The following is a 56,001-nucleotide window of genomic DNA, read 5'->3' on the forward strand; positions in this document are numbered from 1 at the left end:
CAGACAGGCCGGACATCTGGATGCAAGCGATCCGATCAAACCTCACAATGCTCTTGTGCCACGGGGGCCGTCCACATATGGGTCCCCGCGTTCGCGGGGACGACAGATGAGGGTGTGGCGCACATTATCCCCTCAACCACGGCACCGCGCATTTATGAAATGCCTATATCTCCTGCCCCTTCCTCATCTCGCTTTCAAATACCCTCCCAGCCATCTTGGAGAGGCCGGCCGACTGACCGACGCCACTTCCAGGAGGCCAGACATGACCGCCACCCCTCGACGTCTTGATCCACCTTCCCTCAGCCAGCGGCTTCGTGCGGCTCCGGCGATGACGCGGCCGCTGATGCTCGACATCATTGACAACGCCTGCCGGCGCTTCCCCTCGCTCCGACAGAACGAAAAGACAGAACGCCTGACGTGTCTGATCGTTGCAGAGGCCTGGATCGATGCAGCGCTGGCGCTGATAGAGCTCGAGTTGCCGATGTGGCAGGTCCGCCGCATCGCCTATGACGGGGGCGAATGGCATTGCGCGCTCTCGCGCGAGCGCGAGCTTCCGGACTGGCTCGACGCGGCGGTCGAATCCCGCCACGCCGATCTTGCGCTCGCGTTGCTGTCTGCCTTCATCGAGATCCAGGCATTGGCCATGGAGGCGTCGCGACCCAGCGTTCCTAATGTCCGCCCCGCCCCAGATCCGTTCTACGAGCCTATTGGCTGCGAGAATTTCGGCTAAGCCAGTCGAATAGGTTCACGCCTTGCCGCAATCTTCGGACATATCGCAGGCATTGAGCCCGGCACGGGTGATCGCGCGCTTTGCCGTTCGCGTCGCGCTTCTCGCCGGCTTTGCAGTGTTCGGGAGCATCGGATTCGGACGAAGCCTCGCCGCCCTGCTCTGGATGTCGATCATCCTGTGCGCCACTGTCGCCCTCCTCAGGCGCGAGCCTCTGTTCGGTGGCGCTCTCAATCATTGGGACGAATGCGCCGCGTTCGGCGCGCTGTTCGCGCTGGTTCATGTCGTCAACGAGCTGGCCTGACCACCGGGCTTTATGAGCTTCCTATGAGATCGCCGCACAGCCACGCTCGAAATCATATTCGCGACACAGGATATTGAACGCGCAGGCAGGGACATGCGTCCCGGGCCGGCGTCGTTCAGAAGGAATAGAAAAGTGAAACTCGTCGAACCTCCCTCGTGCAGCTCGCCTTCCACCATCGTCTTCATCGGCAGGAACCACAGGGGACAATGGGTCGCCCAGGAACAGAACGGCCTCTATGGCGGCCTGTTCGTCAGCCGGGCGCAGGCGATCAAGTATGCGCTGTTCGAAAACGGCCAGCATCGAGAGACCATCGTCGAACTGCCGCGCGAGATCGAGCTCGACATGGGCAAGAGGCTAGATGCCGCAATTCCCGAGCGCGCCGCCTGATCCATCCACTTCGCAACGACCATGTTCACCCCTCCCTCGGCCTGGTTCACAGGTTTCATTCCCGATCTGCCGACGCCGTTCGATGCGGCTGACGCGATTGATCTCAAGGCGTTCGCCGCACTCTGCGAGCGCCAGATCGGCGCCGGCGTTCCCGCCATCGTGGTGTGCGAGACCGCCGGCGAAGCGCCGACGCTCTCGCCGGCCGAGCAGGAGCTGATCATTCGGACCGCGGTCGATGTCGCGCACGGCCGGGTCCGGATCATCGCCGGCGCCATGTCGAACGCAACCGGCAACGCCATCGCGCTGGCGCGGCGCGCCGAGGCTGCCGGCGCTGATGCGGTGATGGCAGTGGTCCCCGCTTACAACAAGCCGATGCAGGAAGGGATGCTCGCGCACTTCAGGGCCATCGCCGGTTCGACCGGATTGCCCGTGATCCTGCACGATGTTCCGTCCCGTACGTTGCGCCCGCTGGCCGACGAGACGCTTCTGCGCCTCGTCGAATCCCGCCAGTTCGTGGGCTTGCGCGATGGGAGCCGTGACATCACTCGCCCGATGCGCTTGAGCCGGCTGTTACCGGCCGGCTTTCGCTTTCTGTCCGGCGACGACAGCACCGCCTTCGGCTTCATCGCCAGCGGCGGCGACGGCGCGATCTCGGAAGTCGCCAACATCGCCCCGGACCTCTGCCGCACGATCTTCTCACACGTCAGACAAGGCGGCCTGCAATCCGCCCGCTATCTCGACAGGCGCCTCATCCCGCTCATCGCCTGCCTTGACAAGGAAAGCCCTGCGGCGCTGAAATACGCGCTGAGCCTGCTTGGCCTGATGTCGCCGGCCACGCGGCTGCCGATCGTGCCGCTCGATGACGCCGCGCAGTCGGAAGTTGCAAAGGCATTCGCCGCGATCGCCGACGAGGAGCTGATCGACAGCGTCGGCGCCTGACGTTCAAGGCTCGGGCAGATTCCGCATGAGATCACTCCCATCAGGCGATGGACATCACAGGCTGCTCCGTGCCTGGCAATTGGCGTTACTGCGCTTTGCCGTGACGCGGGACGATTGCGACAGACTGAACGTTGCGGCTCTCGCCGGGGAACTCGATCGTCTCGGCCGGAGCAACGCCGATGACTCGCTCCACTTCTTCCGGCGGACCAGCTCCCGGCTCTGCGCGGCAATCAGTGGACAGGGAGAGGACGCGCAAGCCGTCCTCGGCCGCTTCTGCGAACAGATTGACGAGCCGCGGTTGCGTCTCGCCTTTGCGTCAGCCGTCGGAATCGCCCGCTCGGACGCTGCCCGATCCGAGACCCGCCCGAAACGCAATGGCGACCTGTTCAGGGGACTGCCGGCGCGACGGATAGCTTCTTTATGAATTTCCTATGCCGCGGCCACGGCGCTCATCTCGCAATCCTACCCGCTCATGGTCATCATTCTAGGCCGATGACGGCGGCGGCAGCCGCCGCCAGGCTGGTGAGGGAATACAGAGATGTCGTTGCTGACACATGGCATTGAACGCCCTGTTGACTGGGCGGAACGCCCCGCGCGAATATCGCGGGAGCGCAAGGCCCAACTCAAGCGCCTCGTCCTGGGTGCGCTGACCGTGCTCTCGATGGGCTCTGTGCTCACCGCGCTGATCGCGCTGAAGACCGCGATCTATGTCTGGCACCTCCACGCCTGAGCGGGATGCGAGACCATCATGACCTTGCACATGTGTGAGGAGGCCGCCATGGCCGCGATCGCCCTTCAAGCTGCCCATCGCCAGCCTGAGGCCAGGCAGGCGGCGGCGCTCAGGCCGCTCGACCCGGATGTTGTCAGTGCCGCCATCCCCGCCTTCTTCATCGGACGCAACAGCGCCGGCCTTTGGGTTGCGCGCGAAGCGAACGGACGCGTCGGCGGGCTCTTCCTGTTCAAGAGCTCCGCGATTGATTTCGCCAACCGGCAGAGCGCGCCGGCACGATGCGCGCTGGTGTTTCCCGCGGAGACTTTCGAACTCGACGTCGAGAACCGCGGCAATCCGCTGATCGTGCTGGCGGAGGGAGCCAGGCGTCTCCTTGCGCGCGTGGTAATAAGGCTGCGGACATGATCGAGCTCAAGATTGCCATCCTGGTCACACTGATGGGCGCGCTGCTGCTCAGCATGCGCATCGGCGCTGCGCCGGCTTTGGACAAGCACCATGCAGTTCATGAAGGGTAACCTGGAACACGCGGTCACCACGACGATCCTGACCATGACGGTGAGCCTGATCTGGGGCGCCATCCTGACGTTCGTGATCACGCTGCTCGCGCGCGGGCTCGGCGTCTAGCCCCTCTCCGAGGCGAGCAACCGGGCGCGGACGGCGGTCGCGATGCCCGCTTGAGGCCGCGTATTCCGCGGAAAAGACCTGGCCGATCTGGCGCAGTTTCACGGAACCGTGTAGAGCGGTTGCATGAGCACCAGCAACGTCAACGTCGTCCTCCATCCCCTGGTCCAGCACAAGCTCTCCCTGATGCGGGAGAAGGACCGCTCGACCAAGAGCTTTCGCGAGATCCTGAACGAGATCGGAATGCTGCTCGGCTACGAGGTGACGCGGGATTTGCCGCTGGAGCTGGTCGAGATCGAGACGCCGATCGCATCGATGCAGGCGCCGAAGATCGCCGGCAAGAAGCTCACGCTGGCGCCGATCCTGCGCGCCGGCGTCGGCTTCCTCGACGGCATGCTGGCGCTGATGCCCTCCGCGCGCATCGCCCATATCGGGCTCTACCGCGACCCCGACACATTGCAGGCCGTGGAATATTACTTCAAGGCGCCGCAGGACCTGTCCGACCGCACCGTGATCCTGATGGATCCGATGCTGGCGACCGGCAACTCGGCGTGCGCCGGTGCCTCCCTACTCAAGGCCCGCGGCGCACGCGACATCCGCTTCGTGTGCCTTCTGGCTGCGCCCGAAGGCATCGCCCAGTTCCAGAGCGTGCATCCCGACGTTCCGGTCTGGACTGCCGCGATCGACGAGCGGCTCAATGACCACGGCTACATCGTGCCGGGCCTGGGCGACGCTGGCGACCGGATGTTCGGCACCAAGTAGACAGTCACCAAGTAGACAGTCTTGCGCGATCGGGTTACTCCGGTTGGCATGAGCGCCAACGCATTTTCGCTGCAATCGCTGATCGGCACCGAGGCTGCCGCCGATCCTGCCTTCGTGTTCGATGGCACGCCGGTCTCGCGCGCGGAATTCTCGGCAAAGATCGACCAGACGGCGGCCTGGCTTGCCGCGCAAGGCATCGACAAGGGCGACGTGATCGCGGTCTGGCTCGTCAACCGGGTCGAATGGCTTGCGCTGCTGTTCGCCGCCGCCCGGTGTGGTGCGGTGGTCGCCGCCGTCAATACGCGCTATCGCAGCGCTGAGGTCGCGCACCTGCTCAAGGTGTCCGGCGCGAAGCTCATGGTGGTCGAGGCCGCGTTCCGCTCGATCGATTTTGCTGCCATCCTCGCCGGCGTCGACAGGTCGGACGTGCCCGCGCTGCAACAGCTAGCAGTCGTCGGCGCGGATGCGATCCCGGCGCATTGGCCCTGCGTGCGCTTCGATGCCTTCGACAAGTCCTATCCGACGGCGCCGCCGGCTCAGGACGGCGTCGACCTGCCGGTCCTGCTCTACACGACATCAGGCACAACCAAAGGGCCGAAGCTGGTCGCGCATTCGCAGCGTACGCTTGCCACGCATGCTGTCTCCGTCGCCAAGGCGCTCCAGCTCTCGCCGCAGCGTCATTCGCTGCTGGCCATGCTGCCGTTCTGCGGCACTTTCGGCATGACCAGCCTGCTCGGCTTCATCGCATCGGGTGCGACTATCCATGTGCTCGACGCCTTCGAGGCGGCACCGGCTCTGAGGATCCTCAGCGAACACAGGATCACGCACACCTTCGGCTCCGACGAGATGTTCCGCCGCATCCTCGCGCTCACCGATGCGCCGCGGCCGTTCCCGCATCTCGAGGTCTGCGGCTTTGCCGCGTTCCAACCCGGCTGGCGCGAGCTGGCCGCTGAGGCCAAGGCGCGCGGCATGCCGCTGTTCGGCCTCTACGGCTCCAGCGAGGTGCAGGCGCTGTTCTCGATCGGCCGCGCCGACGACGCCTTCGCCGACCGCATCGAGGGCGGCGGCTGGCCGATGTCACCCGAAGCGAAAGTCCGCGTGCGCGACACCGAGACCGGCGAGCTTGCCGCCCAAGGCGTCTCTGGCGAGATCGAGATCAGCGCGCCCTCGCGCTTCCTCGGTTACTTCAACAACCCCGAAGCGACGCGCGAGGCGATCACCACCGACGGCTTCTTCCGCACCGGCGACATCGGCCGCCTGCGCGGCGACCGCGCCTTCGTCTATGAGACCCGCGCGGGCGATGCGATGCGGCTCGGCGGCTTCCTGGTTGCCCCCGGCGAGATCGAGGACGAGCTGAAATCCTGCGCTGGCGTGGCCGACGCCCAGGTGGTCGCGGTCGATCTGAAGGGCCAGGCGCGCTGCGTCGCCTTCGTGATCCCATCCAGCGAGCCGCCACAGCAGGAGGTGTTGACCGCGCGCCTGCGCGAACGGCTTGCCGGCTACAAGGTACCGGCTCGCATCTATGTCGTGGACGCCTTCCCCGTCACCGACAGCGCCAACGGCGTGAAGATCCAGCGTGTCCGGCTTCGCGCCATGGCGATGGAGCGGATCGCGGCCGAATAGGCTGTCCTGTTTCAGATCCGTTCAGGCCCAGCGGCGAAGCTGTTAGCGCTTAGAGGTACGCAGCTGCGCCGACAGCGCGTCGCGGTGCTCCGGCGCCGCAATCGCGATCATGCGGCGCGCACGCTCGGCAAGGCCGCAGCCGCGCAGCTCCGCTACACCCCATTCGGTAACGATGGCGTCGACATCGGCGCGAGGCGTCGTCACCGTCTCGACATCTACGGCGATCCGGCTGGCGCCGTCCGACGCCGTCGCCGGCAGTGCGATGATCGCCCTCCCGCCGGCAGACGCGTTGGCACCGCGCACGAAATCGAGCTGCCCGCCGATCGCCCCGATCGCGACGCCATTGAGCCTCTCGGAATTCACGCTGCCGTCGAGCCCGACCTGGAGCGCCGAGTTGATCGCGACCAGCCGGTTGATCCGCGCCAGCACGTTCTGGCCATGCGTGTATGACGTCGGCCGCACCGAAACCGCCTTGTTCTCGTGCACGAAGCGATAGAGCCGCTTCGTGCCGATCACCTGGTTGGTGACCGTGATCCCGGGGTCGATACCCTTCTCCGCATTCGTCACCGCCCCGCGCTCGATCAGGTCGACAACGGCGTCGTTGATCAGGCCGGAATGAATGCCGAGATTACGCGCATGAAACAGCGAGGAGAGGATCGCGTCCGGTATCCGTCCCACGCCGAACTGCAGCGTGCTGCCATCGGCAATCAGGCCCGCCGCATGCGCCGCAATGCGCCGCGAGATGTCATCGAGCGGCGGTGAGGACAATTCAACCGGCGGACGGCGGGCCGTCACGCGCATATGGATCGGCACGTCCTGCGGCCATTCCGCACCGAACGTAAAGGGCGCATCCGGATTGATCTCGGCGATGACGCAGCGCGCGCCGCGCGCGGCATCGATGACATAATCGTTGGAAAGACTGGCGCTGAGGCGCCCTTCGGACTCCGCGAGCTGCACCAGCACGACATCGGCCTTATGGCGACGCGAGGCGAAGTCGGCGCAGAAGGCGCTGTAATTGCTCGGGATCACATCGAGCCGCCCGGCTTTCGCGAGCCGCCGCGCATTGCCGATCACGCCATAGCTCAGGAACGAAACGCCCGGAGCACACGATGCGGAAAATGTTTCCGAGAACACCGGCCCGACCATCATGCGGAACGGCGGCAGACACCCAGCCTGCGCCATCAGCGCTTCGGTCAAAGTGACGGGCTCCGCCGTTGCCTGCCCGCACACGACGAGGTCGCCATCCCGGATCAGGCCGGAAAAGTCGACCGGCGGCGTGGGCTCGGGCATTGCAGCTCAATCCATCGGCGCGAGGCGCGCGGAGGACTCGCCGAGCAGCGTGCGCAGCTCCGTCTTCACGATCTTGCCATAGCTGTTCTTCGGCAGCTCGCCGGTGAGGTAATAATGCTTTGGCCGCTTGAAGCGCGCGATCCAGGCATTGCACATCTGGTCGAGCTCATCGCGTGTAACCGCCCTGCCCGCGACGGGAACGACGACCGCCACCACCTCCTCGCCCCATGCCGGATGCGGCCGGCCGATCACCGAGACCTCGGCAACGGCCTCGTGCCGCAGCAGGACTTCTTCGACCTCGCGCGGATAGATGTTGGTGCCGCCGGAGATGATGACGTCCTTGGAGCGGTCCTTCAGCGTGAGGAAACCGTCGCCGTCGAAGGCGCCCATGTCGCCGGTATAGAGCCAGCCGTCGCGCAACGTGGTCGCGGTGGCGTCGGGGTTCTGCCAGTAGCCGGACATGACTGTATCGCCGCGCACGATGATCTCGCCGATCTCGCCGGGTGCAACATCCCGCCCCGCCTCGTCGACGGTGCGCACCTGCACAACGGCTTGCGCGATGCCGACCGAGGCTAGGCGCTCCTCGTGGCGCGGATGGCCCGCGTCGACATGCATGGATTTCGGCAGGTACGTGATGGTCATCGGCGTCTCGCCCTGACCATAAATCTGCGCGAGCTTCGGTCCGAACACATTGAGCGCGGCCTTGCAATCGGCGACATACATGGGGCCGCCGCCATAGATGATCGTCTTCAGACCGGGCGCGGTCGCGCCCGCCGCCTCCGCCGCGACCGTCAGGCGCCGCACCATGGTGGGCGCGGCGAAGAAGGAGATGCCGTCGCGCTTTGCCGTCAGCTCCAGAATCTCGTCCGGCTCGAAGCGGCCGCTCTCGGGAATGATCTGCGCGCCCATGCCGAGCACGTGCGGCACCATGTAGAGGCCGGAGCCATGCGACATCGGCGCGGCATGCAGCAGCGCCTCGCGGGGCACGACCGGGTTGATCTCGGCGAGATAGTTCAGCGACATCGCGAGCAGATTGCGGTGGCTCAGCACCGCGCCCTTGGGCCGGCCGGTGGTGCCGCTGGTGTAGAAGATCCAGGCGGGATCGATAATCCCGACATCGGCGATGGCGATGCCGTCGGTCTTCTCCAGGCCGCGATATTCGGCCGAGCCGATCTCAATGATACGCGGCTTGGCCGTGCCGAGGGCCAGAGCTTCCGACGCCACGTTTGCCATGTCTTCGGTCACGAACACGACCGCGGCGGCGGAGTTATCGAGGATGAACGCGACCTCGCGCGGGTGCAGCTTTGCGTTGATGGGAACGGCCACCAGCCCGACGTGCCAGCAGGCATAGAGGCAGGCGACATAGTCGGGCACGTTCTTCATCAAGAGGGCGACGCGATCGCCCTTGGCAAGGCCAAGGCGCCGCTGCAGCGACGCGGCCAGCGAGGCCACCGTCGCGGCGAGCCGGCCGTAATCGGCGACCGGCGTCAGCCCTTTGAGCAGGGCCGGCGCGGACGCGTCGGCCTTCGCGGCGCGCAGGAGATGATGAGCGAGGTTCATGGCAAATCCTGCCTAACTATCCGCGCGCGAGATTAGTACGACTTCGCCAGTCCGAGCACCTTTTCCGCGATGAAGCTGAGCGCGAGTTGCGGGCTGACCGGCGCAATGCGCGGGATCAGGACTTCGCGCAGGTAACGCTCGACGTGGAACTCCTTGGCATAGCCGAAGCCGCCATGGGTCATGACGGCCTGCTCGCAGGCGGAGAAGCCGGCCTCGCCCGCCAGATACTTCGCGGCGTTGGCCGCGGCGCCGCAGGGCATGCCCTTGTCGTATTGCCAGGCCGCCGACATCACCATCAGCCATGCGGCCTCGAGCTCGACCCAGTTCACCGCGAGCGGATGCTGGATGCCCTGGTTCTTGCCGATCGGGCGATTGAACACAGTTCGCGTCTTGGCGTATTCGGTCGCACGCGACAGCGCGAGCTTGCCGAGGCCGACGGCTTCCGCCGCGATCAGGATGCGCTCGGGGTTCATGCCTTCGAGGATGTACTGGAAGCCTTTGCCCTCTTCGCCGATCCGGTCCTCCATCGGGATCTCGAAGTCCTCGAAGAAGAGCTCGTTGGAATCGACGATCTTGCGGCCCATCTTTTCGATCTCGTGGACCTTGATCTTGTTGCGGTCGAAATCGGTGTAGAACAGGCTGAGGCCATGGGTGGGCGAACGCACCTCCTCCAGCGGCGTGGTGCGCGCCAGCAGCAGGATCTTGTGTGCGACCTGTGCGGTCGAGATCCACACCTTCTGGCCGTTGACGATGTAGCGGTCGTTCTTGGCGACCGCACGGGTCTTGAGCTGGGTGGTGTTGAGGCCGGTGTTGGGCTCGGTGACGGCGAAGCAGGCCTTTTCGCGGCCCTCGACCATCGGCGGCAGCATGCGCTTGCGCTGCTCCTCGGTGCCGAACACCACCACGGGGTTGAGGCCGAACACGTTGATGTGAACCGCGGATGCGCCGGACATGCCCGCGCCGGATTCCGCGATGGTGCGCATCATGATCGCCGCTTCGGTGATACCGAGCCCGGAGCCGCCATAGGCTTCCGGCACGCAGATGCCGAGCCAGCCGGCATCGGCGAGTGCCTTGTGGAAGTCGTGCGGGAAGCCGCCGTCGTGGTCCTTCTTCAGCCAGTAGGCATCGGGAAAGCCCTCGCAGATCTTTGCGATGGCGTCGCGAATGGCTTCCTGCTGATCGGTGAGCGCGAAATCCATGTTCTTGATCTCCTTGCTTGGAGCCGCGGCGGCCCGGACGTGCTAGTGCCCCATCTGCGAGGGCAGCCAGAGAATGATCGAGGGAAACGCCACCAGGATCGCGATCGCGATCAGGTGCGCAATGAAGTGCGGGAAGGTGCCGTGGAACACCTCCGCCACCGGCCGCTTGGCATAGCGGGCGACGATGAAGCAGTTCAGCCCGACCGGCGGCGTGATCATGCCGACCTCGGCGGTGACGATCTTGATCACGCCGAACCAGATCGGATCGAAGCCGAGCGTCTTGATCAAGGGCAGCACGATCGGCACGGTCAGCACCAGGATTGCGATCTGGTCCATGAACGAGCCGAGCACGATGTAGCCGCAGAGGATCAGCGTGATGATGATCCAGCGCGAGGTCGGCAAGCTGCCGATCCAGGCAACCAGATCCTGCGTGACGTGGGTGAGCGTGAAGAAGTAGCCGAAGATCGAGGCGCCGACCAGGATCATGATGATCATGCAGGTGCCGTGGCAGGCGCGCAGCAGTGTCTTGTAGAGCGACGACGGCGTGATCTTGCCCTTGACGATCGCAAGCAGGAAGGCACCGAACGCGCCGAAGGCAGAAGCTTCCGTTGGGGTCGCGACGCCGAGGTAGATGGTGCCCGTCACGATCGAGAACAGCACCACCATCGGCGAGACCTGCCACAGCAGCGCGAACTTTTCGCGCCACGGCACCGACTTCGCGGCCGGTGCGCGCGAGGGATCCTGCCAGACCAGGAAATAGATCGTGGCCATGATGGTGATGGTGACGAGGATCGCGGGGATGATGCCGCTGATGAGCAGCTTGCCGATGTTCACTTCAGCAAGCAGGCCGAAGATGACGAGCGCGACGCTGGTCGGCAGCAGCATCGACAGCGTGCCCGATATCGCGACCACGCCCGCGGCCATCTTCGGCTCATAGCCCTGGCGGATCATCGCCGGAAGGCTGGTCGAGGACAGCGTCGCGGCGGAGGCCGTCGATGTGCCGCAGATCGCGCCGAAGCCGGCGCCGGCAAGCGCCGTGGCCATGCCAAGACCACCGGGAATGCGGCCGACCCAGGCCGAAGCCGTCTTGAACAGGTCATCGGCGACGCCCGACAGCAGCACGAGATCCGCCATCAGGAGGAACATCGGGATGGTGATCAGCTCGTACGAGGAGACGGTCGAGAGCGGCGCGGTCTGCAGGATGCCGAACAGTGTGGACCAACCGCCCACCATGACGAGGCCGACCGAACCGGCGAAGGCCATGGCGAAGCCGACGGGCGTGCCGAGCGCAAGCAGGCCGAACAGCAGGGCGAGAACGATGAAAGGTGTCATGGATGCCTGCCGTTACTCGAAGCTTCGTGCTTCGCCGACGCCGGTGACCGGCGGCAGCGGATAGAGGTCGCGCCCGCTGACGAGGCTCAGCACATTGCCGACGAGCTGCAGCGCCAGCCGCAGTACCAGTACGCCGCAGCCGAACGGCACCAGCGCCGCCGAGATCCAGGTCGGCCACGGAATCGCGCCGGAGAGGACGTCCTGCTGCTCGTAATTCTCCAGCGCGCGCTCGAATCCGACCTTGCAGATCAGGATGAACACGAACAGGCCGGCAAGCGCGGTGACGATCTCGGACAGCCGCCGCCCAGCCGGCGAGAAGCGCGACAGGAGGATGTCGACGCCGACATGCGCGTGCTCGCGCAAGCCGTCCGAGAGCGTGAAGAAGAACACACCGGCTAGGAGATAGAGCCCGATCAGGTCATAGGTGAAGGAGAACGGACGGTTCAGCGCGTACCGCATGAACACGTCGGTCACCACCAGCAGCATGATCACGAACAGGAACACCACCGCGATCACCGTCAGCGCGCGTTCCAGCGCGCCGAGCACATCTCCTGCCCGCTTGATCACCTCTGGTGCCTCCTTCTTCTATGCCGGCCGACGATTACTTGGTGCCGCCGGCGGCGAGCAGGCCTTCGAACTCCTTGAGCGCGGCGGACGCCTGCTTGCCGCGGCTGTCGAGACCGCTGGCCCATTCCTGGCCGACGCCCTTGAGCTTGTCCTTCATCTCCGCGCGAGTCGCTTCGGGAAGCGGATCGAAACTGACGCCTTCGTCCTGCATCTGCTTCTTGGTCGCTTCGCCTTCCTTGTCGACATCGGCGCAGGCCTTCGGCGTGATCGCCTCCGAGGCCTCGTCCATCGCCTTCTTCACATCGTCGGGCAGCTTGTTCCAGACCGACTGGTTGATGGAATAGGCAACGATGAAGCTGCCGAAGCTGACGCCTTCGGTGGCGTGCTTGACCAGCTTGTCGAGGCCGTAGGACACGACGCTGTCCAGCGGGAACAGCAGGCCGTCCATCGTGCCGCGCGACAGCGACTCATAGGCATCGGGCGCCGCCATGCGCACCGGCACGGCATTGAGCGCACGCAGCGTCAGATCCTGCGCGCCGCCGGTGGTGCGCAGCTTCAGGCCCTGCATGTCCTTGGTGGTTTCCACCTTCGACTTGACGGTCCACACTTGGTAGGGCGGCAGCACCACGGCCATCAGCAGCTTGATCTTGTTCGGTGCGTATTCCTGCTTGGCCAGAATGCCTTCGCGCGCCGTCTTCCAATAGGCGAGCGTGCCCTGGCAGCTGGTCTGGAATGCGCCCGGCAGTTGCGCGACTTCCGACAGCGGCATCTTGTCGGAGACATAGGACGGTCCGATGTAGCCGATGTCGACCACGCCCGACTGGGTCAGCCGCAGCATGTCCGCCGCCTTGCCGATCTGCTGGTTCGGATAATAGGTGAAGGTCACCGCGCCATTGGTGCGCTTGGTGACGTCGTCCATCCACGGCTTCAGCATCAGGCGGACGAGATAATGACCGGCGGGGAAGGAATCGGCGACCTTCAGCTCCAGCGCCTGCGCCTGCGCCTGCAGCGTCGAGACCGGCAGCGAGAAAGCCAACGCCGCGGCAGCCCAGACCAGATTCTTCTTCATGTCGTTCTCCTTGACGCGTCCCCATGCCGAAGGCGGCAGTCCACTTGCTGCAGCACCGTCCGGCCCTCACTGCATTTCTTGCTTGAGGGAAAATGTACATATACGTGAATTTATATGTCAAGTATATGAACTATGCATGGGGCCATGCGTGTCGCGGCTGACACGCCGAATTGACATCGGCATTTTATGAACTCTAACTCCACGTATATGAATTTATCCGACGGGGACCCATGGGACCGCTCTCCGGCCTCACCATTCTCGACCTGACCTCCGTGCTGATGGGGCCCTACGGCACCCAGGTGCTGGCGGACATGGGCGCAGATGTCATCAAGGTCGAAAGCCCCGAGGGCGACATCGTTCGCCAGATCGGTCCCGGTCGCGCGCCCGGCATGGGCGGGATGTTCAACAACGTCAATCGCGGCAAGCGCAGCATCGTCCTCGATCTCAAGACGCCGGGCGGGCGCGATGCGCTGCTGCGGCTGGCGAAACGCGCCAACGCGCTCGTCTATAATGTGCGCCCGCAGGCGATGGCGCGGCTCGGCCTCGACTACGAGACACTCGCCGCGATCAATCCCGCCCTCGTCTATGTCGGCGCGTTCGGCTACGGCCAGTCCGGCCCCTATGCCGCAAAGCCTGCTTACGACGACCTGATCCAGGGCGCCGCCGCCATTCCAACCCTGCTCGCGGCCGCCGGCGACGGCACGCCGCGCTACGTTCCCGTCACCATCGCTGACCGCATCGTCGGCCTGATGATGGTGAACGCGATCATGGGCGGGCTGATGCACCAGCAGCGCACCGGCATCGGCCAGCGCATCGACGTGCCGATGTTCGAATCGATGACCGAGTTCGTGCTGATCGATCATCTGGGCGGGCTGACCTACGATCCGCCGCTCGACCATGGCGGCTACGCCCGCCTGCTCTCGCGCTACCGCCGCCCCTACAAGACCAGCGACGGCTATCTCTGCGTCCTCATCTACAACGACAAGCACTGGCGCAGCTTCTTCGAGGCGATCGGCCGGCCGGAATTCCTGCAGCAGCCGCGCTTTGCCAACCACGCCGCGCGCACGAAGCACATCAACGAGATTTACGAGGAAATCGGCCACATCTTCCTGACGCGCACGACCGCCGAGTGGCGTGAGCTGCTGGAGCGCGCCGACATTCCGGTGATGCCAATGCACACGCTGGAGACGATCCTTAGGGATCCGCATCTCGAGGCAATCGACTTCTTCAAGACGGTGGATCACCCCGTGGAAGGCCGCATCCGCCAGATGCGTGTGCCCTCCACCTGGAGCGTGACCCAGCCGGAGCCGACCGGTCCCGCGCCGACGCTCGGCCAGCATGGCCGCGACATTTTGCGCGAGGCCGGCCTCTCGACCGACGAGATCGAACGGCTCGCAGAGCAGAAAGCAGTTCACCTGGCGGCGCCGCCTTAAGGGCAGCGCCGGCCAAATCGCAGGACATAGGGAGGAAACCGCGATGGCCGGACTTTATTTCGAAGACTTTTCCGTGGGCCAGGAGTTCAAGCATCCGCTGACCAGGACCGTCACGGAAATGGACAACACCATGTTCAGCCTGCTGACGCTCAATCCGCAGCCGCTACACATTGACGCGCATTTCTCTGAAAAGACCGAGTTCGGCCAGCGCATTTTCAACAGCCTTTACACCCTCGGCATCATGATCGGCATGACGGTCTATGATACGACCCTGGGTACCACCGTCGCCAATCTCGGCATGACCGACGTCACCTTTCCAAAGCCGGTCTTCCATGGCGACACCCTGCGGGCGACGACGAAGGTGCTTTCGTTGAGGGAATCCAAATCGCGCCCCAAGGCGGGCATCGTCGAGTTCGAGCACCACGCCTTGAACCAGAACGACGAGATCGTCGGCAAATGCCGCCGCATGGCGATGATGCACAAGAGGCCAGTCTGATGCGTTCGATGCTGTTCGTGCCGGGCGATTCCCCGCGCAAATTCGAGAAGGCGAGCGAAGGCAAGGCCGACGCGCTGATCATTGACGTCGAGGATTCCGTCGTCACCGAGAAAAAGGCCGAGGCGCGCGCGCTGACGCTTGCCATGCTGAAGGGCCGTCGCGGCCCGCACCAGCTCTATGTCCGCGTCAACGCCCTCGACACCGGCATGACACTCACAGATCTTGCCGCGGTGATGCCGGGCAAGCCCGACGGCATCGTGCTGCCGAAATCGCAAGGCGGTGACGATGTGCGCCAGGTTGCGACCTGGCTCGAAGCCTTCGAGGCAGCGGCCGGCACCGCGGTCGGTGCGACCCGCATCGTATGTGTCGCCACCGAAACCGCCGGGTCGATCTTCGGGCTCGGCAGCTACAAGGGCTGCTCCCCTCGCCTCGCCGGATTGATGTGGGGCGCCGAAGATCTCTCGGCTTCGCTCGGCGCCACCGAAAAGGCATCGGGCGGCGTGTTCCACAGCCCCTATCGTCTCGCGCGCGATCTCTGCCTGATGGCAGCGGCTGCGGCCGAGGTCGCGCCGATCGACACGGTCTATACCGATATCGACAATCTGGCGGGCCTCGAGCAGGAAACCCGCGCGGCGCGACGCGACGGTTTTTCGGCGAAGGCGCTGATCCACCCCAAGCATGTCGATGTCGTCAACGCGGCATTCGATCCGACCGATGCCGAACGTACATGGGCTGAGAAGGTGATCGCGGCGTTTGCGAGCAATCCCAATTCCGGCACGCTGCGTCTCGACGGCATGATGATCGACAAGCCGCATCTTCGCGCCGCGAAGAAGATTCTCGGCCAGCCATAGAGCCCCGTTCCGATGGAATCGGAACGGGGCTCTAGATTCTTGTTTTGGCGCGTTTTCTTAACGCGAACCGGTACCCACTTCGCTCGAAAACGCTCTAGATCAGGACGCATGCCACCATGATCGTTCGCCAAGCCGCAAACGTCCTGGAGATCATGGAATTCTTCGCGCAAACGAGGAAGCCGGCGACGCTTGCCGAGATCGCCGATCATTTCGGCTGGCCGCGCTCGTCGACTTTCAACCTGCTCGCGACACTCTCCGAGAAGGGCTATCTCTATGAGCCGCGGCCGCGCGCCGGATTCTATCCGACGCCGCGGTGGCTGGCGATGGCACGGTTGATCTCCGAGGTCGAGCCGCTGCCGCCCTGGACGCACACGCTGATCGCCGATCTCTCCGCCGAGACCGGCGAGACCGCCTCGATCGTGGCGCCGGCCGGCGTGATGGCGGTGTTCATCGACGTCGTGGAATCCAGGGCCGCGATCCGCTATTTCGCGACCATCGGCCATCGCGTTCCGATCCACGCCACCGCGAGCGGCCGCGCGCTGCTGCTGCAATATTCGCCGGAGGAGCGCGACTCAGTCTACCGCAAGATCGAATTCAAGCAGTACGGCCCGTCGACGCCGATCAGCATCGAGGCGGTCGAGACCGAGCTGCGCAATTCGATGGCGCGCGGCTATTGTCAGAGCTTTGCCGACTACAGCCGCGACCTCGCCGGCGCCGCGATCCCGCTGCCGATCGGCGACCGCCGTCTCTCCGTCGTCGTCGCAGGGCCCGAGTTTCGCATCGGCCCGAAGGTGCCGGAGGTGGCCGCACTGATCGCGCGAACGGTCGACCGGCTGCGGCCGAAGACGGCAGCCTGAGCTGACCTCATTCGAATCCCTGAACGGGCGGCGCCGAAGTCTCTGTCGGCACCGGAGGAGCAGCTTGAACAGGCTCCGCAGCAGGCGCGGCTTGAACCGGCGGAGTGCTGGCAGCTCTCATCTGGCCGCTGGCATCCATCGCCTCGCGTGTACGCGGCGGAGCGCCGGTCGCGGCTACGGGGTACGCCTCGCGGCGCGGCGGCTGCCGATGTCTCGCCGTGCGCGAACCTCTCACGCCCCAGGACCGGGCGATCGAAGGTCCGGCGGTATAACCGACCACCGCTCCCGCGACGGCTCCGATCGGACCCAGCACGACGGCGCCTGACACGGCTCCCAATGCCGCAGCACCGGCGCGCTCCTGCGCGACGGCGCTTGCAGGCACGCCAGCCAATATCACGATGGCAGTAATCAGAGCTTTGTTCATCAGAGCGCCTCCCTCGCGGGAGATCACTCTTACTCAAATATGGCTGCAGGACGTTTGTTCGTTGCCCAACACGGGGCAATCGCCGATGGAACTCCGGCAATACAAAGGCGGTCGTCTCGCCTGCCGCCATCCTTCGAGACGCCCGCCTACGGCGGGCCCTCAGGATGAGGTCGCGTTTTGCGGCGAGATATCAAACCCTCATGGTGAGGAGCCCGCCGAAGCGGGCGTCTCGAACCATGCAGGCCGAGCTGCTGCCACTACACGATCTTGATCGACATGTCCGGCAGGCCGTCGAGCTTGCACAGCAGCACATCGCCCTTCACCACCGGGCCGACATTCTCCGGCGTGCCGGAATAGATGATGTCGCCGGCCTTCAGCTCGAACGCTTCCGACAGCTTTGCGATCTGCTCGGCCACGCTCCAGATCATCTTGCTCAGATCCGAGCTCTGCTTCACCGTCCCGTTGATCGCGAGCGAGATGGCGCCCTTCTCGAAATGGCCGGTCTTGCTGGCCGGATGGATCGGCCCGATCACCGCGGCGTGGTCAAAGCTCTTGCCGATCTCCCAGGGCTTCTTTTCCGCGGCCATCCCGTTCTGGAGGTCGCGCCGGGTCATGTCGAGGCCGAGCGCGTAACCGTAGACATGGTCGAGCGCCTTCTCGGCCGGGATGTTGGTACCGCCGGACTTCAGCGCAGCAACGAGCTCAACCTCGTGGTGATAGTTCTTGGTCAGCGACGGATAGGGATGGTCGGCGACCTCGCCGATCGCGACGTTCTGGATCGCGTCCGTCGGCTTCTGGAAGAAGAAGGGTGGCTCGCGGTTCGGATCCGAGCCACGCCCGATCGCATGCGCGGCGTAGTTGCGGCCGATGCAGTAGATGCGGCGGACCTGGAACACTTGGGTCTCGCCGACGATCGGGATCGTGACCATCGGCACCGGGAAGATCGGCTTCGGGCCGGCCTGCGCTGCGGCTGGCGTTGCCTCGGCGATGCCCGCCGCGGTCATCGCGGCTGCGGCGGCGAGCACGTCACGTCGAGAGGTTCTTGTCATGGTTCTGTTCCGTTTTCTTGGCCGCTGACTTTCAGCCGGCTATTCATAGGGTCAAACGCTCAATGGGCCAATGGATCTGGCCGCATCTGTACCTTGTAGACTTTGGGCGAGGCCTCTTTGCCGCCCTCTCCATGGAAGCTCGCCCGTGTTCCGGTCGTGCTCCACAGGCCGCGCCCTTTCCAGCCGGTGTCCGGATTGTCGATCCGGCCGTCGACATTCTTGGTGAAGAAACCGAGCGGATATGAATTGCGCATATTCACGAACTGGCCGTTGACCAGCGCAAGCAGCGACTCGCTGCCATTGGCGCTTGCGATCGGCACGTTCGCACCGAGGCCGAACGTATTGTAGCGGTCCACCCAGACATAATAGGCGTGGTTTGCGCTGCCGCTGGCGTCGAGTCCCCTAAACTGCGGTCCGGGCATGCGCCAGGTCTTCCAACCTTCCGGACACTGCTTGCCGTCCGCAGTCGTCGGTCCGTTCAGCGGCCCCTTGCAGAGGTTGCGGTCGAAGCTCGCGAGATGCCCGCTCGACAATACCGTCCACACCACGCCGTCCAGCCCCATGTCCAGACCACGCGGACCGAACGTGCCCTCCGGCGGCTGATACACTTCGGACAGCGCTGTGTTGGCGGGGTCGGGCCCGGGCATCACGCGAACGATGTAGCCGGGCTGGTCGATGCGGGAAAAACCGCGATCCATCGCCTGGCCCCAGATCGAATCGTCGACCGGGCTCGGCATGATTCCGTAGAAGGACGCGGCAATACGTTTGTCCTTGGTCGGGTCGACCGGGTCCTTGTGCTCGACATAGGCATCGCGTTTGCCATTGCCGTTGGTGTCGATGATCAGCGGCGTCCAGCCCTGCGATTTCACGTCGTCGAGAGTCTCTCGATATTGCTTCGTGTTGAGCCAGCCAACCACCCCCCCGCCTAGGCCCGGACCGCCGGAGCTGGTCCACAGCGTTTGGTTGGCATCGTCGTCGAAATAAAGGTGATGGGTTGTGAAGCAGGTGTTGATCAGATCCCATTTGCCCGTCGCGGGATCGAAGCGCGACAACTGGCGCAACGATGTCGCCTGCGGCGCCACCTTCGCCGACGGCAAATCCGAGCCCTGCTTGCAATAGTCAGGATTGGCCGGCGGGCGTAGGCGCGCCGTGAACCAGACCTTGCCCTGTTCGTCCATCATCACATTATGGATGCTGGTGTGGCCATCCCAGATCGGCTCGTCACCCCAATAGGCCGACGTTCCTCGCGGAGCATCGGTCGACGACGGCGTGTTCGGATCGAGATACGGATGCTTGATGGTGCCGGCGACGTTCTTCACGGGATCGAGCGTCGGCACGAGATCGGAACTCTCTTCCGACGATCCGTAGATCAGGCCGTTGGCGTTGACACGCGGATTGCGCTTGTCTGTCGAGATCGCATCGTGCTGATAGCGCGTCGGCGCCGCCCAGTCCCACATCGTGAACACGACGTTGCGTTCGATGCCCTTGGGCCGTTCGGGCTTGTCGAAAGGCAATTCACCGGCCGCGATGCGATCGGTCCATTTCGAGAACAGGTCGTAGACCTTCTCCGGGCCCATGCTGGCCAGCACCGTCGCCATGTATTCCTGGGCCTGGCCTGCCTGGGTGCGGACCGCCCATGCGGTGTGGGAGTCGTAGCCCTCGGTGAACACCTTCGGGATCTCGCGGATGCCGCGCGTGCCGAGCGCGTGGCAGGACTGGCACATGTTCTTGACCGTATCGACCCACTGGGCCTGCGACTTCATGGTCTCCGGCATCTTGTTGCCCTTGTCGCCGGTACCGGGAAATTCCTCGGGCTTGGGGATGTCGAGCATCGAGTACCAGTACATGCCCGGATAGTTCTGCGCGTCCTGCTTGGGCGAGGCCGCGACGGCCTTGAAGTCCAGCACCTTGCCCGGACGAGCGTCCTGTTGCTCCGTGTCTTGCAGGCCGTAGCCGCGCACCCAAACCTTGTAGTTGGCAGCAGGAAGCTCCGGGATGACGAACCGGCCTTGATCGTCGGTCACCACCACTTTCGCGTATTTTGTCGGCAGGTCCTTGGTCTCGGCAATCACCCAGACCCCGGCTTCCGCGCCCTTGTCGCTGATCACCTGTCCGCCGATGTCGTTGGCGGATACCTCGACAGTCGCCGCCATCGCTGCAACGGCGTGCAACAGCGCAGTCGCGCCGAGATAGCCGGCAATCATTCGCCTCAAGCTCATCGCTCCCTCCCTTTCGTTCTGCGTTTCGTCCGAACCTCTTGGCGGGCCGGACTCGTCCCTTATGTTTTTACGCGATCGAAGAACTCCCGAACCTTCCGCGCGCCGACATCCGGGTCCGTTGCGGCTACCGCGAAGCCGGAGAACAGAACTGCCGCACAGGCGGCCACAAAGGAGCGTCGGAGAACCCTGCTCATGGGCATTTCCTCGATTGTTGTCTTGTTGTTGGTTGACTTATTACGCTGTCAGAAAAGGCCTCAACTTCCCAACGTCGTCAAGCTGTTCCAAATTGCCAACCTGATCGAGTCGCCGCCCAGCACCGGCGCGATCAGCTTCCGCGTTTTCGCCGCCGCGGCTTCCGTGCTCGGCGGGTTCTCGCAACGCATCATACGGATAACGCGCTAGGATCGTCATTTGACAGGACAGGGCGACCGCCATGCAGGTGACCGGGAGGAGCAGTCGGACCGCACCTGCGCGCGCCATCCGTGCCGCCGGCATGGCGCTGCTCGTCATCGCGATATCGCCGGGAGTCGGCAAAGCCGCGGAGATCGTCGCTCCCAAGGAGATGAGAGGGATCGGCACGATCGATACCCGCTTCCAGTCCTACAATGTCGAAATGGTCGAGGTGACCGGCGGCCGGTTCTGGAAACCCTATGCGCAAGGAGGCGGGCGCCGCGATCGCTACTCTTATCGACCGCCGATCGATCTCGCCAACCCCCGCCTGCGCAAGCTCGCCGGAGCGCTCGGGCCGGCCTATTTGCGCGTGAGCGGCACCTCGGCGAATGCAACCTTCTTCGCCGGCACCGACGGTACGCCGGCCGCACCGCCTGCCGGCTTCAACACCGTGCTCAGCCGCACGCAATGGCACGGCGTCGTTGACTTCGCGCGCGTGGCCGATGCGGAGATCGTGACGTCTTTCGCTGTCAGTCCCGGCAGCCGCGACACTGACGGCGCCTGGACACCGGACCAGGCGCAGCGCCTCGTCGACTTTACGCGCTCGCTGGGCAGCCGCGTCGCCGCCGCCGAATTCATGAACGAGCCGACGCTTGCAGCGAACAATGGCGCGCCGGTGGGATATGACGCGAATGCATACGGCCGCGACCTCAAAATCTTTCGCACGTGGATGAAGCGCGCGTCTCCCGAGACGTTGATCGTCGGGCCGGGCTCCGTCGGCGACTCCGCCTCGCCCTCGGCCACCGGCATCCACACGCGCGATCTGCTCGCCGCATCGGGCCCGGGACTCGATCGCGTCTCCTATCACCACTACAACACGCTCTCGCGCCGCTGCGGCGTGCACGACGATCCGGCCCAGGCGCTATCCGAGGCCTGGTTGTCGCGGACCGACGTCGCGCTTGCCGTCTACCGCGGCTTGCGCGATGAGTTCGAGCCGGGCAAACCGATCTGGCTGACGGAGACTGCGGATGCCGCCTGCGGCGGCAATCCCTGGGATGCGACCTTTCTCGACACCTTTCGCTATCTCGATCAGCTCGGTCGCCTGGCCAAAGCCGGCGTGCAGGTGGTGATGCACAACACGCTCGCAGGGAGCGACTACGGCCTGCTCGACGAAAAGACATTTCGACCACGGCCGAACTATTGGGCCGCGCTGCTCTGGCATCGCCTGATGGGAACGACCGTGCTCGACGCGCGCATGGCCTCGACGCCGGCCATTCACGCCTATGCACATTGTCATCCCACGACGAAAGGCGCGGCGTCCGCGCTCCTCATCAACACGTCGCAACGTGGATCGCGCGCCGTGACGCTGGCGGCGCGCGCCGAGCGCTACACGCTTCGGGCACGCCGCCTCCAGAGCGCGAGCGTGCAATTGAACGGCACGACACTCGCCTTGACCGACAGCGACGATCTGCCCCACCTCGCGCCGCGAGTTGCACCGGCCGGTCAGATCCGCCTTCCGCCCACCAGCATCACTTTTCTGGTGATACAGGACGTGGCCGCCTGCCGTTGAGCGCGCGCACCCCAAGGGAACCCAGCCGGCCCCATTATTCGTCATTGACAAACTCATTCGCCATTATCTAATTCATCGTCAGGACAAGCAGCCGCGCCTGGCGGCCAATCTGAAGAGGGAACGACGATGAGAGGGCTTCTGGCCTGCGCGATGCTCGCGGCCATGACTTCGGCAGCCATGACCACTGCGGCGAGCGCGCAAGTTTCCGACGACGTGGTCCGGATCGGCGTGCTGACGGATCTGTCGAGCTGGGGCCGCGACAACAGCGGACCGGGCTCGGTCGAGGCCGCGAAGATGGCAGTGGAGGAATTCGGGCCGACCGTGCTCGGCAAGCCGATCGAGATCATCAGCGCCGACCACCAGATGAAGACCGATGTCGGCGTCAATATCGTGCGCGGCTGGTTCGACAACGGCAAGGTCGACGCCGTCGTCGACATCCCCAATTCCGGCATCGCGATCGCCGTCCACAACATGGTGCGCGAGCGCAACAAGATCGCGCTGCTCTCCGGCCCCGGCGCAAGCTCACTGACCGACGAGCTGTGCAGCCCGAACACCGTGCACTTCGCCTACGACACCTATGCGCTGTCGAAGGTGACAGCCTCGGCCGTGATCAACGAAGGCGGCAAATCCTGGTACTTCATCACGGCTGACTACGCCTTCGGCCAGCAGCTCGAGAAGGACGCCACGCGCTTCATCAACGAGATGGGCGGCAAGGTGCTCGGCGGCGTGAGGCATCCGACCAACACCGCCGACTTCTCGTCCTTTGCGCTCCAGGCGCAGAGCTCGAAATCCGACGTGGTCGCGTTCGCCAATGCCGGCCAGGATACTGACAATGCCATCAAGCAGTCCGGTGAGTTCGGCCTCGTCCAGGGTGGCCAGAAGCTCGTCGGCCTCCTGATGTTCGAAACCGATGTGCACGCGATCGGCCTGAAGTCCGCGCAGGGCACCTATATGACGACTGCGTCGTACTGGAACATGGATGAGCAGACTCGCGCCTGGTCGAAGAAATTCTTCGCCCGTACCAACGTGATGCCGACCATGATCCAGACCGGCGTCTATGGCTCGGTGCTGCACTATCTCAAGGGCATCAAGGCTGCCGGCACCGACGATCCGGCCAAGGTCATGGCCAAGATGCGCGAGCTGCCGATCGAGGACGCCTTCGTTCATGGCGGCAAGCTTCGTGAAGATGGCCGCGTCATCCGCGACATGTATCTGGCCAAGGTGAAATCGCCCGATAAGTCCAAGGAGCCCTGGGACTATCTGGAGATCGTCAAGACCGTGAAGGGCGAAGACGCCTATCGCCCGATCTCCGAATCCAAGTGTCCGCTCCTGAAGAAGTGAGGCCCGCATGACTGGCAACGAGCACAACGCAATTGAAACTTACGAGTGCGATGTGCTCGTGGCTGGATCGGGTGCCTCCGGCATGTCGGCCGCGATCACCGCGCGTTACCGCGGCCTCAACGTGTTGATCGTCGAGAAGGAGCCGCGCTTCGGCGGCACCACGGCGCGTTCCGGCGGCTGGCTCTGGATTCCCGGCACATCGCTGGCGAAGGCCTATGGCATCGAGGAAACGCCGGAGCAGGCCCGCACCTATCTGCGGCACGAGGCCGGCAACAATTTCGATGCCGCCCGTGTCGATGCATTCCTGAGCGCCGGCCCCGAAGCTGTCGATTTCTTCACGACCAAGACCGCGCTGCGCTTCGACATGCCACTGGTCTTCCCGGACTATCATGCCGAAGCGCCCGGCGGCGCGCAGGGTGGCCGCTCGATGGTGACACGGCCGTTCGATGGCCGCGAACTCGGCGACCAGATCAAGACGCTCGGCATGCCCCTGCCCGAGCTCACCGTCTTCGGCATGATGCTCGGCTCCGGCAAGGAAATCATCCACTTCATGCGCGTGACGAAGTCGCTGACCTCGGCGGTCTACGTCGCAAAGCGCCTGTCGCGTCATCTGATGGATGTGCTGCGCTACGGCCGTGGCATGACGCTGACCAACGGCAACGCGCTTGCGGGCCGGCTCGCGAAGTCCGCGCTCGACCTGAAGATTCCGATGTGGCTGTCCTCGCCGGTGCGCGAGCTGACAGTGGAGAACGGCGCGGTGACCGGCGCCATCGTTTCGCGTGAAGGACGTAACGTACGGATCCGCGCGCGGCAGGGCGTCGTGCTCGCCTGCGGCGGCTTTCCGCATGACGTCGAGCGGCGCAAGAAGATGTTTCCGCACGCGCCGACCGGCAATGAGCATTTTTCGCCGGGGCCGACCGGCAATACCGGCGACGGCCTGCGCCTTGCGGAAAGTGCCGGCGGACGCGTCGAGGATCGCCTGCCGAATGCTGCGGCCTGGGTGCCGGTGTCGCTCACCACGCGCAAGGACGGATCGAAGGGCGTGATGCCGCACTTCATCGACCGTGCCAAGCCCGGCGTGATCGCGGTGATGCGCGACGGCAAGCGCTTTGCCAACGAGGGCAATTCCTACCACGACTTTGTCCAGGCCATGATCAAGGCGGCCAAGCCCGGCGAGGAGATCGCCGCCTTCCTGGTCTGCGATCACCAGACGCTGCGCAAATACGGTCTCGGCTGCGTACCGCCCTTCCCGATGCCGCTGGGTCATCACCTCATTACCGGCTATCTCCTGCGCGGCGACACGCTGGAGGGGCTTGCAGCGAAAGCCGGCATCGATGCCGAGGCCTTCACCGAGACCGTCAGGCAGTTCAATGCGACCGCGCCGCAAGGCCATGATGCCGCCTTCGGCAAGGGCTCGAAGGCCTATAACCGCTACCAGGGCGATGCGCTGCACGGCCCCAACCCTTGCGTCGCGCCGGTCGAGAACGGCCCGTTCTACGCCATCAAGATGGTGATCGGCGATCTCGGCACCTATGCCGGCATTGTCACCGACGAGAACGCACGCGCGCTCGACGCCGAGGGCCGGGTGATTCCCGGGCTCTATGCCGCCGGCAACGACATGGCGAGCATCATGGGCGGGAATTATCCCGGCGCCGGCATCACGCTTGGGCCGGCGCTGACCTTCGGCTACATTGCCGGCCGTCATCTCGCCGAGAGCGCAGCCAAGCGCGACGCAGCATAAGCAAAGCCCGCACGCCCGGAGGCTCATGAAGAGAGAAAGCCGCGGCATCCAGTCGATCGAGGTCGGCGGAGAACTGCTCCGCGCTCTCGCCAAGAGCGGCGAGCCGATGATGCTGCGCGATCTCGCGCGCGAGGCCGGCATGACGCCGGCCAAGGCGCATCCCTATCTCGCCAGCTTCTCCCGCATCGGGCTGATCGAGCAGGACGAGGCCACCGGCCGCTACGAGATCGGCGCGCTGGCACTGGAGCTCGGCCTGATCAGCCTGCGCCGGCTCTCCGGCGTACGAATTGCACAGCCGAAGATTGCGGCACTCGCGAGCCAGATCGGGCACGCGGTTTCGCTCGCGGTCTGGGGCACGCAGGGTCCGACCGTGGTACAGCTCGAAGAGCCCGGCCAGCCTATGCACATCGTGATGCGCGTCGGCTCGGTGATGGCGCTGCTGGAGACCGCAACCGGGCGCGCCTTCGCGGCCTTCCTGCCTGAGAAGACGATCAATGCCGCACTCGGAAGCGGCCTCGACCGTCACGGCGTCGGCTACAATCCGAAGCGTGCGATAAAGGGCGCGAAGGTCACTGAGATGCTCGCTGAGGTCCGCAAGCACGGCCTCGCCCGCGCGCTCGGCGATCCCCTGCCCGGTGTCAATGCATTCTCGGCACCGGTCTTCGATCACGCCGGTCATGTCGCGCTGGTCATCACAGCGATAGGGCCGGAAGGCACTTTTGATGCGCGCTGGGACAGCCCGATCGCCCACGCCTTGCGCGACTGCGCCGGCGGCATTTCGAAGCGGCTCGGCTACGGGTTGACGATCGCGGCGGAGTGAGGCTTCGCGGCCCAACACAACAACCGCTGTCATGCCCCGCCTTGAGCGCACTGGGGGCGGGGCATCCAGTACGCCACGGCCTCTCGATTCAACCGCAGCCGTCACGGATTACTGGATCGCCCGGTCAAGCCGGGCGACGACACCGAGTGTGAGGATCCGTGCCCCCTACTTGTCCTTCACCGGCACCGTGTAGTTCAGGATCAGCCGGCCGCCATCGGGATAGATCGTCTGACCGGTGATATACGAGGCATCGTCACTGGCGAGGAACGCGACGACGGATGCGACCTCGCTCGGTTCGCCGCCGCGGCCGATTGGCGTGCGAGAGAGCACGGTTTTGCGGGCGTCCTCGGAGGTGTAGATGGAAGACGCCACCATGTCGGTCAGGATCGTGCCCGGCCCGACCGCCACGACACGGATGTTGTGCGGCGCCAGCGCCACGGCGGCGACCGAGGTGAGTTGCTTCATGCCGCCCTTGGAGATGGCGTAAGTCGCAAGCGTCGGAATCGCCAGCAGCGCATTCACCGAAGACATGTTGATGATGACCCCGCCGCCTCCTTGGGCGATCATCTGCTTCGCCGCGGCCTGGACGCCGAAGAACGCGCCTTTCAAATTGATCCCGATGACGTCGTCGAAATCCTGCTCGGAGATATCGAGGATATCCTGGTTGCGGGCGACGCCGGCATTGTTGACCATGATGTCGAGCCGGCCGAACTCCCGGACCGCGGTCGCCACCGCGCGATCGACCTCCGCACGCCGTGCGACGTGACAATGCACGGCGTGCAGGTCCTTGGGTTTGCCCAGCTCGTTGACCGTCTTCTCGAGCGCATCCGTATCGACGTCGCAGATGACCACCTTGACGCCGTCGTCGAGGAATCGTTTCGCACAGGCCTTGCCGATGCCGCGCGCCGCGCCGGTGATGACGGCGACCTTGCCGGATAGTTTCATGGGGCTCACTCCAGAATAGCTGCTCGCGGCAAGCCGGCGCCAGGTGAGACACCCGGCTCAGGCCGCCGCAAAGCCGAGATGAGCACGGAACCGGTTCTTGATAAAGACGGCATCGCGCGAGGGCAGCGAGCGCGGCGGATTTTCGGCCACGACCTTGATGACAAAGAGCCGCGGACCATCGGCCGGCTCGGCGATTTGCGCTGCGAGGCGTTCCACCTCCGCGATCGTCCGCACGGTCCCGGTCGCGGCAAAGCCGCAGGCGGTGGCGATCGCCGTCAGATCGACGCCGCGGCCGGTGTGGCTCGCCTGCATCCCGGTCTCGCCAAAATGCTGGTTGTCGATGACGACGATGTCGAGATTCCGCGGCCGCGCGACGCCGATGGTGGCGATGCCGCCGAGGCCCATCAGCTGTTCGCCATCGCCGGTCAAAGCGAGGACGCGCTTTCCCGGCTGCGCCTGAGCCAGGCCAAGGCCGATCAGCGCGGCGCCGCCCATGGCACCCCAGAGATAGAAATTGTCGTCGCGGTCACCGGTTGCATGCAAATCGTAGGTCGGAGAGCCGAGACCGGAGACGACCAGTGTATCCCCGCGATTCCCGAGGAGAGCAGCGACGGCGGCCCGGCGATCGAGTTGGGAGGAATCGGGCATCGGTATCACCACTTCTTCTTGCCGATCAGGCGCTGCCCGATCAGGACCGCGATCTGCTGATCGGATTCGTAGGCCAGCGCCGCAGCCGCTTCGACGGTCTCGATCAGATCCTCCGGCGTTTCGGCGCGCATCACTTTCAGGCTGATCGCCTCCAGCGAGGGTTGCGTCGCCCGGCTCATCGGCACCTGCCAGGGATTGAACTCGGCCCATTCGCCGCGCATCGTCACCAGCATCAGCAGCGGAAAGCGGCCGATCGCCGACAGCGACAGCATGTTGATGCAATTGCCGACCCCGCTCGACTGCATCAGCAGCACGCTGCGCTGGCCGCCGAGCCACGCGCCCGCGGCAATGGCGACGCCCTCCTCTTCCGTCGTCAGCACATTGGTAGTGACGTCGCGGTCGGCCGAGAACAGGCGGATGAGCTGGCTGTGGCCGGCATCCGGCACGTACGACATCTGCCGCACGTCGGCGGCCTTCAGGACGCGATAGAGCGCGGACGGCCAGTCCTTGCCGGCGTGCGCTTCGAGATTCGGTTGAGGGCTGTGCACCGCTTGTCTCCTGACATTCGAATGTCACGCTAGCGATGTCCGGTCGCGAAAGCTCTGACCGTCTGGCAGAAGCAGATATCGAGGGATTGTATAGCTGCGTGGCCGCGAGCGACGATGCTAACGCTCCCTCTCCCCGCTTGCGGGGAGAGGGGTTGGGGTGAGGGGGAGTCTCCGCGGGGACGCTAGCAGTTGGCCTCGTTGAGAGTCCCCCTCACCCGAATTCGAGCTTCGCTCGAATTCGACCTCTCCCCGCAAGCGGGGCGAGGTGAAGGACCCCTCAATTCGTCGCGGACCTCGCCGCCGCCGGCATATAGATCTGCGCGTAGCCTTCCTTGATCGCCGAAGTGATGCGGTCGAGGCGGCGGTCGATGTGCTTTTCCAGGACCGAGACGCAAGCGGCCTCGTCGCGCGCCTTCAGGCCCTCGACGACGGCGCGGTGCTCGGGCTGCGTGTTGGAGCGGTTGATGCGGTCCATGTCGATCCAGCGCACGAAGCGGATACGGGCATTGACGTTGCGCAGAACGCGCAGCATCTCGGCATTGTTCGACATGCCTATCAGGCGCTCATGGAAGGTCTCATCCAGCTCGACGAGCTCCACCGAAGAGCGCTCACCGGGGTCGGGACCCGTCGCTTCGAGAAACTTCAAGAGAGCGTCGATGTCTTCATCTTTCGCACGCTTGATGGCGAGGCGGATGGAGGCGATCTCGATCGACTTGCGGAGCTCGTAGAGATCGAAGATCTCGTGCGCGTCGAGTTCGCGGCAGAAGAAGCCCTTGCCCGGCGTGAAGCGCAGGAAGCCCTCGGTGTTGAGACGGTTGAGCGCCTCGCGCAGCGGCGTGCGGCTGACGCCAAGACGCTTGGCGAGCTCCCCCTCGTTGAGCCGTTCGCCCGGCTTGAACTCATAGCTCACGGCCATTGCCTTGAGCTGTTCATACACGCGATCGACGATACTATCGGAAGCCAGTTCCACGTTGCTCTTCATCTGCAGCATTCATGTCCGAACACAGCCCAATATACCGGGGCTGTGGGAGCTATTGCAATGCAAACGGCTGCTTAGATCTTGTTCAGAGTTTTGCGACAGCCGGGCTAGATCGCCTTGCCGCCACGAGCGATGCGGGAGGACGAGTTGGCTGGATAGGTCGTGGTACGATCTCAGAGGAAGCGAGTGGGCGCGAACGGCGTGAGCGGAATTTCCGGCTGCTTGCCGCTCAGGAGCTGGGCCACGAGACGGCCGGTGCGGGCCGAACCGACCAGGCCGACATGGCCGTGGCCGAAGGCATAGACGATGTCGCGCGACGCCCGCGCATGGCCGATGCAGGGCAAGCCATCGGGCATGCTCGGACGATGGCCGAACCAGGTCTTGATGCGCGAGGCCGGAATGTCCTTCGGCAGTTTCGGAAACATGCTGAAGAGGTTTTTGCGCAGGACCTCGGCACGCTTCCAGTTCGGCGCAGCCTCGAGGCCGGCGATCTCGACGGTGCCGGCGGCGCGCAGGCCCTTGTCGGTCCAGTTCACCGCCATCTTGGCGTCGGACACCATCATCGAGCTGCGCGGCCCCGATTCCGGATTCTCGATCATGACGTGATAGCCGCGCTCGGTCTCGAGCGGCAGCGGATCGCCGACCGATGCAGTGAGCCGTTTCGAATGCGCGCCGGCGGCGATGACCGCGGCATCGCAAGGAATCTCGCCGGTCTCGGTGAGAACGGCCACGAGCTTGCTGCCGCTAAGCTTGAGCCCGGTCGCCTTGGCGTGCAGCAGCTTGGCGCCGCTGGCGATCGCGTGATTGGCGAGCGCGGCAACGTAAGCGCCGGGATCGCGGCAGCGGCCGGCTTCCTCCACCACCACGCCAAAGGTGTAGCGCGGATGCAAATCCGGCTCGCGCTGACGCATCTCGTCGGCGTTGAGCTCCATCCATTCGACGCCGACCTTCTTGCGCAGGCGCCAGCCGAGATCGTTGTCGAAGTTGCCGCGCGACGGGAAGACATGCATCACGCCGTTGCGTTCGACCAACTCAGGAACGCCCGCTTCTTCCGCAAGCTTCCTGTGCAGTAACGGCGCGTCCTTTAACAGGTCGCGCAGCGCAAAGGCCGTTTTCTCGACGCGCGCCTCGGTCCAGCCCGAGAGCAGGTACTTGATCAGCCAGGGCAAGGCTTTCGGCAAATACGACCAGCGGATCGCGAGCGGCCCGAGCGGGTCCATCAGATAGCCCGGCACCTTCTTCCAGATGCCCGGCTCCGCCGGTGGGATCACCGAATGCGACGACAGCCAGCCGGCGTTGCCATAGCTCGCCGCCTGTTCGCCACCGGGCTCGCCCGCGTCGATCAGCGTGACGCGATGGCCCTCGCGCAGCGCCTCGATGGCGCTGATCACGCCGACCGCGCCGGCTCCGATGATGGCAACGTGGCGGCCTTCAGGCATCGGCTAAGCCTTCACTTGCGGCACAAAATCCTTGCCGACCGAGATCGCGCGCGGATCGATGATGCAGTGGAGGATCGACGGCTTGCCAGAAGCGAGCGCGCGCTCGAACGCCGGCGCGAACTCTTCGGTGCGCTCGACACGCTCGCCGTGGCCGCCGAACGCCTTCGCATACATCGCGAAGTCAGGGTTCTTGAGCTGGGTGCCCACAACGCGGCCGGGATAGTCGCGCTCCTGGTGCATGCGGATGGTGCCGTATTGCGAATTGTCGACGACGATGACGATCAGCGGTGCGTCGTATTGCACGGCCGTTGCGAATTCCTGGCCGTTCATCAGGAAGCAGCCATCGCCGGCAAAGGCGACGACGACGCGATCCGGATACTGCCGCTTGGCGAGCACGCCGGCAGGAACACCATAGCCCATCGAGCCCGAGGTCGGCGCGAGCTGGGCCGCAAAGCTGTGGAAGCGGTGGTGGCGATGGATCCAGCCGGCATAGTTGCCGGCGCCGTTGCAGACAATCGCGTCCTTCGGCAGGCGGTCGCGCAGCCAGGTCATGACCTGGCCGTACTGGAACGCGCCCGGCAGCTCGCGCGCCTTGTCGGTCCAGGCCAGGTAATCGGCATGCGCCTTGGCGGCCTCGCCCTTCCAGGCAACCGCGCCGGCCGGCTTCAGCGTCTCGACGGCGGCGGCGAATGCGGCGGGCGTCGCCTGGATCGCCAGCGCCGGCTGATAGACGCGGCCGAGCTCTTCGGAGCCCGGGTGCACGTGGATCAGCTTCTGCTGCGGGGTCGGAATGTCGAGCAGCGTATAGGATGAGGACGGCATCTCCGACATGCGGCCGCCGATCAGCAGAATGACATCGGCGCCCTCGATGCGCGCCTTCAGGCCCGGGCTCGGTCCGATGCCGAGGTCGCCGGCATAGTGCGAATGATCGGCATCGATCAGCGACGCGCGGCGGAACGAGGTTGCGACAGGCAGGTCGAAGCGCTCGGCAAAGCGCGCGATGCTCTTGGTTGCCTCATCGGTCCAGCGCGAACCGCCGAGAATGACCAGCGGCGCCTTGGCGCTTGCGAGCATGGCGCCGACGCGCTCGATGTCGGCAGGTGCGGGCCAGCTCGCCGCCGGCTCGATGCGCATCGCGTCAGCGACGGCAGCGGTCTCGGTCAGCATGTTCTCCGGCAGCGCGATCACCACGGGGCCCGGACGGCCCTGCATCGCGACGCGGAAGGCGCGCGCGACCAGCTCCGGAATGCGGTCGGGGCGATCGATCTCGACCGCCCATTTCGCCATGGTACCGAACACCGCCTTGTAGTCGAGCTCCTGGAACGCCTCGCGCTCGCGCATGCCGGTATCGACCTGGCCGACGAACAGGATCATCGGGGTCGAGTCCTGCATCGCGATGTGGACGCCGTGGCTGGCATTGGTTGCACCGGGGCCGCGGGTGACAAAGCAGACGCCGGGGCGTCCCGTGAGCTTGCCGTAAGCTTCCGCCATCATCGCGGCGCCGCCTTCGGCGCGGCAGATCACGACGTCGATCGGGCTGTCATGCAGCGCATCGAGCGCCGCCAGATAGCTCTCGCCCGGCACGCAGGTGACGCGCTCGACGCCTTGCGCGACGAGCTGATCGATCAGGATCTGGCCCCCGGTGCGGGTATTGCGAATGGTCATGACAGCTCCCTGCAGGCTTTGGCGATGCGCCTCACGGCTTCGCGCAAGTTTTGTTCCGAGGTGGCGTAGGACAGGCGGAAATAAGGTGCAAGGCCGAAACAGCTGCCCGGCACCACGGCCACGTCATGCCTCTCAAGGAGGTAGCGGCAGAACGCCGCGTCGCTGCCGCGCAGCGAACGGCTGAAGGCGTTTTTGAGCCGGTTTCGCGAGACGCATTAGGGCGCGTTTTCATCGGCCGCCCTGCTCCACGGACGTCCAGCTATAAGCGGACGATATCGCCCACACTCGTGGCAAACATCAGCGGCGCACGCCGGCCGCTCGAAAATGCCGCGGCTGTCAACGGACCGCCGAAGCATGCGCCGGTGTCCAGATTCAATCGATTGGCCCGCAGATCGGGACGCCCGGATGTGACCGGCGTGTGCCCGTGCACGACAAATAGCCCGTGATCACCGGCGGACGAGAGGAAGGGCTCTCTGATCCAGAGCAGATCCTCTTGCGACTGAAGAGACAGCGGGACGCCGGGCCGGACCCCGGCATGGACGAAAAGCCGATGCCGGTCCTTGTGCGTCAGCGGAAGCTGCTGAACCCATGCCAGGTGTTCGGCAGGCAGATCGCCGGGGTCATCGACGCCGTAGCTCTCGAGGGTCTGTTCGCCGCCATTCCCCCACCAGTTCATCAGATCGCGGTCCGAGCGACGCCTGCTGGCAGCCCGGATCAACATCTCCTCATGATTGCCGCGCAGGCAGATGCAGCGACGTCCCTGCTCCGATTGCCGGCGGATGAGGAAATCCACAACCCGACGACTGTCGGGCCCTCTGTCGATATAATCGCCGACGAAGATGAACCTGGCGTCCTCTCCTTGACGCGCAATGTCGCACACGGCGAGCAGCGCGAGCAGCTCCTCGAAGCACCCGTGAATATCACCAATCGCGAACGTCAATGAATGCGTCAGAGTTCACTCCACCCGATTGCGAATTTTAGTCCAACCTGACTGGAAGTTCTGCGGAACCGCGACAGCCTGGCGGCACGAGTTCCTCCAAACCTCTGGCAGCGGCGCCATGGCGGATCTCGGCAGACGTCCGGGCTGGCGGATTTGCGGACATCTGTATAGATTGATTTATCGCAAGACTACATCCGAAAGGCGAGCCGAGCTGACCTGCGCAAGGCAGCAATACGTCCAGACAATCGGGAGGTAGCATGTACCGGCATATTCTCATTCCGACAGATGGGTCAAAGCTAGCAGAGCGTGGGGTGACGCACGGATTGGCGCTGGCGAAATCCCTTGGCGCCAAAGTGTCTTTCATCTTCGTTGTGGAACCGTTTGCCGAAGTCTCAGGCCGGTTCCTTGAAGCAATCGCAACATATGCCGAGCTGCGCAAGGAACAGGCCAAGAGCGTTTTGGAGGGCGCCGCAAGTTCGGCCAAGACGGCTGGTGTTTCCTGCGAGACTATCCAAGGCGAGAGCGGGCAACCCCATCAAGCCATCATCGCAGCAGCCGCGGACAAGGGCTGCGATCTCATTGTCATGTCATCGCATGGGCGCAGCGGACTCTCCGCGCTCCTCATCGGGAGCGTGACGAACAAGGTGCTGGCGCACGCGAAAACGCCCGTGCTGGTCTGTCCATGAATGTGCGGACCCCGCGTTGAGATCAAACCAGCGCGCCGGGAGATGGAGACAATGTCGTCGAGAAAGGGAGCTGCCAAATGTACGCCCATATTCTCCTGAGCACGGATGGCTCGGATGTCGCGAGACACGGCCTCAAGCACGGGATTGCTTTGGCCAAGGCCTTGAGTGCCAAGGTGACAGTCATCGCCGTGACGGAACCGCTGCCGATCGACTATGGGGGCGGACACACCGGAGGATGGATACCGTCGCAGCAGGAGGTCGATGCCTTTGACGCAGCCTCCAAGGAACGTGCCAGCAAAGTCCTCGATGAAGCGCGTACCATGGCAGACCAAATCGGGATATCTGCAAAACTCTTGCATGTTCCGAATGCGCACCCGGCCACTGCAATCATCCAAACAGCAAGGTCTGGAGGCTGCGACTTGATCGTCATGGGCTCTCACGGACGCCGCGGTCTCAAGAAGCTATTCCTGGGGAGTCAAACATCGGAGGTCCTTGCGGACGGAAGCGTGCCGGTGCTGGTCGTGCACTAACGAACAGAGGTGATGGCGCAAGCCTGGTCAAAGCCCGGCGGCCGGGACTACCCACCCTCCCGTTGCACCCAACCCGTCGCAATCGCGCTCGCCCAGGTGAGCATTCCCTTGCTGCGCGCCAGTGCGGCCATGGCCGTGTTGTCGTAGGGCACGTAGCGGAGAGTCGCGAGCCAGCCTTCCCCGGCATGCTCCAGAATCGCGTAGCACGCGTGAGGCGTGCCGACCTCGACCACGTAAGGAACAGGCGCCTTCCCATCGTAACCGGGCAGCCCAACGCTGCCGGGATTGACGACCATTCGTCCGTCCCTGAGGCGAACGATTCTCGGAATATGGGTGTGAGCACACAGGATGAGGCGGGCGTCGATCCCCTCAGCTCCGGCTTCGATGGCCTCGATCCCGCTCGGGCGTGCGCTGCCATCGTCGGCAATATGATCGAGCCAAAAGGCCGCATCGTCCCCTGGCGATCCATGGCACAGGAACACCTGTTCCCTGTACCTCAGCGTGGGCGGCATGCTTGCCATCCAACCGAAATGCTTGCGCTCGAGCTGTTGGAAATCGCTGCGAGCCGAGGTGCCGGCCTGCCAGAGTTCGACGAGAATTCGGTCCTGATCTCCGCGCACCGACGGAAAACCGCGTTCGATCAGCAGGTCCGCAGTTCGGGCTGCCTCGAGCGGGCCGCTGACGTGGTCACCAAGGTTTACGACCTCGTTGATGCCGAGCGCAGCAATGTCGGCAAGTACGGCTTCAAGCGCGGGACGATTCCCGTGCACATCCGCGATGGCGGCGAATTTCATCCAGCCCTCCCCATTCGAGATGGCCGACGATTCACTCAATGCGGGACGATGCAGGGATAGCGGCCTCTTTAGCTGCATTTTTTGAAGCGCCCGCAAGCTGAGTATCAAATCGGCGCTGATTGAAAATTACACAATCCGGGTGGCGCAATCAAGGGATGGCCGCGAAGCCGCGCGACCTCGTCCAAATGGTGAAATGCCGGGCAAGCCGATGATGCGCCTGGAGTTCGCTCGAAAATGATGGGTGAATTGAAGTAGGATACCGACAGCCGAAGTCCTCGAAGTGACAAAGACGGACAGAGGCATCAGGATCGGTAACGCCTTGGTCGCCGTCGATGTCGGGTGGTCGATCCCGTCAATTTCGCGAAATGCCTTTCAACACGTTCATCGATTTCGTTTGAGGCTTGTCATGAAGAGCTCTCTGATCGCGGTCGTCTTCGCGGCCTCGGCAACCGCGGCCCTCACCGGAATTGTCGCGGCCAAGGACGAGGCCGCGAAGGATGTACTGCCGCCGGGCAGCGTCAGTCGCGTCGAGGGGCTGGAGGCCTGGAAGAGGATTGAAGCCGTGGTGACACATCCGCGTTGCGCCAACTGCCACGTCGACGCCAGGGCGATTCCGATGTGGACGCCGGCCGGTGAAACCAGGTCCCGGGTGCATGGCATGAATATCCACGGCGGAGAGAGCCGCATCGGCGCGGAGGCGCTTCCCTGCTCGAGCTGTCACATGACCACCACCCAGGCGAACGAGCCGGCACCGGCGCCGCCGCGCGCCGGCATCGACTGGCAGCTCGCCCCGGTCGATTTCGTCTGGTTCGGCCAAAGTGGCGCCGAGATCTGTGCGCAGATGAAGGATCCCAAACGCAACGGCGGCCGCGACGCCGTTGGCCTGCTGGAGCATTTGCGGCACGATGCATCGCTGAACGGCTTCATCCCTCGCGCCTGGGCGCCCGGAGCAGGCCGTACGACGCCACCGGGCACCTTCGAGGAGCATGTCAAAGACATGGCTCTGTGGGGAGCCGCCGGACAACCCTGTCCAGACTAGGCCTTGCGGCCGCTCGGACGATGATACCGAGAGTGCGACAGGACGCAGTTCGGAACGACGACCTGTAGCCCGCATGAGCGAAGCGACATGCGGGGCCAGTCGTCCCGGATATCGCTTCGCTCATCCGGGCTACTGCTCTGTCCTTCGAATGCCGGCGTAGCTTCAGCGAAGCCGGCAAGTCGGGCTATGACACCGAGAACTCTGCTATATCGCCTCACCTGATCTTCGCCGCGACAGCCGCCTGCTACTCGGCGGGCGTCAGCGCCGCGTAGTAGCGATCCGGCAGATGATCGCCGATCCCCGACGGCAGCAGCACGGAAAGATTTCCGACAGCGTCGGTCCGCGTGCTCAGCGATTTCCCGCCGAACAGGCTGACGAGTTGCGCGACCAATCCGGCGTCCGGCCGCGGCTCGTTGGAGCCGGTGCCGGGCGTCAATTGACCCGCGTCGAACTTCGCGCCCTGCCGGCAAGCGAGGTAGCGGCCGACATGCACGAAATCGAGCTGAGGCGGCGGAACGGTCGGCACGATATCGGCGCCATGGACAAGACGATAGGTCATCTTGCCGAAGGTGGCGTCGTAGGGCGTGACGAACTCGGTGAGCCCGACACGCGGACAGCCGTAGAGATAGATCTGCGCCTTAGTGAGCTGCAACTGCTGCCGCGCAAAATCGGCGGTAACCACAGCAATCGCCGCTCCCAGGCTGTGTCCGGTGATGAAGATCGGCGAGCCCGCCGCTGCTGCTGCCGCGAGCGCCGCCTTGACGTCGTTCCAGAGGGCCGCCGCCGCTTCACTGAAACCCTCGTGGACGAGTGCGTTCGGGCGGCCGAGGGTGAAGTTGCTGACCCAGTTCAGCAGGTTGAGGGGATCGGTGCCGGCGAAGGCGACAATGGTCGCGCCGTCCTTTCGCGCAATGACACCGCGGCTGTCCGACACCGGAAGCGTCGACTTCACCGGCTGTATCAGCGTCCTGACATCAGCCAGGTTCCAGAGGGCAGCGACAGCCTCGATCGTATCAGGCACGTGGGTCTCATACGCAAGCTGCGACATCCACATCATCGCGCGCGCGACGCCGAGATCGAAATCGGCAGCATCCTTGTTGAATTTCGCGAATGCGTTCCGATCGTATTGATCGGGAGGGAGTTCGACCAGAATGCTCACATCCAGCTCCCAAATGGTTTCGGCTGCAATGCGTCGATCGAAATTGGAATGGCGCTACTTTCGCATAGGGCGGGAACTTTGACAAATTCCGCGAGCGTGCTGGGCTTCAATGGTTCGAGACGCGCCGCAAAGCGGCGCTCCTCACCATGAGGGTCTAGGACCTCGCCGCGAAACAGGACCTCATCCTGAGGAGCCCGCCAAAGCGGGCGCCTCGACGGATGGCCGCCAGGAGGCCGCCCGTCACCCCCCCTATTGATGCTCGATCGCGCGGATCGCACCGCGGAGCTCGGCGAGACCGCGCAGCCGGCCAATCGCGGTGTAGCCGGGATTGGTGCGCTTGGTCGCGGCGAGATCATCCAGCATGCGATGGCCATGGTCGGGACGAAAGACGATCTGCTTGTCGGGCGAGCGCCGCGCGTTCTCCTTCAGCAGCGCCTTGAGCACCGCGACCATGTCGACGTCGCCGTCGAGATGATCGGACTCGTAGAACGACAGGCCGTCGGCCTCGCGCTTGGTCGCGCGCAGATGCGCAAAGGCGATGCGCGGACCGAAGCGTTCGGCCATCTCCGGCAGGTTGTTCTCGGCGCGCACGCCGAGCGATCCGGTGCAAAAACAGATCCCGTTGGCCTTCGACGGCACGGCATCGAACAGCGCCTGGTAGTCGTCGGCGGTCGAAGCCACGCGCGGCAGGCCAAACAGCGGCCGCGGCGGATCGTCCGGATGCAGGGTCAGCGAGACGCCGAGCTGCTCGGCCACAGGTGTGACGCGGCCCAAGAACTCGGCGAGATGCTGCCGCAGGATTTTTGGCGTGATGTCGCGATACTGCTCGAGCCGGTCGCGGAATTGCGGGATGGTCATCGGCTCGGTGGTCGAGCCGGGCAGCGCGCTGGCGATGACCATGACGAGATAGTCGATATCGGCCTGGCTCATCTTGTCGAACAGCTTTTTCGCGCGCGCCTGCTGCTCCGGCGAATACTCGGCGGTCGCGGCCGGGCGCTTCAGGATGTGCAGCTCGAAAGCCGCAAAGCGGTCCTGGTCGAAGCGCATGGCGCGGGCGCCGTTCGGCAGCTCCCACTCCAGATCGGTACGGCACCAGTCGACCACCGGCATGAAGTTGTAGCAGATGATCTTGATACCGGCGGCGGCCACTGCCTCCAGGCTCGCGATCCACGCGTCGATCGACCGCGTCGCCTCAGCCCCCCAGACGCTTGACGTCGTCGGGGATCGGAATCGATTCCACCACCGACCAGGTCAGTTGCGAGCGACCGGGCTGGCCGCGCTCGATGAAGTTCTTGCGCTCCTCGACGTCCCTGCGCGTCCAGGCCTCGCCGATCGGCACCTGATGCAGCGCCGAGACGATATCCGTCGCGCCGGCCTGCCTGACATCGTCGAGCGACACCGGATCATCCGGCCCGTACCAGCGCCAACCCTGCAGCATCATCGGAATTCTCCTAAGATCAGTTCGCGGTCAGCACGACCTTGACGCTCTGCGAGCGGTCGAGCGCAAGCCGCAGCGCATCGGGCGCGGTCGACAGCGGCCGCTCGGCGGTGACCAACGACAGCACATCGACGCTGCCGGTCCCGATCAGTTCCACCGCCGTCATGAATTCGAGCCCGAAACGGAACGAGCCGCGCAGGTCGATCTCCTTCGCCATCACAGCATTCGCCGGTGTGGGGATCTGGCCGCCCGGCAGGTTACCGATCTGCACCACCGTGCCGCCGCGCCTGACGATGCCAATCGCGCTGGCAAGCCCCGCGGCCGTGCCCGAAACCTCGAAAGCGACGTCGTAGGGGCGTGAGGCGGCCTGCGCCTTCAGGCCCTCTTCCCCACCCGCGACATTCTCGACGTGGGAGGCACCGAGCCGGCTCGCAAAAGCGAGCGGCGCCGGCGCGATGTCGGCCACTGTGATGTCGGCCATGCCGGCGCGCCGTGCGGCGAGCATGGTCAGAAGCCCGATCGGGCCGGCGCCGAAGATGATGCCGCGTTTGCCCTCGATGTTGCCGGCGCGCGCGACCGCGTGCAGGCAGACCGCGAGCGGCTCAGCGAGCGCCGCGGCCTGATAGGACACGTGGTCTGGAATCTTCACGCACTGCGCCGGGATCGCGTCGAAGTAATTGGCGAAGCCGCCCTGCATGTGCGGCGTCTTCGACGCCGAGCCCATGAAGAAGATGTTCTCGCAGAGGTTCGGCCGGCCCTCGCGGCAGGCGACGCAATGGCCGCACCAGCGCGAGGGGTTGACGGCGACGCGGTCGCCGACCTTCAGGTTGGTTACGGAGCCGGAAATCTCCACCACCTCGCCGGAGATCTCATGGCCGAGCACCAGCGGCGACTTCACCACGAAATCACCCGTCCGCGCATGACGGAAGTAGTGCATGTCCGAGCCGCAGATGCCGCCGGCGCCGAAGCGGATGCGCACCATGCCGTCTGCGAGCTTCTCGAGCGGATGCTCGATCATGCGCAGATCTTCAGGGCCGAACAGGGTTGCGGCGAGAGCTATGGATGTCATTTGGAAAGTCCCATGTATTTCGGCAACCAGAGGGTCAGTTCGGGGATGTAGGTGATCGCGATCAGCGCGAGCATCAGCGGCACCAGCCAGGGCAGGATCGCGACCGTCGTACGCTCGACCGAGAGCTTTGCCACTCGGGCAAGAACGAACAGCACCATGCCGAGCGGCGGATGCAACAGGCCGATCATCAGGTTCAGCGTCATGATCAAACCGAAATGAATCGGATCGATGCCGAGCTTGAGCACGATCGGCAACAGGATCGGCACCAGGATGGTGATCGCCGCCGTGGTGTCGATGAAGCAGCCGACGAACAGGATCAGGATGTTGGCGAGCGCCAGGAACACCCATTTGTTTTGGGTGATGCTGAGCATCCAGTCTGAAAGCATCTGCGCAGCTTGCGACACCGTCAGCAGCCAGGCGAAAATCGACGCGGCGGTGACGATGAACAGCACCGATGCCGTGGTCTCGATGGTGTCGAAGGTCGCCTTGGCGACGGTCTGGAACGTCATGGTACGGTAACGAACGAGACCGAGGAACAGCGACCATATCACCGCAGCGACCGCGGCTTCCGTCGGAGTAAACCAGCCGAGCGTCATGCCGCCGATCAGGATCACGGGCGCCATCAGCGCCATCACCGCCGAGAAGTCGAAGTACCAGTCGATCACGAGCAGCGTGCCGAGACCGATGACGACCGCCATGTTGGTCGAGAGGCCTGCGAGCGTCATCAGCCAGATCGCGAGCGGGAAAGAGAGCACGATGACGATCTCGAGCCCGGCCGAGCCGAGTTGCGGCCAGGAGAACGGCGTGTCGCTGCCCCACTTGTTCTTGTGCGCGAAGTAGGTGACCGTGGCCATCATGAACAGCGTCAGGACGATGCCCGGAATGACGCCGCCGAGGAACAGCGCGCCGATCGAGACGTTCGCCATCATGCCGTAGATCACGAAGGGCAGCGACGGCGGGATGATCGGCCCGAGCGTCGCCGAAGCCGCGGTGACACCGACGGAGAACTCGGTGGAGTAGCCGTGGTCCTTCATCGCCTTGATCTCGATGGTACCGAGACCGGCGGCATCCGCGATCGCGGTGCCGGACATGCCAGAGAAGATCACCGAGCCGATGATGTTGACGTGACCGAGACCGCCGCGCATCCAGCCGACCAGCGCGACCGCGAATTTGTAGATGCGGCCGGTGACGCCGGCGATGTTCATGAGGTTGCCGGCCAGGATGAAGAATGGCACGGCGAGCAGCGGAAAGCTCTCGACGCCGGCGATCATGCGCTGCGCCAGCGTGACATCAGGCGTCACGCCGCTGACCAGAATGTAGAGCAGCGACGACGCAGCCATGGCAATCGCCACGGGAACGCCGAGCAGCATCAGAATAAGAAAGCCTCCAAGCAACAGCAGCATGACGTTACCCTTCAAAACCGTCGTAGGCGCCAGGACGTTCGAGGATCGAATAGCCCTGTCGCAGATGTTGCAGCGCCACCTGCACGGAGCGCACAAACATCAGCACGAAGCCGACCAGCACGGCGTAATAGACGTAGTTCTTGGGAATGTTGATCGTGGTCATCTGTTCGTCGCCGATGATCTGGATGTAGACCCAGACCAGCTTGATGGCGTAGCCGAAGAAGGTGATCCGGATCAGGTCGATCACTGTGGACAGCGTACGCGCCACGAGGTGGGGCAAATAGCGATAGACCAGGTCGACCTGGATATGCCGCGACAGCCTTACGCACATCGACGCGCCGATGAAGACCACGCCGATCAGGCAATAGGTCGCGATCTCCTCGGTCCAGGCATAGCTGTCATTGAGAACATACCGGGTGAAGAACTGGAGGAAGACGGCGAGCGCCATCACCCAGAAGATCGCCAGCGCGACCCAGTCCTCGAAAGCGTAGATGCCGAGATCGACCTTCGGCGTCGCCTCCTCCTCGAAGGTATGGGCGATCTCGTCCGCGGTCATCTGCCGGTGCGTTTCGGCGGTCGACATGAGGTTACTCTCCAATCGTCTCAATCGTCATTCCGGGACGGCTCGAAGAGCCGAACCCGGAATGACGAGTTAGTTCTACTGCATCAAACTCGCTCCGCTCCTCATCCTGCGGAGCTTGCGAAGCAAGCGTCTCGAAGGCTGGCCCCGGGCGACACCTGAGCGACACCGGGGCCTTCATGGTTCGCCCGGCGATGCAACGCATCGTCCGGAGACGCGCTTCGCGCTCCTCACCATGAGGATCTTGCAGCGAGATTGGCGTTGGTTACTTGACCGCCTGAATCCGTTCCCAGTCGGCCTTGCGATAGCCGAAGGTCTCGAACGGAACGTTCTTCAGCACGATGTCGCGGAACTCGCCCTTGTCGACCTCGGTCACGGTCAGGCCCTTCTCCTTGAAGAAGGCGACCAGCTTGGCTTCGTTCTGCTTGATCTCCTCGGTGGCCTTGGCAGCCGCCTCCTGTGCCACGTCAGTGAAGATCTTCTTGTCCTCGTCGCTGAGCTTCTTCCAGAGCGCGCCCGCCACCACCGTGTTGAGGTGGTCGACGATGTGGCCGGTCAGAACGATGTGCTTCTGCACCTCGTAGAACTTCTTGGCCTCGATCGTGGTCAGCGGGTTCTCCTGCGCCTCGACGGTACCGTTCTGGAGCGCGAGATAGACTTCGGCGAACGCGATCGGCGCGGTGTTGGCGCCGCAGGCGCGCGGCATCGCCAGATAGGCCGGAACGTCGGGCACGCGCATCTTCAGGCCCTTCAGATCGGCACAGGTCTTGATCGGCTTGTTCGACGAGGTCTGGCGCACGCCGTAATAGGTCACCGCGACGATGTGGTGGCCGCTCTTGTCCTCATAGCCCTTGGCGAGCTCCTTGAAGATGTCGCTCTTGGTGTAGGCGAGGAGATGGTCGGCATCACGGAAGGTGTAGGGATAGTAGGTCACGCCGATCGGCGGGAAGCTCTTGGCCGCGAAGCTCGAGCCGGAGATGATGATGTCGACCGAGCCGAGCGAGAGACCCTGGTTGATGTCGGCTTCCTTGCCGAGCTGCGACGCCGGATAGACGTCGACCTGGTAGCGCCCGTTGGTGCGCTTGCCGATCTCTTGCGCGGCCCAGACCGAGGCGCCGTGGAACGGCTCCGAGGTCTCGTAGACATGGGCCCATTTGAGCTTGGTCTGCGCCATGCCGGGATTGGTCGCCGCGACCATTGCCGCGGCCGAGACCGCCAGCACCATCGTCATCTTCTTCAACACTGACTTACCTCCATTACTAACTCTGCTTCTTGTTCGCCCGCCCCGAAACGGAGACGGGCCGCCCAATCTCATCGCCGCCGCGCGCTGCCGCTTTTGGCCTGCGTCTTCGACGCTCGTTTTGGTTTTGCCGGCTTTGCCTCATATCGGCCCGTCCGGTCGCCCCCGGCGGACAATCCCGCCGCGCCGCCGGCGCCGAAATTCTGCGCAAAACGCTCCTGCGAACGCACCAGATGATCGCGCATCGCATCGCGCGCGGCGTCCGGATCATGCGCCGCGATCGCATCGCGCACGGCGCGGTGCTCGTCGAGCGCGGTGCGCCAGGTGCCCGGGCTCTCGAAATAATGGGCGAGCTTCGCGAAATAGGGATTGTGACGCTGGTCGAACAGCTCGCCGATAACGCGCACCAGAACGGCATTGCCGAGACTTCCGGCGATCGCGACGTGGAACGCACGGTCGTGGACCATTGAGGCTTCGCCGGGATGCTCGACATTCTCCATCGCGAGAAGGGAAGCGTCGATGCGGGCGATATCGTCCTTGGTCGCCACACGCGCGGCCTGCTCGGCGATCGCGCTTTCCAGGAATTCGCGGGCGCGCAGCAGCTCGAACGGGCCCTCGATCACGGTCGCGCTTGCGGGCGCCACAACGGCAGCAGGCTCGATCACATAGATGCCCGACCCGACGCGAATGCGGACGCGGCCTTCGACTTCGAGCGCGATCAAGGCTTCGCGCACCGTCGGCCGAGAAACCCTGAGCTGCTCGGCGAGCTCGCGCTCGGTCGGCAAGCGGCTGCCGACCGCGTACTCGCCGCTGTCGATCAGGCTTCGCAATTGATCGGCGACCTGGCGATAGAGCCGTCTCGCCTCCACAGCTTCCAGCGGCACGCTGGCCTCCCCGAAAGGGTCGCGCAGCCAGCTCGGTGCCCGCGGCCCATTTTTGGATAATTGGTCTTACCAATTGACCGAGGGCAGGCGCCATGTCAAGCAGCGCAAAATCAAAGGAGAAACGTTCATGAGCCTTGGCCGCGCCAATCTCGACCGGCTGCCGCCGGCCATCCGCCGCCCGGCCTATGACCGTTCGCGCGTCACGCCCGGCATCGTGCATCTTGGCTTGGGAGCTTTTCATCGCGCGCATCAGGCCGTCGTCATCGACGATTGCCTTGCCAACGGCGCCGCTTCCTGGGGCATCATCGGCGCAAGCCTGCGCAGCCCGCATACACGCGAGGCCCTCGCCCCGCAGGATCATCTCTACACCATTGCCATACGCGCAGCCGAAGGCACCGGGCACCGCGTCATCGGCGCGCTGCTCGACAGCGTCGTCGCACGCGAGAACCCGGCACGGCTCGTTGACAGATTGGCCGATCCCGCCATTCGCATCGTCTCCCTCACCGTCACCGAGAAAGGCTATTGCCACACGCCGCAGACCGGTGATCTCGACGAGCGGCATCCGGACGTCGTGCACGATCTGAACAATCTCGACGCGCCGCGCTCGGCTCCGGGCTTCATCGTGGCTGCGCTGGCGCGCCGGCGCGCGCTCGGCATTCCGCCCTTCACCGTGCTGTGCTGCGATAACCTTGCGGCCAACGGTCACACCGTGCAGCGGATCGTGACGCAGTTCGCGGCGCTCCGGTCGACGGATCTCGGCAAATGGATCGCGGATACGGCCGCTTTTCCTTCGACCATGGTCGATCGCATCGTGCCGGAGACGACGGATGCCGACCGCGATGCGGTGTCCGCCGCGCTCGGCCTGCGCGACGCCTGGCCGGTCATGACCGAACCCTTTACGCAATGGGTGGTCGAGGACCGCTTCACGGCGGGCCGGCCTGACTTTGCCGCTGCGGGCGTCGAGCTCGTCACTGATGTCAAGCCATTCGAGCTGATGAAGCTGCGGCTGCTCAACGCCAGCCATTCGGCGCTCGCCTATCTCGGCTATCTCGCGGGCTACGAGACCATCGCCGACACCATGCTGGATCCGCATTTCGCGCGTCTCGCCGCGCAGGTCATGGAAGAGGCCGCGGTGACGCTGACGATGCCTGCAGGCACCGATCTCGCCGCCTACCGTGCCTCGCTGCTCAAGCGTTTCGCCAATCCGGCACTGCATCACCGCACCTGGCAAATCGCGATGGACGGCTCGCAAAAACTTCCGCAACGCCTGCTCGGCGCGATGCAGGATCGCCTGCTCAAGAACCTGCCGATCGCGACGCATGCGCTCGCCGTGGCCGGCTGGATGCGCTACGTCACCGCGCTCGACGAGCAGGGCCGCGCGATCGATGTGCGCGATCCGCTCGCCGCCGAGCTCGCGGCGCTGGCGCGCGAGGCCGGTCCCGTCGTCGAACGGCTCGCGCCTGCGCTGCTCGGAGTCGAGAAGGTGTTCGGGGCCTTGGGAGCCGAACCGCGCCTGCGCGAGGCCGTGACTGCGGCGCTCGGCCGTCTCTATACGCAAGGCGCGCGGCGGGCGGTGGAGACGCTCGTCTCCGCCTGATCACGAAATGGGCAGCAGCACCCTGAATGCTGCACTGCGGTCAAAGTCGAACGGAAGTCGCGCTTGATTTTTGCCTGTCATTGGCCCACCCGAGAGGCATGGCAAAGGACAGCAAGGTGATCGCCGCCAACGCGGCCTTTTACGCCGCCTTCGCGACCGGCGACTTCGACGGCATGGAGCGGATGTGGGCGGATGACGACACCATCTCCTGCATCCATCCCGGCTGGCCCGCGATCGTCGGCCGTGCCACCGTGATCGGAAGCTGGCGCGACATCCTGCAGAATCCGGAGCGGCCGCAGATCGCCTGTGCCGAGCCGCAGGCGATCGTCGACGGTGACAGCGCGCGCGTGCTCTGCATCGAGATCGTCGACGGCACCGCTTTGGCCGCGGCCAACCATTTTCGGCGCGTCGGCGACGATTGGCGCCTCGTTCATCACCAGTCGAGCCCGATCGCGCAGATTGTCGAGCAAGCTGAGGACGATAGCCCGAGTCACCGGGTCCATTGAACGCGGCCGTCACGCCGGCGCGATCTACTTTGCATGGGGTTGTTTTTCAGTTTTTTGATCGGCGGCCTCATCCGAGTCCCGACAGATCATCCAGTACGAACCGCGCCTCGGTGAAGTCATCGTCCCGGAAGAACATGCTTCGGGTGATGAGCACAGGAATGTTCGCCCGCGAGGCCGCGATCAGGCCGTTGGCGGAATCCTCGATCGCAGCGCACTCCATAGGCGCCAGCTTCAGCCGCGTCAGGATCTCGAGATAGACGTCCGACGCCGGCTTCTTGTGACGGACATCGTCACCAGCGACGATCGCGTCGAAGTCCGCGGCCCAGCGTTTGCCCAGCGCCCGCGACAGCAGCGCATCGATATTGCCGTGCGAGGTCGTGGTCGCAATCGCAAGCCGCTGGCCGCGCGACAACGCCCCGGCCAACAGGTCCGCGACGCCCGACCGTAGCGGACAGCAGCCTGTTTCAATCAGCTCGGCATAATGCGCGGTCTTGATGCGGTGAAGCTCTGCGACGTCTTCGTCAGACAACGATGGAGCAATCCGCAACCTTTCATGGTAGGCGCGAACGCGTTCCTTGCCGCCGGTCACCCGCAGCAGATCCTTGTAGACGGCGCGGTCCCAATGCCAGCCGAGACCGTAGCGGGCGAAGGCATGGTTGAAGGCCTGCCGATGCAGCTCCTCGGTCTCGGCCAGGGTGCCATCGACATCGAAGATCAGCGCGGCCGCACGGCGGATCAGCTCGACAGCATCGCCGGACATCGAGGCGGGTGCCTGTACGATCGACGTCGACGGCAAGGACTTCTCCCGGTGGATTGGGGGCGCGTGTCATGGCCTCCTGCGCCGAACGAGCATCGCCCGCACTGGCGGGCGAGCAAAATTGCAGTATCTTTTGGCGGACCCAAAAATCTCTTATGAGCAGAGGTGCGCTGCGGCGCGAACGGGAACTCCGACTTGCACGGGAGACGCATGCGGCTCTTCATTCTTGGCCTCGGCTATAGTGCCCGGCACTTCGTCCGCAGATTTGGCGGCAGCTTCTCGCATATCGCCGGCACGGTGCGCGATCCCGCGAAGCGGGACGACATCGCCGGCGTCGAGCTGCATCCGTTTTCCGGGACTGATCCCGATCGCGCGACGGTCGAGCGTATCAGCGACGCCGATGTCCTCCTCATATCGATCCCGCCCGGCATCGCCGGCGATCCAGCAATCGCGGCCTTCGCGGACATGCTTGCGGCGGGCCGCCGCAAGATCGTCTATCTCTCCACCATCGGCGTATATGGCGATCACGCCGGCGCATGGGTGGACGAGAGCACGCCGCCGCAGGCCGCTCTCGATCGCGCGCGGATGCGGGTCGCAGCGGAGCAGGCCTGGACGGACGCGGCACGCAGCGATGTCGCGATCCTGCGCCTTGCAGGCATCTACGGCCCCGGCCGCAACGCGCTGGTGACGCTGCGAGCGGGAACGGCCCGGCGCATCATCAAGCCCGGACAAGTCTTCAACCGCATCCATGTCGACGACATTGCGAGCGCGATCATGGCCGCGGTTCGCCATCAGAACGGTGGCACCTGGAACGTCTGCGACGACGAGCCCGCGCCGCCGCAGGACGTGATCGCCTACGCCGCGCAGCTCATGGGCGTTGCAGCGCCAGCCGAGGAAGCGTTCGAGACAGCCGCGATGTCGGCGATGGCCCGCAGCTTCTATGCCAGCAGCGCCCGTGTCGCCAACGCGAAATTGAAGCGCGAGCTCGGCGTCACGCTGGCCCACCCGACCTATCGGCACGGTCTGGATGCGCTGTGGCGCGCAGGCGAAGGACGATAGGGTTCCGGCATCTCCGGCGCGTCCCGGATGGCGCGCCTTGATAGAGAATAGGGCGGCCGATCGGCCGCCCTTTAAAATCCAGCGTCAGCTCAGGACGCCGTATTTCCTGAACCAGGCCTGCGCCTGCTTCCAGGCATCTTCCGCCGCATCCTTGCGATAGCTGCCGCGGTAGTCGGCATGGAAGCCGTGCGGCGCTTCGGGGTAGATCTTGAATTCGGCCGTCTTCTTGTTCTGCTCGAGCGCCGCCTTGAGCTGCTCGACTTGTGCGATGGGAATACCGGCGTCGGCTCCGCCATAGAGGCCGAGCACGGGCGCCTTCATCTCGGGCGCGAGTTGGAGCGGGCTCTTCGGCCAGAGCGGATTGGCCGGATCGACCGGCGGGCCGTAGAAGGCGACGCCGGCCTTGAGTGTGCCGTTGTGTGCGGCATATTCCCAGACGGTACGCCCACCGCGGCAGAAGCCGATGATGCCGAGCCTCGCGGTGTCACCGCCTTGCGATCCCGCCCATGCCACCGTTGCATCGAGATCGGACAATAGTTCGGCGTCCGGCTTCGCATTGACGATCGGCAGCAGGTCCTTGATCTCGGTGATCTTGGTGAGGTCGACGCCCTTGCGGAAGTAATAGTCGGGCGCGACCGCGAATGCGCCGAGCTTGGCCAGGCGCCGCGTCACGTCCTTGATGTATTCGTGCAGGCCGAAGATCTCCATCGCCACGATGATCACCGGCGCCTTGGTGTTGCCGGCAGGACGGGCGAAGTAGGCAGGCATCTCTTCGGAGCCGACCTTGATCTTGGCAACGCCGGCCTCGAGGCCGCTCGTGTCTGTCGTGATGACCTCGGCACGGACCGGCCCGGCCGCAAGTGTATAGCCGGCGGCGACGGCCGCAGTGGCGCTCATGAATCCGCGGCGGGAGACCGGGGCGACTTTCGTCAGCCCAACGACGTCGGAAGTCACGGTGGTTTCAATGCTCATCGGTTTATCCTTCCTGATGCCTGGCCCTGACCCTTCAGGCGACGCATTCGCCGACACTTGCCGGCGAAACGCAAATCACCAGCCTGCGAGCGCGGCGCTTTCAGGTCTGCCACTGACGCTGTTTCACGGGCGCAGTCTCGGGGCATCAGGCTCATTGCGACAAGTCCGACGATTGCCGCAAGCAGGAGATACCAGGCCGGCGCCAGCGGATTGCCGGTGACGTGGAGGAGCCAGGTGACCACGAGCTGCGCCGTACCGCCAAAGCTCGCGATCGCGACCGCATAGACAGTCGCGAACACGCCGCCGCGGATGTTCTGGGGCAGCGCCTCGGTGAAGGTCGCATAGAACGCCGTGAACGGCAGCGAACCGATGACGGATAGGAGACCGAAACCGACCAGGAGCGACAGCGAGCCGGGCGCGTGCACGATCCACAGGAAGGTCGGATAGGTCAGCAGGAGGGTTGCGAGCTGGGGCCAGATCATCACCGGCTTGCGGCCGAGACGATCGGCAAGCCATCCACCGACCAGTGCACCGACAAACTGAATGCCGTTGCTGACGAGCGACACGGCAAAGGCCAGTGTCGACGAGACATGCAGCGTGTTCTGCGCATAGGTCGTCATGTATTGCGTCACGTAGGTCGAGATCGTGCCGCTGGCCAAAATCATCAACGCCAGTGCGATGACGCCGAGGTGGCGCCGGGCCAGCGAAAGATGGCCCGTGCGCTCTTTCGCTGCGACAGCGGCTCCAGCCTGCGGAATCGTCTCGGGCAGCGTCCGGCGCATCCAGAGCCCGAACGGCAGGCAGACGGCCCCGATCAGGAACGCCACCCGCCAGCCATGGGAATCCAGCATCTCCGGCGCCATGGTCTTGCTCAGGATGACGCCGACGAGCGCGCCTGCGGTTGCGGCGATCTCCTGGCTCGCAGGCTGCCATGCCACCACCAGGGCCCGATGCTCGGGCGGAGCGATCTCGATCAGGTAGGCTGTGGTGGGCCCAACCTCGCCACCGAGGGCAAAGCCTTGCGCCATCCGGGCCGCGATCACGATGATCGGCGCTGCAAGGCCGATCGCTTGATAAGATGGCGTGAGCGCGATGGTCAGGATCGAAGCCCCCATCAGCGCGAAGCTCAACAGCATGGCAGGCCGCCGGCCGATCCGGTCGGAATAGATCCCGAGCACGATCCCGCCGATCGGCCGCGTCACGAAGCCGGCGCCGAAGGTCGCCAGCGACAGCATCAGGCTGCTGTACTCGCTCTGGGTTGGGAAGAAGGCATGGCCAATCTGGATGGCGAAGAAGCTGTAGGTGATGAAGTCGTAAAATTCGAGCATGTTGCCGACCGTGGCGGCCAATGCTGCGCGCCTGACGCTGAACGGCTTTGCTTGCTCGACGACAGAAGACAATCCGGCATTCCTCGGATTCGATCTCAGTCCGGATTTAACCGCCTAGCTGCATTGCAGCGCAACATCCATTAACCGAAAGTGACGGTTGTTCCATCGCAGGCCCCGCCACAGATGTTGCAGACGATCCGCTGTTTCGCGCAATCGAAATGATCCGCCGCAGCAACTGAGGCTCCATCGTGGCCATAACGACACATCATGTTGCTTACGCATCGCACATGATCGGATTTTTGCGCGCGAGCCTTGGTCATTTGACTGAAATTTTCAGAAGACTTGAGCAGTGCGGTTTACTCGACCTTTCTGTGTGACGCTCTAGTTCCACATCCGAAACTTCCATCTCCAGAACGGAGAAGCGTCTTCCAAGCGCGGTAGGTCGTCCCGCTTCGAGCGAAGGATCGCTCGACAGCTTCATTCTCACCGCCCGGATTACGCGATCGAAAGCCCAATTGAATAAAGCTTTATCCGACCCGGACTTGAAATGATTTTAGCTCGCGAAGCGATTGAATTAGTGGGACAGATAGCTCGTATCCTGTGGTTCGAAGGCACCAAGCATGGCCTGCGCGACCGCGAATGGATGGCCCTGCGCTTCCTCTCCCGCGCCAACCGGTTTTCCCGAACGCCCTCGGCACTCGCGAGCTATGTCGGCACAACGCGCGGCACCGCCTCATTCATCATCGGCGAGCTCGAGCGGCTGGGATATATTGAGCGGCAGCGCTCCACCACCGACAAGCGCTCGGTGATGCTCAGCGTCACGCAGCAGGGCAAGAAGCTCCTGGTGCGCGATCCCATCAGCGTGCTCCTCGAGGCGATCGCCGTCCTCGACGACGAGACCAAGATCCAATTTCGCGACACGCTCCGTCACGTGCTGGATCAGTCGGACGCGGCCGAGCAGCGGCACCACACCGACGTTTGCAGGCGATGCATCTTCCTCCGGGAGGATCGCACCACCGCGGACGGCAAGGCCACGGTCGAGTTCAGCTGCCGCCTGTTTCGTGCGCCGATCGCGGAGGCGGAGACCGATTTGCTATGCACCAACTTCGAGCATCACCGCCAATAGAGGACGGCGTCGATCACGGCGCCGCCTTGCGTGACGAGTAGATGACGCCCCCGCTGGACTCCACCACCAGACGACCATTCTCGTTCTTGATCTCTTCGATTCGACCAAGGCCGGGCACCTGCTGTCCCAACACGACTTCGACGACCCCGTTCGGACTTTGAAGGATCGCGATGCCCTCGTACGCCTGGCGGACCGACCAGCCCTTGACCACCTTCCGCGGCGCGCGCTCGGACGGAGGCACCGAGCCCGTGATCTCGGTCGCTGGGACCGAAGCCATCATCGGCGCGGGCGGCAGCGACGGTTGCGATGGCGCCATTGCCGGCGCGGGAGCCTGGGTCTGAGCCAGGGCAAGCTTGTCGAGCTTCGCCGTCGAGGACGAACTCACCCGTTCGATGCGGTCCAGATTCTCAGCGAACCTGCCGAAGCGATCGTTGGTTGCCTTGCTCGCTTGATCGACTGCAGTGCGCAGGCTGTCGAGATTTTCGGACACGCCCGACAGCTGCTTGCGGAGCATTGCGACCGTCTCGCGAAGATTCCTGATCTCCGTATTGGCCGCAACATTGTTCTGGGCGGGCTGCGTGGTGAGGTAGGCGATCACGCCGGTGCAGGCGCAGACCACCAGAATCGCGGCGACGGCCAACGTGGCGAGCGGCGCGACCCAGGTCGGACGGGGCGGCGGCGGCTTGGCCACGATCACGGCCGGCTTCATCACGGTCGGCGCAGGCTTGGGTATCGCCATCTTGTCGAGGCGCGCCTTGGCGCGAATACGCTTCAGTCCCTCGAGCGCCTCTTTCGCCAGAGCTTCGTCACTTGAGGCCGCCGACACGCGCCTTGCGCTTGCAGCAGGCTTGGTCGCTCGCGTCGCATTGTCCATGGTATCGCGCGCCGCCGGAGCAGGCTTCGCCGCGGCGGAAGCATCAACGGTCCCGTCGGGACGAGTTTTTCCATCGGACAACATGTGACAATGCTCCGTTCGGTTCGATCTGTCGAACGACGAAGTTATTTGCCGAAGCTTGTCTGAAACGTGCGCACCGAAAAACTTCTCATCAGGCGCGATGCGACGTCAGATGAGTCGAACGCGTCATACACGCGGCGAGAGTGCGACTCGAAAGACACACACTCGCCAAGATTTCGCCAAGCTGGAGTCGCTTTACCGCATATGTGGCAAACTGTCGCATGTGGAAACATGTGGACAAGAGTCAATCCGGGGTTGAAAGCCCCTCACTTCACACAATCCTCCCACCACCAAAAACAGCTGTGATTCTATAGGGATACGGCACTTTAGCATCACCATTCCACAAAATTAGTTTAAATCTAAAATCAATTGATTTGATTTTGAACATCAAGAAACAACTAAAAACAAACCAACAGCATCAAGCATGCGTAGCAATCGCTTTCTTACGCGCGCTTGATCGGGAATCGGCAATCGTTACGTTCATATTCAAGTGATTCTCGCCTGTTGGCGAGGAGATCGACAGAGTTCAGCAGTGTTCGGATGCAATGAGCAACTTGGCACAACTGTTCTAGGTCGCTTTCTCAATCCGCTCCGCGAGGTGATCCGTAAGACACCCGCCGGGCCTCACGCAGTAAGCGTTCAGTATTGAGTCGAAGTAGCAGGCCTGCTCACGCAGGCACTGAATGCGTTGGGCTGCCCGCGAATATCGAAACCATAACAACGGTTCGCGGGAGGAAATATCGTCAAACAGCATGGTCGCTGAGCCGGGGCATCACAACAACCAGCCGGCCGCGACAAGTGCGAAACAGGGGCGAAAGACTGATGTATATTATCGTTGATGATCGCGAGAGCGTCACGAACAGCTACGTTGGAGGGCTCGTTCGCGAGGGCGTATCGTCGATCGGCTTCTCCTCGGGAGAATTCTGGGAATGGCTGCAATCTGCGAGTGATTCGGATCTGGCAGCGGTCGACGCATTCCTCCTCGGGGACTGCGATGCGCGCGGAAGCCTGCCGCGGGCCATGCGCAAGCGCTCCTCGGCTCCAATCATCGCCATGAGCGGCCAGAAGATGCTCAAGAACACGCTGGAGCTGTTCGAATCGGGCGTCGACGACGTCGTGCACGTGCCGATTCATCTCCGCGAGATCCTCGCCCGAACGGCCGCGATCGCGCGCCGCCGGGTTGGCGACCTGCCAAGGCCCTGCGAGACCAGGATCCAGGTCTTCTTCAACGGGCGAGACCCCGAGATCGCGGGCCACGCCCTCACCCTGCCCCGCCGCGAGTTGCGCATTCTCGAATATATGGTCGGCAATCACGGCAAGTGGATCACCAAGACGCAGATCTTCAACGCGGTCTACGGCATCTTCGAGTCCACTTTCGACGAGAGCGTGATCGAGAGCCACGTCAGCAAGCTGCGCAAGAAGCTCCGCGACCGCCTCGGCTTCGACGCAATCGTGGCCCGCCGCTACGTCGGATACCGCCTCAACATCCCGGCCGGCGAGACCGTCGACGTGCCGATGCAGGATCTCGACGAAGTCGGCATCCTCCTGAACAGGGCGCATGCCGCCCCAGCAGCGTATCAAGCCGGAAACTGACGCGGTACGCGTGCTGCCACAAGACGACAACGGCCTCTGCGGAGCTACCTTCGCAGAGGCCGTTACATTTTCAGAGGCAGAGACTTCAGAGGCAAAGACGGCGCGAACGCGGGCATGGCCTTGCGGTGCAGGCACAGCGGCGCCAAAGCGCAATGAGCCGGGGATGGCCCTTCGCACTTTGGATTCCTATTTGGGCGTGATCTCCGCGCAAACGCGTTCCGCGTTTGTCGCGAGGGAGAACCGCGTTATCCTCTTCCGGATCATGCTCTAGGGTTTTTGCTGGAATTCTTCCTTCGAAACGTAGTTGAAGTCCTCGACGAGGACGTCCTGGACGACATCGGCCTGCATCCGCTCGTTGACGCGCTGCTTGATCGCCGTCGTGAGAATGGAAAGGTCGTAGCGGGCGAGCTTCCTGAAATCGAGGCGGTCGTCGGCATAGATCCTGCGGAAGGCCTCATCGATGACGAACGGCTCCGGCGGAACAGTAAGCTGATGCATGGTCCGCCCTTCCACGGTGTAGACGAAGCGCGCGACGATGTAGCCCTGCACGGCGCCGTTCTCGACCATGGGCACGCTCAGCGCCCGCGTCTTCTGGTATTGAAGCCCGTCGAGATATTCGTCCTTAGCGGGCAACAGACTGCCGTTTTCCTTCCAATAGGCCACGCCATAGCTCGTGCCCGCGGTGAGGATGCAGACCCAGAGCCCGGCCAGAACGAGTCTGATCATTTTCCGTCCTGCGCTGCGCGACCGGTATAGGTGCCGTCCGACTCGGCGTCCTTGATCGCCTTGACGATAATGCTCGCGACCTCGCGCACCGCGTCGTAGTGCATTTCGAGGATGGAACGATTCCGCTCGAGCTTCTCGCGCAACCGCTGAATCTCGTCGGTGATCTCGACCTCGTTGCCGAGATGCATCCGTGCCCGCATCAGGCGGACGAATTCAAGCATGCTCCGGCTCTTCCGGGCGCTGAACTCGTCGAAATCGATCTTCTTCCCGGTCGAGAGCGCGACCGTCTCCTCCTCGACGATGGTCTCGAGCCGGCGGATCGCCGCCAGCAGGCCGCGCACCTCGTCCGATCGCGCCACGTCCGTGCCGTCGATCTCCACCTCGCCGCCGACATTCGGCAGCAGCACGGGCAACAGTGCATCGCCCGGGGCGGCTTCCGCCATCATCGCTTCGGTATCCACGACCGGCTGTTCCATCACCAGGGCCGCCGCGCCTTCTTGTGCCTGCATAGTAAATTCACCCCTCAACTTCTGTTACCCAATTTTCCTGATCCATCATCCGGCCTTGCCCGAAACGTCCGGAGCCGCCGGATGCGCAGCGGCGAGCTGCTTGGCAATGCCGATGCCATTGCCCTTCGCGAGCTGGTTGCCGAGCTGCTCCGCCAGCATCGACTTCCAGACGCCGCCGGCGGTCCCCTTGCCGAAGACTTCCTCGGACTGCTTCGGCAGCATCGTCTCGACGAAGGTCTGGAGAATAAACGCTTCGAACTTCCGGTACACCTCGCCGGATGCGGGCGCCTTGATCACCTTCACCGGCGCCCCGTTCACCGCAGGCGGTTGCGTATCGGAAAGCCTCGTCGCAGATTGATCGCCTGCCGCGGCGGCGGCCTTGCCGACTTCCGCATCCATCGTGGTGGCGAAATCGGCATCCGACGATTTCAGCGCGTTGAGCTTCGCGGTCGCCGCGCGCTGCGTCACAGGGTCTGCGGCATCGAGAACGTCGAGAACGAGGTCGGGCGTCGCTGTCACGATCATGTCTTATTCCGGCTGACTGGCCGTGGCGACCACTCGCGCACGGCATGGCTTATTCCCGTGA

Annotated in this window: 56 protein-coding genes, 3 pseudogenes and 1 riboswitch (1 of these 60 only partly in view); of the genes and pseudogenes, 26 read left to right on the top strand and 33 right to left on the bottom strand. The window is 64.2% G+C overall.

The features are described from left to right. Positions 1-262: 262 nt before the first annotated feature. The 9 genes from AC629_RS26035 (at position 263) to AC629_RS26075 (ending at position 6,093) form a co-directional block, all read left to right on the top strand. Complete coding sequence (locus AC629_RS26035) at positions 263-730, top strand: hypothetical protein (RefSeq protein ID WP_084807780.1); 468 nt, start codon at positions 263-265, stop codon at positions 728-730. Positions 731-752: 22 nt separating this feature from the next. Then, positions 753-1,031: a hypothetical protein gene (locus AC629_RS26040; protein ID WP_084807781.1), complete on the top strand. Its 279-nt coding sequence runs from the start codon at positions 753-755 to the stop codon at positions 1,029-1,031. A gap of 132 nt (positions 1,032-1,163) precedes the next feature. Beyond that, a complete protein-coding gene (locus AC629_RS26045) occupies positions 1,164-1,418 on the top strand; it encodes a hypothetical protein (RefSeq protein ID WP_084807782.1) in 255 nt (84 codons plus the stop codon). Between the two features lie 21 nt (positions 1,419-1,439). Then, positions 1,440-2,357 carry a 4-hydroxy-tetrahydrodipicolinate synthase gene (gene dapA / locus AC629_RS26050; protein WP_084807783.1) on the top strand — a complete coding sequence of 306 codons (918 nt, stop codon included), beginning with the start codon at positions 1,440-1,442 and terminating at the stop codon, positions 2,355-2,357. Positions 2,358-2,895: 538 nt separating this feature from the next. Further along, complete coding sequence (locus AC629_RS26060; protein WP_084807785.1) at positions 2,896-3,087, top strand: hypothetical protein; 192 nt, start codon at positions 2,896-2,898, stop codon at positions 3,085-3,087. A gap of 18 nt (positions 3,088-3,105) precedes the next feature. After that, a complete protein-coding gene (locus AC629_RS26065; RefSeq protein WP_084807786.1) occupies positions 3,106-3,492 on the top strand; it encodes a hypothetical protein in 387 nt (128 codons plus the stop codon). Between the two features lie 90 nt (positions 3,493-3,582). Then, positions 3,583-3,711 (top strand): hypothetical protein, encoded by a 129-nt coding sequence (locus AC629_RS49935; protein ID WP_283847787.1) that lies wholly within the window; start codon positions 3,583-3,585, stop codon positions 3,709-3,711. 123 nt (positions 3,712-3,834) lie between these two features. Next, entirely contained in the window at positions 3,835-4,470 is a 636-nt protein-coding gene (upp, locus tag AC629_RS26070; protein ID WP_084807787.1) for a uracil phosphoribosyltransferase, read from the top strand. A 48-nt stretch (positions 4,471-4,518) separates the two neighbouring features. Further along, positions 4,519-6,093: an AMP-binding protein gene (locus tag AC629_RS26075; protein ID WP_084807788.1), complete on the top strand. Its 1,575-nt coding sequence runs from the start codon at positions 4,519-4,521 to the stop codon at positions 6,091-6,093. 42 nt (positions 6,094-6,135) lie between these two features. Here the strand turns inward: AC629_RS26075 and AC629_RS26080 are convergent, their stop codons facing one another. The 6 genes from AC629_RS26080 to AC629_RS26105 are packed head-to-tail and all read right to left on the bottom strand — an operon-like array spanning position 6,136 to position 13,110. After that, complete coding sequence (locus AC629_RS26080; RefSeq protein WP_084807789.1) at positions 6,136-7,383, bottom strand: acetyl-CoA hydrolase/transferase family protein; 1,248 nt, start codon at positions 7,381-7,383, stop codon at positions 6,136-6,138. Between the two features lie 6 nt (positions 7,384-7,389). Then, positions 7,390-8,943 carry an AMP-binding protein gene (locus AC629_RS26085; protein ID WP_084807790.1) on the bottom strand — a complete coding sequence of 518 codons (1,554 nt, stop codon included), beginning with the start codon at positions 8,941-8,943 and terminating at the stop codon, positions 7,390-7,392. A 32-nt stretch (positions 8,944-8,975) separates the two neighbouring features. Further along, positions 8,976-10,142, bottom strand: coding sequence for an acyl-CoA dehydrogenase family protein (locus tag AC629_RS26090; RefSeq protein ID WP_084807791.1), 1,167 nt, complete (start codon positions 10,140-10,142; stop codon positions 8,976-8,978). A gap of 42 nt (positions 10,143-10,184) precedes the next feature. After that, positions 10,185-11,474: a TRAP transporter large permease gene (locus AC629_RS26095; protein WP_084807792.1), complete on the bottom strand. Its 1,290-nt coding sequence runs from the start codon at positions 11,472-11,474 to the stop codon at positions 10,185-10,187. 12 nt (positions 11,475-11,486) lie between these two features. After that, positions 11,487-12,041 (bottom strand): TRAP transporter small permease, encoded by a 555-nt coding sequence (locus tag AC629_RS26100; RefSeq protein ID WP_143199448.1) that lies wholly within the window; start codon positions 12,039-12,041, stop codon positions 11,487-11,489. Positions 12,042-12,075: 34 nt separating this feature from the next. Beyond that, on the bottom strand, positions 12,076-13,110 hold the full coding sequence (locus AC629_RS26105) for a TRAP transporter substrate-binding protein (RefSeq protein ID WP_084807793.1): 1,035 nt from the start codon (positions 13,108-13,110) through the stop codon (positions 12,076-12,078). 230 nt (positions 13,111-13,340) lie between these two features. On the opposite strand from AC629_RS26105, the gene AC629_RS26110 reads away from it, so the two are divergent. From AC629_RS26110 to AC629_RS26125, 4 genes are all read left to right on the top strand, one after another. Next, positions 13,341-14,543, top strand: coding sequence for a CaiB/BaiF CoA transferase family protein (locus AC629_RS26110; RefSeq protein ID WP_084807794.1), 1,203 nt, complete (start codon positions 13,341-13,343; stop codon positions 14,541-14,543). 16 nt (positions 14,544-14,559) lie between these two features. After that, positions 14,560-15,039 carry a MaoC family dehydratase gene (locus AC629_RS26115; RefSeq protein ID WP_349531248.1) on the top strand — a complete coding sequence of 160 codons (480 nt, stop codon included), beginning with the start codon at positions 14,560-14,562 and terminating at the stop codon, positions 15,037-15,039. Further along, the gene (locus tag AC629_RS26120; protein WP_084807796.1) at positions 15,039-15,890 is read left to right on the top strand and encodes an HpcH/HpaI aldolase/citrate lyase family protein; all 852 of its coding nucleotides are present in this window, start codon (positions 15,039-15,041) and stop codon (positions 15,888-15,890) included. Before AC629_RS26115 ends, AC629_RS26120 begins: the two co-directional genes overlap by 1 nt. Before the next feature lie 116 nt (positions 15,891-16,006). Next, complete coding sequence (locus AC629_RS26125; protein ID WP_084807797.1) at positions 16,007-16,747, top strand: IclR family transcriptional regulator; 741 nt, start codon at positions 16,007-16,009, stop codon at positions 16,745-16,747. Between the two features lie 7 nt (positions 16,748-16,754). Here AC629_RS26125 and AC629_RS26130 read toward each other — a convergent pair whose 3' ends face one another. The 3 genes from AC629_RS26130 to AC629_RS26140 all read right to left on the bottom strand — a co-directional run bounded on the left by AC629_RS26130 (position 16,755) and on the right by AC629_RS26140 (position 20,439). Further along, positions 16,755-17,171 carry a hypothetical protein gene (locus tag AC629_RS26130; protein WP_084807798.1) on the bottom strand — a complete coding sequence of 139 codons (417 nt, stop codon included), beginning with the start codon at positions 17,169-17,171 and terminating at the stop codon, positions 16,755-16,757. Positions 17,172-17,428: 257 nt separating this feature from the next. Continuing rightward, positions 17,429-18,220, bottom strand: coding sequence for a fumarylacetoacetate hydrolase family protein (locus tag AC629_RS26135; RefSeq protein WP_084807799.1), 792 nt, complete (start codon positions 18,218-18,220; stop codon positions 17,429-17,431). A gap of 59 nt (positions 18,221-18,279) precedes the next feature. Then, positions 18,280-20,439: a carboxypeptidase-like regulatory domain-containing protein gene (locus tag AC629_RS26140; protein WP_084807800.1), complete on the bottom strand. Its 2,160-nt coding sequence runs from the start codon at positions 20,437-20,439 to the stop codon at positions 18,280-18,282. Positions 20,440-20,631: 192 nt separating this feature from the next. Between AC629_RS26140 and AC629_RS26145 the strand changes: the two genes are divergently transcribed. From AC629_RS26145 to AC629_RS26165, 5 genes are all read left to right on the top strand, one after another. Next, positions 20,632-20,841 carry a hypothetical protein gene (locus AC629_RS26145; protein ID WP_084807801.1) on the top strand — a complete coding sequence of 70 codons (210 nt, stop codon included), beginning with the start codon at positions 20,632-20,634 and terminating at the stop codon, positions 20,839-20,841. A 31-nt stretch (positions 20,842-20,872) separates the two neighbouring features. Next, positions 20,873-22,399: a glycosyl hydrolase family 79 N-terminal domain-containing protein gene (locus tag AC629_RS26150; protein ID WP_245332000.1), complete on the top strand. Its 1,527-nt coding sequence runs from the start codon at positions 20,873-20,875 to the stop codon at positions 22,397-22,399. Positions 22,400-22,525: 126 nt separating this feature from the next. Next, positions 22,526-23,740 (top strand): ABC transporter substrate-binding protein, encoded by a 1,215-nt coding sequence (locus AC629_RS26155; protein ID WP_084807803.1) that lies wholly within the window; start codon positions 22,526-22,528, stop codon positions 23,738-23,740. Between the two features lie 7 nt (positions 23,741-23,747). Continuing rightward, entirely contained in the window at positions 23,748-25,481 is a 1,734-nt protein-coding gene (locus AC629_RS26160) for an FAD-dependent oxidoreductase (protein ID WP_084807804.1), read from the top strand. Positions 25,482-25,506: 25 nt separating this feature from the next. Further along, positions 25,507-26,301 (top strand): IclR family transcriptional regulator, encoded by a 795-nt coding sequence (locus tag AC629_RS26165; RefSeq protein WP_084807805.1) that lies wholly within the window; start codon positions 25,507-25,509, stop codon positions 26,299-26,301. A gap of 165 nt (positions 26,302-26,466) precedes the next feature. Here the strand turns inward: AC629_RS26165 and AC629_RS26170 are convergent, their stop codons facing one another. The 8 genes and pseudogenes from AC629_RS26170 to AC629_RS26205 all read right to left on the bottom strand — a co-directional run bounded on the left by AC629_RS26170 (position 26,467) and on the right by AC629_RS26205 (position 33,465). Continuing rightward, positions 26,467-27,246 (bottom strand): SDR family NAD(P)-dependent oxidoreductase, encoded by a 780-nt coding sequence (locus tag AC629_RS26170; RefSeq protein WP_084807806.1) that lies wholly within the window; start codon positions 27,244-27,246, stop codon positions 26,467-26,469. Positions 27,247-27,303: 57 nt separating this feature from the next. Then, on the bottom strand, positions 27,304-27,894 hold the full coding sequence (locus tag AC629_RS26175) for a thiamine pyrophosphate-dependent enzyme (RefSeq protein WP_084807807.1): 591 nt from the start codon (positions 27,892-27,894) through the stop codon (positions 27,304-27,306). A 5-nt stretch (positions 27,895-27,899) separates the two neighbouring features. Continuing rightward, entirely contained in the window at positions 27,900-28,442 is a 543-nt protein-coding gene (locus AC629_RS26180; protein ID WP_084807808.1) for a thiamine pyrophosphate-binding protein, read from the bottom strand. 277 nt (positions 28,443-28,719) lie between these two features. Next, positions 28,720-29,424 carry a GntR family transcriptional regulator gene (locus AC629_RS26185; RefSeq protein ID WP_245332001.1) on the bottom strand — a complete coding sequence of 235 codons (705 nt, stop codon included), beginning with the start codon at positions 29,422-29,424 and terminating at the stop codon, positions 28,720-28,722. Between the two features lie 170 nt (positions 29,425-29,594). Next, positions 29,595-30,860: an NAD(P)/FAD-dependent oxidoreductase gene (locus AC629_RS26190; RefSeq protein ID WP_084807810.1), complete on the bottom strand. Its 1,266-nt coding sequence runs from the start codon at positions 30,858-30,860 to the stop codon at positions 29,595-29,597. Between the two features lie 3 nt (positions 30,861-30,863). Further along, positions 30,864-32,525 carry a thiamine pyrophosphate-binding protein gene (locus AC629_RS26195; protein ID WP_084807811.1) on the bottom strand — a complete coding sequence of 554 codons (1,662 nt, stop codon included), beginning with the start codon at positions 32,523-32,525 and terminating at the stop codon, positions 30,864-30,866. After that, positions 32,522-32,689: pseudogene (locus tag AC629_RS26200) on the bottom strand (aminotransferase class I/II-fold pyridoxal phosphate-dependent enzyme); the annotation flags it as partial. The gene AC629_RS26195 and the pseudogene AC629_RS26200, both read right to left, overlap by 4 nt. A gap of 95 nt (positions 32,690-32,784) precedes the next feature. Further along, positions 32,785-33,465, bottom strand: a complete 681-nt coding sequence (locus tag AC629_RS26205; protein WP_245332002.1) for a metallophosphoesterase family protein — start codon at positions 33,463-33,465, stop codon at positions 32,785-32,787. A gap of 257 nt (positions 33,466-33,722) precedes the next feature. Between AC629_RS26205 and AC629_RS26210 the strand changes: the two genes are divergently transcribed. Further along, positions 33,723-34,151, top strand: a complete 429-nt coding sequence (locus tag AC629_RS26210) for a universal stress protein (protein WP_084807813.1) — start codon at positions 33,723-33,725, stop codon at positions 34,149-34,151. Positions 34,152-34,228: 77 nt separating this feature from the next. Beyond that, positions 34,229-34,681, top strand: coding sequence for a universal stress protein (locus tag AC629_RS26215; protein ID WP_084807814.1), 453 nt, complete (start codon positions 34,229-34,231; stop codon positions 34,679-34,681). A gap of 47 nt (positions 34,682-34,728) precedes the next feature. Here the strand turns inward: AC629_RS26215 and AC629_RS26220 are convergent, their stop codons facing one another. After that, a complete protein-coding gene (locus AC629_RS26220) occupies positions 34,729-35,475 on the bottom strand; it encodes a metallophosphoesterase family protein (RefSeq protein ID WP_084807815.1) in 747 nt (248 codons plus the stop codon). A gap of 47 nt (positions 35,476-35,522) precedes the next feature. Continuing rightward, positions 35,523-35,601: riboswitch (SAM riboswitch) on the bottom strand. Positions 35,602-35,881: 280 nt separating this feature from the next. Between AC629_RS26220 and AC629_RS26225 the strand changes: the two genes are divergently transcribed. Beyond that, complete coding sequence (locus AC629_RS26225; RefSeq protein ID WP_084807816.1) at positions 35,882-36,514, top strand: hypothetical protein; 633 nt, start codon at positions 35,882-35,884, stop codon at positions 36,512-36,514. 244 nt (positions 36,515-36,758) lie between these two features. Here AC629_RS26225 and AC629_RS26230 read toward each other — a convergent pair whose 3' ends face one another. The 7 genes and pseudogenes from AC629_RS26230 to AC629_RS26260 all read right to left on the bottom strand — a co-directional run bounded on the left by AC629_RS26230 (position 36,759) and on the right by AC629_RS26260 (position 44,287). After that, a complete protein-coding gene (locus AC629_RS26230) occupies positions 36,759-37,673 on the bottom strand; it encodes a lipase family protein (RefSeq protein ID WP_084807817.1) in 915 nt (304 codons plus the stop codon). Positions 37,674-37,922: 249 nt separating this feature from the next. Further along, a pseudogene (gene uxuA / locus AC629_RS26235) lies at positions 37,923-39,111 on the bottom strand (mannonate dehydratase). A gap of 19 nt (positions 39,112-39,130) precedes the next feature. Next, entirely contained in the window at positions 39,131-40,180 is a 1,050-nt protein-coding gene (locus tag AC629_RS26240; protein WP_084807818.1) for an L-idonate 5-dehydrogenase, read from the bottom strand. Beyond that, positions 40,177-41,583 (bottom strand): TRAP transporter large permease, encoded by a 1,407-nt coding sequence (locus AC629_RS26245; RefSeq protein ID WP_084807845.1) that lies wholly within the window; start codon positions 41,581-41,583, stop codon positions 40,177-40,179. The genes AC629_RS26240 and AC629_RS26245 overlap by 4 nt, the downstream gene beginning before the upstream one ends. A 4-nt stretch (positions 41,584-41,587) precedes the next feature. Then, complete coding sequence (locus AC629_RS26250) at positions 41,588-42,166, bottom strand: TRAP transporter small permease (RefSeq protein WP_084807819.1); 579 nt, start codon at positions 42,164-42,166, stop codon at positions 41,588-41,590. Between the two features lie 262 nt (positions 42,167-42,428). Then, on the bottom strand, positions 42,429-43,388 hold the full coding sequence (locus tag AC629_RS26255) for a sialic acid TRAP transporter substrate-binding protein SiaP (RefSeq protein ID WP_074122186.1): 960 nt from the start codon (positions 43,386-43,388) through the stop codon (positions 42,429-42,431). Between the two features lie 86 nt (positions 43,389-43,474). Further along, on the bottom strand, positions 43,475-44,287 hold the full coding sequence (locus tag AC629_RS26260; RefSeq protein ID WP_084807820.1) for a FadR/GntR family transcriptional regulator: 813 nt from the start codon (positions 44,285-44,287) through the stop codon (positions 43,475-43,477). Between the two features lie 127 nt (positions 44,288-44,414). Here AC629_RS26260 and AC629_RS26265 point away from each other — a divergent pair, with 127 nt between their 5' ends. Together AC629_RS26265 and AC629_RS26270 are read left to right on the top strand one after the other, a co-directional pair. Next, positions 44,415-45,884 (top strand): mannitol dehydrogenase family protein, encoded by a 1,470-nt coding sequence (locus AC629_RS26265; RefSeq protein WP_084807846.1) that lies wholly within the window; start codon positions 44,415-44,417, stop codon positions 45,882-45,884. Positions 45,885-45,982: 98 nt separating this feature from the next. After that, positions 45,983-46,390, top strand: coding sequence for a nuclear transport factor 2 family protein (locus AC629_RS26270; RefSeq protein ID WP_084807821.1), 408 nt, complete (start codon positions 45,983-45,985; stop codon positions 46,388-46,390). Positions 46,391-46,457: 67 nt separating this feature from the next. Here the strand turns inward: AC629_RS26270 and AC629_RS26275 are convergent, their stop codons facing one another. Beyond that, complete coding sequence (locus tag AC629_RS26275) at positions 46,458-47,150, bottom strand: HAD family hydrolase (RefSeq protein ID WP_084807822.1); 693 nt, start codon at positions 47,148-47,150, stop codon at positions 46,458-46,460. A 207-nt stretch (positions 47,151-47,357) separates the two neighbouring features. On the opposite strand from AC629_RS26275, the gene AC629_RS26280 reads away from it, so the two are divergent. Continuing rightward, on the top strand, positions 47,358-48,206 hold the full coding sequence (locus tag AC629_RS26280; protein ID WP_084807823.1) for an SDR family oxidoreductase: 849 nt from the start codon (positions 47,358-47,360) through the stop codon (positions 48,204-48,206). Between the two features lie 84 nt (positions 48,207-48,290). Here AC629_RS26280 and AC629_RS26285 read toward each other — a convergent pair whose 3' ends face one another. Continuing rightward, on the bottom strand, positions 48,291-49,178 hold the full coding sequence (locus AC629_RS26285) for a dienelactone hydrolase family protein (protein WP_084807824.1): 888 nt from the start codon (positions 49,176-49,178) through the stop codon (positions 48,291-48,293). A gap of 100 nt (positions 49,179-49,278) precedes the next feature. Then, a pseudogene (locus AC629_RS26290) lies at positions 49,279-50,506 on the bottom strand (MFS transporter). A gap of 547 nt (positions 50,507-51,053) precedes the next feature. On the opposite strand from AC629_RS26290, the gene AC629_RS26295 reads away from it, so the two are divergent. Then, positions 51,054-51,632, top strand: a complete 579-nt coding sequence (locus AC629_RS26295) for a MarR family winged helix-turn-helix transcriptional regulator (protein ID WP_084807825.1) — start codon at positions 51,054-51,056, stop codon at positions 51,630-51,632. Between the two features lie 13 nt (positions 51,633-51,645). Here the strand turns inward: AC629_RS26295 and AC629_RS26300 are convergent, their stop codons facing one another. Then, positions 51,646-52,590 (bottom strand): hypothetical protein, encoded by a 945-nt coding sequence (locus AC629_RS26300; RefSeq protein ID WP_084807826.1) that lies wholly within the window; start codon positions 52,588-52,590, stop codon positions 51,646-51,648. Positions 52,591-53,409: 819 nt separating this feature from the next. On the opposite strand from AC629_RS26300, the gene AC629_RS26305 reads away from it, so the two are divergent. Further along, positions 53,410-54,180 (top strand): response regulator transcription factor, encoded by a 771-nt coding sequence (locus AC629_RS26305; protein WP_074117395.1) that lies wholly within the window; start codon positions 53,410-53,412, stop codon positions 54,178-54,180. 267 nt (positions 54,181-54,447) lie between these two features. Here the strand turns inward: AC629_RS26305 and AC629_RS26310 are convergent, their stop codons facing one another. The 4 genes in view from AC629_RS26310 to AC629_RS26325 are tightly spaced (at most 45 nt apart) and all read right to left on the bottom strand, a layout consistent with a single transcriptional unit that may run on beyond the window. Continuing rightward, positions 54,448-54,906, bottom strand: coding sequence for a hypothetical protein (locus tag AC629_RS26310; RefSeq protein WP_084807827.1), 459 nt, complete (start codon positions 54,904-54,906; stop codon positions 54,448-54,450). Beyond that, the gene (locus AC629_RS26315; protein ID WP_084807828.1) at positions 54,903-55,415 is read right to left on the bottom strand and encodes a flagellar biosynthesis protein FlgN; all 513 of its coding nucleotides are present in this window, start codon (positions 55,413-55,415) and stop codon (positions 54,903-54,905) included. Before AC629_RS26315 ends, AC629_RS26310 begins: the two co-directional genes overlap by 4 nt. Positions 55,416-55,460: 45 nt before the next feature. Next, on the bottom strand, positions 55,461-55,940 hold the full coding sequence (locus tag AC629_RS26320) for a rod-binding protein (RefSeq protein WP_084807829.1): 480 nt from the start codon (positions 55,938-55,940) through the stop codon (positions 55,461-55,463). Further along, positions 55,937-56,001: the end of a hypothetical protein gene (locus AC629_RS26325; protein ID WP_084807847.1), read on the bottom strand. The gene runs 355 nt beyond the window's last position; 65 of the gene's 420 nt are visible here — the last part of the coding sequence; its start codon lies off the right edge, out of view; the stop codon is at positions 55,937-55,939. Before AC629_RS26325 ends, AC629_RS26320 begins: the two co-directional genes overlap by 4 nt.

This window comes from Bradyrhizobium sp. NAS80.1 (genome assembly GCF_001908205.1).
Taxonomy (GTDB): domain Bacteria; phylum Pseudomonadota; class Alphaproteobacteria; order Rhizobiales; family Xanthobacteraceae; genus Bradyrhizobium.

Excerpts from the sequence above, each read along its gene's own strand:
- AC629_RS26035 (WP_084807780.1), top strand. The coding sequence starts at position 263 with ATGACCGCCACCCCTCGACGTCTTGATCCACCTTCCCTCAGCCAGCGG.
- dapA (WP_084807783.1), top strand. The coding sequence starts at position 1,440 with ATGTTCACCCCTCCCTCGGCCTGGTTCACAGGTTTCATTCCCGATCTG.
- AC629_RS26060 (WP_084807785.1), top strand. The coding sequence starts at position 2,896 with ATGTCGTTGCTGACACATGGCATTGAACGCCCTGTTGACTGGGCGGAA.
- AC629_RS26065 (WP_084807786.1), top strand. The coding sequence starts at position 3,106 with ATGACCTTGCACATGTGTGAGGAGGCCGCCATGGCCGCGATCGCCCTT.
- AC629_RS49935 (WP_283847787.1), top strand. The coding sequence starts at position 3,583 with ATGCAGTTCATGAAGGGTAACCTGGAACACGCGGTCACCACGACGATC.
- upp (WP_084807787.1), top strand. The coding sequence starts at position 3,835 with ATGAGCACCAGCAACGTCAACGTCGTCCTCCATCCCCTGGTCCAGCAC.
- AC629_RS26075 (WP_084807788.1), top strand. The coding sequence starts at position 4,519 with ATGAGCGCCAACGCATTTTCGCTGCAATCGCTGATCGGCACCGAGGCT.
- AC629_RS26080 (WP_084807789.1), bottom strand. The coding sequence starts at position 7,383 with ATGCCCGAGCCCACGCCGCCGGTCGACTTTTCCGGCCTGATCCGGGAT.
- AC629_RS26085 (WP_084807790.1), bottom strand. The coding sequence starts at position 8,943 with ATGAACCTCGCTCATCATCTCCTGCGCGCCGCGAAGGCCGACGCGTCC.
- AC629_RS26090 (WP_084807791.1), bottom strand. The coding sequence starts at position 10,142 with ATGGATTTCGCGCTCACCGATCAGCAGGAAGCCATTCGCGACGCCATC.
- AC629_RS26095 (WP_084807792.1), bottom strand. The coding sequence starts at position 11,474 with ATGACACCTTTCATCGTTCTCGCCCTGCTGTTCGGCCTGCTTGCGCTC.
- AC629_RS26105 (WP_084807793.1), bottom strand. The coding sequence starts at position 13,110 with ATGAAGAAGAATCTGGTCTGGGCTGCCGCGGCGTTGGCTTTCTCGCTG.
- AC629_RS26110 (WP_084807794.1), top strand. The coding sequence starts at position 13,341 with ATGGGACCGCTCTCCGGCCTCACCATTCTCGACCTGACCTCCGTGCTG.
- AC629_RS26120 (WP_084807796.1), top strand. The coding sequence starts at position 15,039 with ATGCGTTCGATGCTGTTCGTGCCGGGCGATTCCCCGCGCAAATTCGAG.
- AC629_RS26125 (WP_084807797.1), top strand. The coding sequence starts at position 16,007 with ATGATCGTTCGCCAAGCCGCAAACGTCCTGGAGATCATGGAATTCTTC.
- AC629_RS26130 (WP_084807798.1), bottom strand. The coding sequence starts at position 17,171 with ATGAACAAAGCTCTGATTACTGCCATCGTGATATTGGCTGGCGTGCCT.
- AC629_RS26135 (WP_084807799.1), bottom strand. The coding sequence starts at position 18,220 with ATGACAAGAACCTCTCGACGTGACGTGCTCGCCGCCGCAGCCGCGATG.
- AC629_RS26140 (WP_084807800.1), bottom strand. The coding sequence starts at position 20,439 with ATGAGCTTGAGGCGAATGATTGCCGGCTATCTCGGCGCGACTGCGCTG.
- AC629_RS26145 (WP_084807801.1), top strand. The coding sequence starts at position 20,632 with ATGGGCATTTCCTCGATTGTTGTCTTGTTGTTGGTTGACTTATTACGC.
- AC629_RS26150 (WP_245332000.1), top strand. The coding sequence starts at position 20,873 with ATGCAGGTGACCGGGAGGAGCAGTCGGACCGCACCTGCGCGCGCCATC.
- AC629_RS26155 (WP_084807803.1), top strand. The coding sequence starts at position 22,526 with ATGAGAGGGCTTCTGGCCTGCGCGATGCTCGCGGCCATGACTTCGGCA.
- AC629_RS26160 (WP_084807804.1), top strand. The coding sequence starts at position 23,748 with ATGACTGGCAACGAGCACAACGCAATTGAAACTTACGAGTGCGATGTG.
- AC629_RS26165 (WP_084807805.1), top strand. The coding sequence starts at position 25,507 with ATGAAGAGAGAAAGCCGCGGCATCCAGTCGATCGAGGTCGGCGGAGAA.
- AC629_RS26170 (WP_084807806.1), bottom strand. The coding sequence starts at position 27,246 with ATGAAACTATCCGGCAAGGTCGCCGTCATCACCGGCGCGGCGCGCGGC.
- AC629_RS26175 (WP_084807807.1), bottom strand. The coding sequence starts at position 27,894 with ATGCCCGATTCCTCCCAACTCGATCGCCGGGCCGCCGTCGCTGCTCTC.
- AC629_RS26185 (WP_245332001.1), bottom strand. The coding sequence starts at position 29,424 with ATGAAGAGCAACGTGGAACTGGCTTCCGATAGTATCGTCGATCGCGTG.
- AC629_RS26190 (WP_084807810.1), bottom strand. The coding sequence starts at position 30,860 with ATGCCTGAAGGCCGCCACGTTGCCATCATCGGAGCCGGCGCGGTCGGC.
- AC629_RS26195 (WP_084807811.1), bottom strand. The coding sequence starts at position 32,525 with ATGACCATTCGCAATACCCGCACCGGGGGCCAGATCCTGATCGATCAG.
- AC629_RS26210 (WP_084807813.1), top strand. The coding sequence starts at position 33,723 with ATGTACCGGCATATTCTCATTCCGACAGATGGGTCAAAGCTAGCAGAG.
- AC629_RS26215 (WP_084807814.1), top strand. The coding sequence starts at position 34,229 with ATGTACGCCCATATTCTCCTGAGCACGGATGGCTCGGATGTCGCGAGA.
- AC629_RS26220 (WP_084807815.1), bottom strand. The coding sequence starts at position 35,475 with ATGAAATTCGCCGCCATCGCGGATGTGCACGGGAATCGTCCCGCGCTT.
- AC629_RS26225 (WP_084807816.1), top strand. The coding sequence starts at position 35,882 with ATGAAGAGCTCTCTGATCGCGGTCGTCTTCGCGGCCTCGGCAACCGCG.
- AC629_RS26240 (WP_084807818.1), bottom strand. The coding sequence starts at position 40,180 with ATGACATCCATAGCTCTCGCCGCAACCCTGTTCGGCCCTGAAGATCTG.
- AC629_RS26245 (WP_084807845.1), bottom strand. The coding sequence starts at position 41,583 with ATGCTGCTGTTGCTTGGAGGCTTTCTTATTCTGATGCTGCTCGGCGTT.
- AC629_RS26250 (WP_084807819.1), bottom strand. The coding sequence starts at position 42,166 with ATGTCGACCGCCGAAACGCACCGGCAGATGACCGCGGACGAGATCGCC.
- AC629_RS26255 (WP_074122186.1), bottom strand. The coding sequence starts at position 43,388 with ATGGTGCTGGCGGTCTCGGCCGCGGCAATGGTCGCGGCGACCAATCCC.
- AC629_RS26265 (WP_084807846.1), top strand. The coding sequence starts at position 44,415 with ATGAGCCTTGGCCGCGCCAATCTCGACCGGCTGCCGCCGGCCATCCGC.
- AC629_RS26270 (WP_084807821.1), top strand. The coding sequence starts at position 45,983 with ATGGCAAAGGACAGCAAGGTGATCGCCGCCAACGCGGCCTTTTACGCC.
- AC629_RS26275 (WP_084807822.1), bottom strand. The coding sequence starts at position 47,150 with ATGTCCGGCGATGCTGTCGAGCTGATCCGCCGTGCGGCCGCGCTGATC.
- AC629_RS26280 (WP_084807823.1), top strand. The coding sequence starts at position 47,358 with ATGCGGCTCTTCATTCTTGGCCTCGGCTATAGTGCCCGGCACTTCGTC.
- AC629_RS26285 (WP_084807824.1), bottom strand. The coding sequence starts at position 49,178 with ATGAGCATTGAAACCACCGTGACTTCCGACGTCGTTGGGCTGACGAAA.
- AC629_RS26295 (WP_084807825.1), top strand. The coding sequence starts at position 51,054 with ATGATTTTAGCTCGCGAAGCGATTGAATTAGTGGGACAGATAGCTCGT.
- AC629_RS26300 (WP_084807826.1), bottom strand. The coding sequence starts at position 52,590 with ATGTTGTCCGATGGAAAAACTCGTCCCGACGGGACCGTTGATGCTTCC.
- AC629_RS26305 (WP_074117395.1), top strand. The coding sequence starts at position 53,410 with ATGTATATTATCGTTGATGATCGCGAGAGCGTCACGAACAGCTACGTT.
- AC629_RS26310 (WP_084807827.1), bottom strand. The coding sequence starts at position 54,906 with ATGATCAGACTCGTTCTGGCCGGGCTCTGGGTCTGCATCCTCACCGCG.
- AC629_RS26315 (WP_084807828.1), bottom strand. The coding sequence starts at position 55,415 with ATGCAGGCACAAGAAGGCGCGGCGGCCCTGGTGATGGAACAGCCGGTC.
- AC629_RS26320 (WP_084807829.1), bottom strand. The coding sequence starts at position 55,940 with ATGATCGTGACAGCGACGCCCGACCTCGTTCTCGACGTTCTCGATGCC.